Here is a 56,954-nt window from a genome sequence, read left to right on the forward strand (position 1 = left end):
TTGCTCTTGGAGGTCTCAGTGGGTCAGGCAAGTCTACGCTTGCCGAGACGTTGGCACCGCGCATTGGACTGCCGCCGGGAGCGCGCATCATCGAGAGCGATCGCATCCGCAAGTCCATGCATGGCGTTCCTCCGGAAACGCGCTTGCCTCAAAGTGCCTACCGTCCCGAGGTCTCCGTCAGAGTCTATCAGGAGATATCATGGCGTACGCGGCTCATTCTTGCGCGGGACGGTACCGTGGTGGCCGATGCGGTGTTTGACAAGGCCGGTAACCGTGAGCTGATTGAGCGAGCCGCTGATGAGAAAAAGTGCCCGTTCTCCGGCTTCTGGCTGGAGGCGGATCCAGCCTTACTTTGGCAGCGTGTCGAAGCACGCACAGGCGGATCTTCGGATGCAACGGTGGAAGTGCTGGCAGATCAGCTTTCGAAGGGCAAAAGCGCGATCGACTGGACAAAGCTCGATGCGGCGCATCGGCCTGACGAGTTGGCGGATGAAATTCTGCGCCAAGTTGCGATCGGAAGTGCAAATTTCGTCGGCATAGCTGAAGGCATCTGAAGATGACCGCAAACAAACGGCCATCTCCGAAAACGAGAAGGAGCTCTTTTGCCGAATGCGCCTGCACCGGTGCCGTTCAATCCGACGGATAGGCCGGCGACTTTGTCGCCACATTCCGTGTTGATAGCTTGAAATTCGCGTCGCCGATGGGCTGCCGTCTATTGGGTCACGACCCGTGCCGGTGCCGGTCGTGACGTTTACTGAACGGGAGCACGTGATACTTATTTCACTAACTTGAACGACAACTAAGCCCGAGGCCCTGGCCGCTTTTCACAGCCGGTTCGCCGAATGCGATCTGCTAGCCAGCAATAGGCTCACATGGCGGAATGTCCGACCGCAAGGAGCCAGGAAATATTCAGGCTCGCGGAACGCGTTCGCAGTGGTCGGCTCGTTAGAATGAATAGGTTCAAACCAAGCCTTTGGGCCGTTCGAGGCCGATGAGCTTGGCAAGTGCGGCCGAGGCGAGCCGAACCTTCAAGGAATCGGCGCGGCTGGTCAGGATGATCGGTACGCGGGCGCCCAGCACGAGGCCGGCTGCATCCGCTCCTGCCAGGTAGATCAATTGCTTGGCTAGCATGTTGCCCGTTTCGAGGTTGGGCACGACAAGGATATCCGCTCGACCGGCAACGGGCGAGACGATCTCCTTGATGCGGGCCGAGTCCAGGCTGATGGCGTTGTCGAAAGCAAGAGGACCGTCGACCTTTGCGCCCGTAATCTGTCCACGCCTGGCCATGACGGTAAGAGCGGCCGCATCAAGCGTCGCCGGCATGCAAGCTTCCACTGTTTCCACTGCGGCCAGCACCGCCACAAGCGGCTCCTCGACGCCGAGACGATGCAGAAAATCAATCGCGTTTTGGGTGATATCGCGCTTGTCGGTAAGGGTCGGCGCGATGTTGATCGCAGCGTCGGTGATGACGAGCGGCTTATGATAGGAGGGTACGTCAAGTACATAGACATGGCTGACACGCCGCTCGGTTCTGAGCCCGGATGAAGTGGCGACAACAGCTCCCAGGAGCTCATTGCTGTGTAAACTACCTTTCATCAGCGCATCGATCTTACCCTGCGCTGCAAGTTCGACACCTCGCGCGGCAGCGGCATGGCTGTGTTCCGTCGCCTCGATCTCTATACCGTCGAGCGATATGCCGGCGGTGGTCGCCGCGGCGCGAATCTTCGCCTCTGGTCCTATCAGCAGCGGGGAGATCAGGCCCTCGTCGCGCGCCTCCACCGCCGCCAGGATCGCCTCCGGGCTACAGGGATGTACGACGGCCGTCCGCAGCGCAGGCGCCGCTCTGGCCCTGGCGATGAAGTGTTCGTAACGGTTATGTGGGAGGAAATCGGTCATGGGCCGGATCATCGCTGTATCACGTGGTTTCTGGGCTCATCGCAAAATGGCGTGTAGCTCCTGGCCGCATCATCCACCAGCGGGTGGCGCGACGGGCTCGGTGCTCGTCTATGCCGACAGTCTTGCTTCTCAGCCCGGCCCCCAGGATCTTTCGCGAACTGACGCCGCGGCTTGCCAATCTTCAGGAATACGGCACGGGTCGTCACAGAAGCCGGATGCCGCTCCTGAGGCTCCCGCTAAAGCACGGCCGTTTTCGCAGCCGCAGCTCCAAGGGGATTTTCGGCTTCTTCTCTGATAACGCCGATGGCGTCGGATGCAAATCGTGCATTAATGGCGACGGTTTTGTTGACTTCCTTCGCATAGTCCGAAGCCGCATTGCGCCAATAATCGCCGATGACATCCGCGGTTTCATTAGTCTTTTCCGCAGCTACAATGTCATCCAGCAGCTTGATATCGCACCGGAAACGATGCTGAAGAAAGGATAGGCCTTCAACCTGATAGCGAAGCATTGCTTTGATGACAGTTGTCGGCATCTTCAATGCGGAATCGACAAATTGTTTACTATCGCCCGATGCTAGGAACGACGCCATCGGAAGGTCGAACGCTGACTGTAGAACCTGTTTCTGCATGACACGTTTTCTCCATTAAACACACAGGAACTTACGGCGTCGAAAGGCAAAACGCTTTGATCAAGGTCAAGGACCGCTCAACGCTGCAATCGAAAACTCAGACCTCATGGCTGGCACGCATGTTGGCGCGCAAACGGCGATTGGCCGCGCCAACAAGATGGCTCGCTCGACCTGGGCTATGCCATCTGCGAACGACGGTTATGAGATCCAGCGTTCCGTGGGAAAGGCTGCCTAACGAGAGCACATCAAAAATGGAAATACACATCTGAATATTGCAGCGAACGGCAGGAGATGCAAAACGGTCACTCCCGTCGCTTTTCAAGCCTGATGTGTCGTCGCGTCGATGTCTTCGGGGCATTGAAGTGGAAGCGGTGAAAACCCATCGAGGCTCGCGACGATGGTGTACGCGCCGCGACAGGAAGCTGGATATACGTCAGCAGTTTTGACCGGGAATCTTGTCTTGCCAAACCTGCTGCGATTGGGCGGGCCCCATATACGTTCCGCAGATGGGGAATATTCTGGATGATTTTTCTGGCCCAATCGTCAAATTCGTTCCGCGCGGATTGAGGAGCAACTGTCGTCTCAAACACTTTTCACTGTTCTAATACGGACTCCGGTGCCATAATGGCGTGCGCTGCTACCAAGTTGCAGTTGCACCAAGCGGGAAGGGCGCGCAGATGCGATCAAAGCCTACGTTTCGGGCATGTTGGGGCGTTGTAGCCATTCTCTTCATGGAATTCTTTTTTGGCGAGTGCGCGGCGGCTGATCGCGTTAATGGCCAGCGGATTGCCGAGCGCTGGTGCGCTGAATGCCACGTCGTGGCATCCGGACAGCAGCACGGCTCGGACCGGGTTCCGACGTTCGCCCAGATTGGCGAGTCGAAACGTTTTGACGGGGCGTCGCTTTCAGCCTTCCTGATGGACCCGCATCATTCACGCATGATAAATCTTTCGCTCACGCGTTCCGAAATCTCCGATCTCGTTGCATATATCAAGAGTCAAGGGCGCTGACGCGGTGCGCGTTTGCGTAAATCGATGACCTGTGCCGCTTCAAGCCATTCAGCCTGCGTGAACTGACATGGATCAAAACCGCGCTGGATACCGCATTGACCTTGCCCCCATATGTGGAATGGCCCGCGGATAGGGTCTGCCCTGGTTCAGACGCGCCCTCAACCACGGCCGCGTCCGATTGCCGTTTCGGGCGACCCGCAAGACGGCGGTTGCCCCCGACGACGCGAAGAGTCCGGAGTTCCGGATTTCCCATCTTCGATATTCGTCCCAGCCTCTCCTTACCTCCGCTTGAATGCGGCCGCAGTGTCAATCCGAGCCAGGCGGCAAAGCGGCGCGCCGACTTGAACTCGCCGGGATCCGGCACAAGCGCTTTGCTGGTCGCTGCCATAATGGCGCCTAGGCCGGGAATCGCGGTCAACCGATGCATGTTCTCGTCCCGCTTGGCCTCCACGAGAATTGCGCGCTCGAGCCTGTCGATCTGGTTGGCTGAAGCTTCGATCAGATCGGCAATAACCATCAGAGCGAAGCGTGCTGCCGCGGATGGCCGAGCGTCTATCCCATCTCTGCGAATGAACCCCGACTGAATGGTGCCTTCAGCTTCCGTTCCAAAGGGAGCGTCTAAAAGAGGGACGTTCAACCGCGGTCCTATCCGCCTGAGGAGACACAGTCATGATCCGCACGTCTTTCATTGCAACCGCACTCGTCGCTCTTGTTGGCCTCACCGCCGCAGCCCCCGCCATGGCCAACGATGTGCGTATCGAACAATATGGCTGGTCGAACTCTGCCGGTGGCGCGCAGGAAGGGTACGGAAACCGCATCAGAACCTACCAGAACGGTGGCTACAACCGGATTGTCGGCCATCAATATGGTCGCCACAACCTTTCGGCAGTCGGTCAGGAAGGCAATGACAACTACGGCGCCACCTATCAGAACGGCAACCGCAACATAGCCGGCATCGGCCAGTTTGGCTCCAACCACACGACCATCCTTACCCAAGACGGCAATGGCAACATCGCGGCTGGCGTCCAGGTCGGCCGTGGCTGCAACGCAAATGTCAGTCAGGGCGGCAACGGCAATGTTGCGGCCTTCGTCCAGGCTTGCCCGTAAGCAGCTGCGCGATGACGTGAAAGAGGTCAAGATCGCAGCAGCAAACCATTAGGGGAGACGACCCATGCCAAATAGCGTCAAACATCCACGCCGCCTGATGACGATTCTCGCGCTGGTCCTGTTTCCCGTCGGCGCCATTGCGGCAATGACGACTGCCAACCAATCTGACGAAGCGCAGCTTTGCGAAATCAAAGTAACGCCTGGAGCAGGTATGGTGAGACTGGATGCGCTCGTCCACGCCGACAAGCATGTCGGCGGAACTTACACCTTCCATGTCGATAAATCAGGAGACGGTGGAAGTTCCACGATCAACCAGAGTGGCGATTTTGATGCCACAGCCGGACATGCGGCAATCCTTGGTTCCGTCTCGCTCGACTCCAAGGGAAACGAGTACAAGGCGACGCTGGATGTCGTGATCGGGGATAAGAGTTTCAGCTGCACGAAGCAGATCGGCGGCAACTAATCGGCCTCTACACTCTGCAAATCCCTCAAAAGGGCGCCGGTTTCTGGCGCCCTTTTGCTTTCGATCAGGCCGAAACGACTGAACGACAACTGAACGGTCAATTTCGACTGGGTTCAGCTTAAAGATGCGAAAGTTGATCATCGGCCAAGGCAGCCGGCAAATGGAGATCAGGATGACCCGCAACGTGTTTAGGATCCTTACCATCACTCTTCTGGCCGGGAGCCTGGGGCAAGCAGCCTTGTCTATGCCAGCCCACGCCGGCGGCCGGATTTCGTTCAACCTCGCGCCGGACAATGCCGAGGATGCGGGTCTTTTCTCAACCGGACTGCGCTTCTATTCGCTCTACCGCGGCCTGAAAGACGCCGACATCCGGCAGCTGGGCCGGGGTAACGCGGCTGGCATCGCCCAAGCTGGGCGGGGCAATCTCGGCTTCATCCAGCAGCGGGGCAATGGTCATTCCGCAACCTTGCGGCAGAACGGCAACAACAATGCTTATGGCATCTTCCAGTATGGACGGAATACTGAAACTGACGTGGTGCAGGATGGGGATAACGGCAGTGGTGCTACCTTCAGCTATGGCTGGTAAGGCAGCTCACGGCAGTCCCGAACGCGATGTCAAGTTGTCAATCCATAAGCAATCGGAAAAACAACTCTTAAAACGAATAGATCGAACGTAGTCCACCAGAAATGGAAAAAAGGCGGAACGGGCCGAGAAGTATGCCGGCGGCTACAGTCTCAGGAATGTCTGATACCTCTGAAAACCCTCAGTAATTGTATTATGCAGGCACGGGGTTGACCGAAGTAAGGCACGCCCAACATTACAGTGCGGCACCCCGATCCGCCCCCGCCACTGGCGGACCGGTCTGCATGGTGAATGACAAAGTCTTGGCCCTACGAAAGGGGACATTTCCGTAATTTAGAAAACTTGGCCATTATTTCAAACATAGGATCGACCACTGCCCTATCAGCTCAGAACAGCCCAGGTTTGGCCGGATTGCTTGGCAGTTCATCGATCCATGCGCAGCGGAAAAAGAACCGTAGACACAAGCGGCAGAGTACCGGGGAGTCAGCGCTGTCGAGGAGAGGGTCCGATAAAGGCTGAAAGCCGGGGGTGTCTATGTCGAGTGCACGCGACCGCCAATTGGACGGCCTGAGAACTCTTGCCGTTGCCACTGTGCTATATGCACATTTCTTTGCGGCGGACGGCTCCATCTGGGGTCATCTCGGCGTCCGGCTCTTCTTCGTGCTTAGCGGTTTCCTGATCACGCGCTTGCTGCTGGAAGCACGAGCCGATGCCCGCTATCAGCCTATGACGGCGCTGAAAGCATTCTACATCCGCCGCGCGCTGCGCATATTTCCTCCCTATTTCGCTGTTCTGGCGCTGGTGTGGTTCGTCAATCTCGAAGGTGCTCGCGGCAGTCTGAAATGGCACGTGCTCTATTTGGCAAACTACTGGTATGCCCTGCACAACGAATGGACACCCTGGGTTTTGTGCCATACTTGGAGCCTCAGCATCGAGGAACAGTTCTATATCGTCTGGCCTCTGGTGATCTTACTGGCGCCGCGCCGGTTTATTGAACAGATCTGTATCACCGTCATTGCCTGTTCGCTTGCCTATCGCCTCTGTTGGCCGCTGACGGGGACACCCTCCCTGATGCGGGACTTGCTCCCTTCGGCCTCGATGGACGCGCTGGCGGGAGGTGCCTTGCTTGCGGCCTACCGCCAGAGAACACAGGCCTGGCCGCAATGGATGCGGATGAGCTGGATACCCCTGGCGGCCGCAGCCACCGTGGCGCTGTGGCTGAGACCCGATCCGATAACACCGATCCTCGATTGGGTGATCTGGATCGGCTCGGAGGTCTTTCCGCTCGTTCCGCTCGTTATGCTGGTCGGCTGCAGCTCTTCGGGCTTTCGATCTCCCTTTGGCCGGCTGCTCGAACTCTCGCCAATCACCGCCGTCGGGCGGATAAGCTACGGCATCTACCTGTTCCATCCGATCGTCCTTTCGCTGATCGTCAAGGCCCAATCCTGGATTCCGGTTCGTGTCTCCGAGCAGGGTTTCGGCCGCTTGATCGTCGGAAGCGTTGCCACATTGGCGTTGGCCTCGATCTCATGGTTCGTTTTCGAAAAGCCGCTGAACAACCTCAAGCGCTATTTTCCCTATGTCGCGCGCAGCCATCCGTCGCTTGCTCCGTCGACCGCCACAGCCGGCGAGCCGCGGGAACAACGGCACGGCGCGAAGACGTTCGAAACGGCGCTTTATCGCGGCGACGCCGTCCAAACTTCCGATCTCCAATAGGTGCGCGAGCTAAAGAATGTCCGTTCCACTGGTTTCTGTCCTACTGCCCGTCTACAACGGCGAACCCTATCTCGCCGCCGCCCTGGAAAGCGTCCTGCGGCAGGATTACGAGCGTCTCGAGGTCATTGCCATCGATGATGGTTCCACCGATCGATCGCTGCACATCCTGCGACGCTATCAGGAGGCCGATGGCCGGCTCCGCGTCGTCTCGCGCGAGAACCGCGGGCTTATTGCGACCCTCAACGAAGGCATGACCATGGCCAAAGGCGAGCTGATCGCCAGGATGGATGCCGACGATATCGCCTATCCAACCCGCTTTTCGCGCCAAATTGCGCTGTTCCAGGAACAGCCTCGGCTCGGAATCAGCGGCACGGGCGTCGACCGGCTCATCGGCGATCGCGTCGTGCGCGGCACGCCCAATCCGATCCATCGATCGGCTGACTGGCATGTATTGTCGATGTTCTACACCGTCTTCATGCATTCGACCGTGATGTACAATCGCAACGTCATTCCAGCGGACATGCTGACTTACGATGCGACTTATGTGCATGCGGAAGACTTCGATCTGTTCCGGCGTATTACCCGCGAATTCCCTGCGGCCATGATTGATGAGAGCCTCGTTGCCTACCGCGTTCACGACGAGAGCGTCACCAACAAGCACAGGCGGCCGATGCGCCGGACACATCTGAAGATCGCCGCCGAGAATCTCCAACGGGAATCCCTGATCGACGATCCCGATGCGTTTCTTGCTATCGGCACGACAGTGACGCCGGACACGGTTCGGCGTGTCGCCGACTGTCTCCTCTCCATCGAAGGGAGGATCACCGCGCGCGGCATGCGGTCGTCCGCGAGCCATGAGGAAGGATTGATGTGCTTCTTCTATTTTCTTTACCAGCTCATCGCCGACGAGAAGCAGCCCGGGTTGACGCATCAGTTCCTTACGCAGACGGACAAATGGCACAGGATACGGCGTCGCGAGCGATATGGGCTTCGCGCCGCCACCCATGCGCCCTGGTGCAGCCGCCTCTGGAGCGACGCGAGCCTGCGTCTCGACGCCCTGGCAAGATACCGACAATCAGTGCCGGCGAGGAGCGTGCTGCCGCTGCAGGGGCTTACCTGACATGGCGGGAGAGCGTTCAGAAATCACGCGGGAGCGCGCGCAGCCGTCCGCAAAGCCTCCTCACCCGTCCACCGGTCGAGATCCCACGGCCAGCTTCATCGTCTGCACCTACAATCGCGCCAAAGCGCTTCAAACCTGCATCCGATCGATCGAAGCGGCCTGTCGCGCGCATGCCTCCATGACAAGTGAGTTGGTGGTGGTCGACAACGGCTCGACCGACGACACCGCCGAGCGGTTGGCCCGCATCGCCGCGACGTCGAGCATGACGATTACGCCGCTGGTGGAACACCGCCGCGGCTTGGCCGCGGCCCGCAACGCGGGGATCGAGCGGTCTCGCGGGCACATTCTGATCTTCATCGACGACGATTGCGAAATAGACCTGCACTACTTACGGGACCTGGAGCGACATTACGCGAACGGAGAGCGCTGTGTCGTCCGAGGTGGCCGCGTCGAACTGGGCAACGCGCTCGATCTGCCATTTACGATCAAGCGATCGCCGCACCGAGCCCGTTTTACGCCCGATGTCCATCCAGGCGGCTTCGTCCTGGGCTGCAACATGACGATGCACCGGGAAGTCGCCATGCAGGTTGGCCGCTTCGACGAGCGCTTCGGTGCCGGCAGCGCCCTGCAATCGGCGGAAGATACCGACTACCTTGTCCGCGCCTTTCAGCTTGGCATCCCGATCGAATATGTGCCCGATATGACGGTCCTGCACAATCACGGGCGCAGCACACGCGAAGCGATCGAAGGGCTTCATCGCAGCTACAGCCTCGGAAACGGCGGCCTTTGCCTGAAGCACCTGTTCACGGCACCGTGGCTGCTGCGCCATTTCTGCTGGACTTGTCGCTCGGCCTGGTGGGAATTGTGGGGCGGATCGCGCTTCGATCCGGAAGTTTCCTTGTCCCACTGGCCGATTGTGTACATGAATTTGCTCGGAGCGGTCGAATTCGCGCGACATGCCGTGATGAAGCTGCCCCGATCGCCGGAACCGGACCAAATCAAACAGGCAACCCGCTCGTTGAGGTGAGATTTTATGCTGAAACTCCTCCTGCCGGGTCTGCAACTCCTGCGACAAGCACTCGGCCGACAGATGCGCCTTCTACCCGTCGTCGTCATGTTCGGCCTGATGAGCGCCGTGCTTGAGGGCACCGGTATCGGCCTCATCATTCCGATGCTCAGCATCATCGGCGGTCAAAAGGACCCGACGGGACTGGGTGGACTTTCCGCTCTCTTCCAGCAGATTGGATCAAGCATGGACGATCGGCAGCGGATGATGGCGATTGCCGCCTGCATCCTGGCGCTGATCACCTTGAAAAACATTATCGCCTTTGCAAATACCGCGCTTACTAACTTTGTTTACGGCAAGGCGGGCCATGCGATCCGCAGCGCGCTCGCCGACCAGCTCCTGAAGATCGGATATCCCTTCTTCCTGCAGGAAAGTCCGGGTCGGCTGCTAAACATCATTTCCAATGAATCCTGGCGGGCATCGGACGCGATACAGACGGTGCTTGCTGCGATCGTGAACGCATCTGCGAGCATCATCCTGCTTACCTTCCTGCTGCTGTTGTCGTGGCAAATGACACTCTGCGTCGCGGTCGGCCTCATCCTTGTCCAGGTCGCGCATGCCGGCCTCTCCGCCAGCTTGAAGATGCCTAGCCGCAACGTCACCTCCTTCAACAACGAACTCGCCAGTACAATGCTGCACCTCGTCCATGCCGGACGGTTGATCCGCATCTTCGGCCAGGAGGCGCGCGAAAAAGCTGTGTTCGACGGCGCATCGAACGCCGTCAGAAAGGCGGGCTTCATTCTACAGACCCGTCAGGGCGCGCTGCCTCCACTGACCGAGGTACTGCATTCCGCACTTTTCCTCGCGGTCGTCGTCAGCGCCTGGGCCTGGGGCGTCAGCTTTCCGATCATTGTGGCCTTCGTGGTCCTGCTCTACCGACTGCAGCCGCATGTGCGCGCCTTGCAGCAGGCATGGAGCCAGGTGCAAGGCTGGAGTGGATCGCTGGAGGAAGTCCGCTGGCTGCTGGATTCCTCCGACAAGCCGCGTCCGCCGACGGGAGACGCGCCGGCTGATGGGCTGAACCGGGAGATAAGATTCGACCGTGTGACCTTCAAATATCCGGGCTCTGCCGCGCGCCCGGTGGTGCTGCACTCCGCCAGCTTCCAGATCTGCCACGGTCGTTCCACCGCGCTCATTGGCCGCTCCGGTGCGGGAAAGACGACGATCGTCAACCTTCTTTGCCGCTTTGTCGAACCCGACGAGGGCGAGATTCTGATCGACGGATTTCCACTCAGCCGTATCGAACCCGCGCAATGGCGAAGCCGGCTCGCGCTCGCCAGCCAGGACCTTGAACTGGTTGATGGCACTATCCTCGAAAATATCACCTATGGACTGCATGCCTCACCCGCGGAGGCCGAGCATGCCGCCAGGCTTGCGGAGGCGCATGAGTTCATCGAAACGCTGCCCCATGGATACAAAACCCTCGTCGGCTATCGGGGCGCCAGCCTGTCGGCCGGACAGCGGCAGCGGATCGCGCTGGCAAGGGCACTTGTGCGCGATCCTGATATCCTCATTCTGGACGAGGCCACCAACGCCATGGATGGTTTGTCGGAAGCTGCCATCGTCGAGACGCTAAAATTGCGTGCCGGTCGCCGGACGACGATCGTGATCAGTCATCATCGCAGCACGATCTCGTTCTGCGACGACATCGTCATCCTTAGCGACGGGCATGTCCGCAACCAGACCTCGTTTACGCAGGTCGCGTCCCTCAGCATGGACCAGCTTTACGAGCATGAGCTGCTCGGCAAACATTGAACTTGTTTTCCCCTAAACGTCTCCCAGAGCCTGGCATACGCCGTCACCCGGACCATGCAGGTCGTTTGGTGCCATAACCACGGCATCAATGCACGGTGATGCAAGTCGCAGAGCAACGCTGGGCGATTTTGGTGGACACGCTGCCGAGAACGAGTTGCGACAGGCTGGAAAGGCCCCTTGCACCACAGACGACAAGGTCGGGATGTTCTCGTTCGATCACTTTCATGATTTCCTCGACCGGATTCCCATCCAAAAGATGGGTTGAGACGCGATCGACACCATGCGCATTGACCGCAGACTTGGCACGTTTGAGAATATCTGTCCCAATCGCCTCTATGGCCCGATACGAGGCACCAGGATCTGTGATTGGAAAAGCGATTGGAAAGCCGGGCGCAGCGACGGGTGGGATCGTGGGGTCATCAACTATCCTCAGGCCGTCGAGATGTTCGACTCTGATCATGCGCTGGAGATCGTCATCCAACTCACCAGAAAGCATGACATGCACCAAGTGAACTTCTGCATGCCGCCCCTTGGCGAGCTCCGATCCGATTTTAACCGCCTTTCGCGCATGAGGCGAACCATCCGTAGCGATCAAAATCTTCATCGACATATCAATTCCTCCCGGTGATCTAGCGGCAACGCTTGTTGGACGATAGCCATCCCGAGAGTAGCGCATCAGAAAACACAAAATGCATTGATGAAGATCAAAGTCGGCGACTATCCCGTTCGCTTGCAATGAAGGATATTTGCGCCTGATCAATGCATGCCGCATTCCTTCACGTCATTTTGCAATTTTTACAGGAAGAAGGACGGCAAGGATGTCCGGGTTTTCGGCAACACAAGCATGGACGGTATTCGTCTCTATCGGCGGTCTTCATCAGAACTTCCGAAGCCGCGGCCTCACCACAGCTATTCTAGCTGCTTTGTTGTTCGTCGGTTTTCATCAAGCCGGCGCTGCGCCCTTGCAGCCTTCTTTGGCACCGATGCTACAGACGGTCATGCCGAGTGTTGTCAGCATAACCGTCCGCTCGAAAGAAACGTCGAGCGATGAAGGCTTGCTGATTGTGCCTCAAGAAGAGCGATCGAAGAGCGCCTCCCGGGAGGCAGCGGCGGTGATGCACATTTCCCAGACCGTGGGAGCTGGCGTAGTCGTCGACGCGGGCAACGGATATATTCTGACGAACAACCACGTGATTGAAAACGCTGCCGATATCAAGGTTACGATTGCCGACGGCTCCACATATGACAGCTGGGTGGTGGGCACCGATCCCGAGACCGATATCGCCGTCATAAAGATCAGCGCGCCGGGGCTGATCGCCGTGCATTTCGGCGATTCCAGTAAGCTGCGGGTCGGCGACTACGTCGCCGCCATCGGCAGCCCCTTCGGCCTCGGCCAGACCGTCACATTCGGAATCGTCAGCGCGCTCGGCCGAGCCGAGCTTGGAGTTGAAGGCGATCAGGACATCATTCAAACCGATGCTTCGCTCAATCCCGGCAACTCCGGCGGCGCACTTGTCAACCTCGACGGAGAGCTTGTCGGCATCAACAGCGCCATCATCGGCCCCTCAGGCAGCAATATCGGCATCGGCTTTGCCATCCCGATCAACACGGTGAGAGGGACCATGCAACAACTGATTGACCATGGTGAAATTCGCCGCGGCCACCTCGGCGTTCTAGTGCAGGACAACAATACAGACTTCGAGAAAGCTCTGGGGATCAATGTATCCATTGGCGCATTGGTCAACGATGTCATTTCGGGATCGGCGGGTGCAGCGGCGGGAATAAAACCCGGCGACGTCATCATTGCCGTTAACGATTCCCCGATTAAAAATGCCAGCGAACTGCATGCGAGGATATCGTCTTACGTCCCGAAAACATCTGTGAGGCTGTCGCTGCTTCGTCCAGCCGGTAGGGTCGACCTAGATGCAACGCTCAGCGCGACGCTTCCGGAAGACCAGTTGCCTGTTCCGGCCGAAGTCGAAGGAAAGGGATTGCTGGAGAGTGTCACGCTTGACAGGCTCGGATCCGATTCCGATGCTTACGGCAAGGTGGAGGGAGCGCTGGTGTCGGCCTTGATTGATGGTGGCAAAGCGGCGGCAGCCGGACTGACAACCGGCGATGTAATCGTCAGTGTCAATCAACAGCTCAGCCCGACACCACAGGTGGTTGCCGACCTGGCCCAGAAACAGAAAACTCTGCTGCTGCTTGGAATTTTTCGGGACGGCCATCGGCGTTTTCTCATCGTAAAATGACGATCCGAAACTCTGGCATGCATCGGATGCGGCCGGAACGCTGATCCGCTTTCTTTCCAGGCCCCGGCTTACCCCACGAAACGGCACGGAAGCTAGCAGCGGGCCATGCCAAATGAGGTCAGCGACCATGATTGCTACAATGACTACAATGGAAGCATTCCAACGCCTAAGTTTGGCTCTCGCCATAGGCATTCTCGTTGGCATCGAACGCGGTTGGCAAGAGCGTGAGACTCCCGCCGGCAAACGAACGGCCGGGATCAGAACCTACGGACTCGCCGGCTTCCTGGGCGGTTTTTGTGGCTTCCTCTATCCGGCTGTTGGCCCCCTCTTGCCGATAGCGATCTTTCTCGTCTTCAGCGTTGCGATGATCATCTTCAGCTACATGCAGGCAGCGGAGGAAGGCGACTATAGTGCCACAGGTGTCATTGCCGCGCTCGCCGTATTCGCACTTGGACTGGGAGCGGTTGTCGCCGACATGACGGCAACGGCGGCCGCGGCCGTTGCCATTACTGTCTTACTGGCCGCTCGTGAGCCATTGCATGGATTCTTGCGAAGGCTGACGTGGCTCGAGCTTCGCGCCGCCCTGATCCTGCTCTCCATGACCGTTATCGTCCTTCCCATTCTACCCGACAGAGCCCTCGATCCCTGGGGAGCGATCAATCCCTTCGAGTTATGGGTCATGACGATATCGGTCGCGCTCATCTCGTTTGTCGGTTACGTCCTGATAAAGCTCATGAGTTCCGGGGCTGGTATCATTGTGACCGGCATCGCGGGAGGCGCTGTTTCCTCTACTGCAGTTACGCTCTCCTTTGCTCGGCAGTCATGCCGAGCGCCGCAGCTGTCGACTACTCTGTCCTCGGGAGCTATGGCGGCAGGTGCGGTATCCCTGACACGCACACTACTGCTTTGCGCTGTAATTGCGCCACAGACCGCACAGATACTAGTTACCGTCCTTTTACCTGCAGCAGCGGTCCTTGCGGCGGGCAGTCTCGGCAGCGCCTGGCGCAATAACGTCGGACTGCCCGACTTCATTCCGGCTAACCCGCTGGAAATATGGGTTGTCCTTCGATTCGCCGGCATTCTGATGATCATCAGCTTAGCAACGCATGCCGCGCTCGCAACACTGGGTTCAAGGTCCTTCCTCGCGGTAGCCTTCGTCTCCGGCCTTGGCGATCTTGATGCAATCACATTAACTGTGGCGAGGCTGGTTCCGGCGCAAATCGGCGACATTTCAGCTGCATACGGGATTGCTCTTGCCGCCGCAGCCAATCTTCTAACAAAAATCACCCTGGCAACACTTGCCGGCACAAGGCTCTATTCATTACGCCTGCTCCTCGTCACCCTCGGTGCCATGGCAGCGGGAATAATCAGCATCGCCCTGTATTATCCGTCAATGATTTTGGGATTGGTCAAGGCACAGCTTGCGGTATTCGGCCTATATTGAGCCGCAAGTTTTCTCGGCATTCGGAGCTCCATGACGCCTGGGAGTTAGGCAGAGCCAAAGTCCGGCGGCTGATATCGTGGCTAACTGACCTAGGCGCCGTCGATCATCGGCGACGGAGAGAAATCCCGAATCCCGAGTTTGGCGTCTGCACACCACGGGTCGAACTTTCCAACCGGCTTCATGCGTTCGCGATAGCGGCCTGTCCGGAACGGATGGTCCGGTGCATGAACATATCGCCCCGATACCGCGCAATTCCTCATTGCCGAAGAAAGAATTGTAGTCATGAACAATGCCTTCACTGTGGCCTTCTCGATCTTCGATAAACCAAAGGCCTAAAGTCGTAAGCACTGGACTGCATTGCGGAAGATCAATCTTCTCTGCCCTACCCATTTCCTGCCCATGTGCTCGTTGACGTCGGTCAAATTCATTCCGGCGAATGTGTGTTACCGAATACTGATGAGCCGTCAGGCGATCTCATGGCCACTTCGGGAGACGGGAAATGGCACACAAACAAGTTTTCTTCCATGCGGAAGCCAGGGGCAAGGTTCTTCTAGGTGCAACCAGATTGGCGGATGCGGTTCGCATCACGCTCGGTCCACGTTCCAAGTCGGTGCTGATCGAAAAGAAATGGGGCGCTCCAATCGTCTGCAACGATGGAGTGACAATCGCCAAAGAGTTCGATCTGAAAGAGCCAGAGGAAAATCTCGGGGCGCGCATGCTGCGCGCCGCTGCCGAGAAAACCGGGGAAATGGTCGGAGATGGAACGAGTACGTCGACTATACTCGCCCATGCAATCCTGGCGGACGGCCATCGAAATGTGGTGGCTGGTGCCAGCGCCATCGATCTCAAGCGCGGCCTTGACCGCGCGGTCAGCAGGACCGTCAAGGCGCTGCACGATATCTCCAAGCCGGTGACGACAGATAAGGAGATGCAGCAGGTCGCGGCCATCTCGGCTCACAACGATGAAGCCATCGGCAAGCTCGTCGCCGAGGCCATGTCCAAGGTCGGCAAGGAAGGTGTAATCACCGTCGAGGAAGCCAAGACAATGGAAACCCGCCTCGACCTGGTAGATGGTATGCAGTTCGATCGTGGCTACATCTCACCTTATTTCGCGACGGATTCTGAAAAGATGGAGACCATCCTGGAAGATGCCCGTATCCTTATTTTCGACCGGAAGATCTCGGCACTCGGCGATCTGGTCGGTTTGCTTGAGGAAATCGCCAAATCTGGCAGGCCGCTTCTCGTCATAGCCGAGGATGTTGAGGGAGAAGCGCTTGCTACCCTCATTGTCAATCAGATCCGCGGAACGTTCCGCAACTGTGCAGTCAAGGCTCCCGGCTTCGGCGATCGCCGCAAGGCAATGCTTCAGGATCTGGCGATCCTGACCGGGGCTCAACTTATCTCTGAAGATCTCGGCTTCAAGCTCGACAAGGTCACCCTCGAGCAACTCGGCACGGCAACGCGCATCGTCGTCGACAAGGACACGACGACGATCATCGGCGGCGGCGGCACGCAACAGGCCATCAAGGGACGCAGCGACCAGATCCGCAACGAGATTGAAACGACGACCAGCGACTACGACAAGGAAAAACTGCAGGAACGGCTTGCCAAGCTTTCCGGCGGCGTGGCCGTCATTCGTGTCGGCGCTCCATCGGAAGCGGAGGTGAAAGCCAAGAAAGATGCCTTCGACGATGCGATCAATGCCACCAAGGCCGCGGTCGAGGAAGGCATCGTTCCCGGTGGCGGGCTCGCGCTGCTGCGATGCATAAAAGCTATAAGCCAGGAAGAGGAGGCCTGCGAAGGGGATGAGCGAACAGGCGTTCAGATCCTGAAGCGTTCGCTCGAAGTTCCGGCGCGGCAGATCGCCGAAAACTCGGCCGTGGACGGCGGAGTCGTTGTTGCCAGGATGCTCGAAAGCGAGGGAGTCGTGGGCTTCGATGCCGCCCGCAATCGCTACGTCGACCTCCTGCAGGAAGGCATTATCGATCCAACCAAAGTTATACGCGTCGCACTTGAGAATGCAGTCTCTGTTGCCAGCATATTGCTGCTGACCGAGGCGACGATGACGGAGATCCCCGAGCCACTCCCACAGCCGGCTCCGCCGCCGATGGAGATATAGACCCAGGGGTCGCCGATTGTGTCCCTTTCGTCTGCGCGCTTGTGTCCCGCTGTCAGGCGAGCGCGTCGTGACGGCACATCCGCATGACACCCTTGTCACAATGTGGACAGAACGATTGAGCGCCGTTCGCTAGCGAGAAAGTTCGATGCCAGTCTATCTTCGATAAATTAAAGCATGACGGCTGAATATTTGACTCAGCTCAAATAACGCCAATAGCCGATGCATTAGGATGGCATAGTTCTAGCAATGGAGACTACAATGAATGAACCACGTTGGCAGAACTGGCTAAGTCTTATCCTTGGAATCTATATAGCCGCAGCGCCTTGGGTCGTTCCCATTTTTCTACCTCAGACTTCGGCGTCGACGATGATAGAGGTTGCCGGATCGATCGCCGGACTGGCACTTGCGATCGTCTCAATGTCCGGAATTTTTGATCCGGAGATCTGGACCGATTGGGTGAAGGTCTTGTTAGGCATGGTTCTCCTTGTAATTCCGTGGGTCGCTGATTTCAGTGACAACATTACTTTCACCTACAACTTTGTACTGGCCGGTATGGTTCTCATCATAATAAGTGGATTGGCCTTTGCCTCAAGGCGCCCGAAGATTGGACGCGACTGGCAAGAATGATGGCTTCGAGCATAGACCGCGCCAAATAGGCCGGACATATGACTGCACCGTGGCTGCAGTGATCATGTCGTTGACTCGACGGCGAGCCGCCCGAGCAAGGCCTCCTCGGGTGGGCTGGATCAGCTCATGGCTGGTACGGTCTAACAAGCGGGCCGCGATACGATGAATTCCCGATTCGAGCAGCAGTGAATCGTCCGGCTCGCCGCGTGTCGCTGCAACGAAGATTTGCATCACCGTCGCCTGTAGTTCGCTATCATGAGAATTGAACAACGCCTGACAGGAAAATTGCCCTTCCACCGCCCCATCTAGAAATGATTCACGAAGAAATAGTTGCAAGAAGTCTGCCTTGCCTCGCACGGCAATCTGGGTGCGTTGGTGTGCTGGCACTACTGAGACGTTGCCGACCGCCGCAATATAGGAACGCGGCGGAACATTCCCCGTCTCATGGCGGACGGGGACGCCATCTTGTAGATTGATCGTAACCCGCACGATATCTGATGCAGCAATGTCGAAATCACCGCCGTTGTGACAAAATCGAGCAACCATCGCTTTCGGTGAGGACACTTCTCCCACGGAATGTAAGAACATTGGTTTGCCTACTGCAGCAATCGCCTCGCTCAGCGGTCTCATAATTCGTCTCCAAATGCAGGAAAGATAAAATCCCTCCGCACTTGGCAAACACTTTCAAAGGCCGGCAACACTATCAATTTTCTGATAAACTGCATGCCGCTGACTCTGCTGCATTTTCCGCGATTTAAATATTTTCTCCAAAATAATATGCCGGACGAATTGGGCCTTACGCGGGGGAGGTGCGCCGAAAATCCGCGCTGCCAGCTGGCCTGTGGGTAGGTTTCGCGCAGCTAAGCAACAGAACTTGGCGATGCTCTACGGGTGTCCAGTGATGGGCTTGAGATTGTTCGGGCCGATAAGATTACTTTCTCGCGTTTCGAGAAGGCCTTCCGCCCAGTCCTTACCGGCCGTCTTTGCGGATCGAGCGTTTGTCGAGGCCCATCCAGGTTCTAGGTTGGAGCGCGACCTTCCAGCAAAGCCATGCACCGATATTCTGCTGGGGTCGACAGCAGCAGTATGCCATCACCGTTCGAGATGGCAAGCTGACGAAAATCCGTGAGTATATCGATACGCAGCCACTGGCACGGGCCTCCGAGACGGCCGCGAGCCCCAGATCCTGAGCCTCAGGATGGCGAGGCAGCACAACCGGCGGGTCGACTGCCTCGCTATCGGCGGCGGCCCCGCGGGACTAACGGCGGCGGCCGTTGATGCGCAGCGCGCTGTTGCCTATCTCCACAATCTCCAGTCGCAGTTATTTTGCTCTCAACAACATTCACAGGAGGCGCGTGTCGGCCGGCTCGTGCTCATAGTCATCGTGGCGGCCATCGACATATTTTATCGACTTGGCAATTTGGTCGGTGTCCTGCCCGATATCGTCCAACGCGGCGATAGACACTGCGTAGAATCTGCCGAGTGATTCCTTGTCACCCTGTCCAAATGTGCGGACACCACAGGTCTCGCAGAACCGATAGTGAAGATTTGCCTTTGATTTGCCGGGCGGAATCCACGTGTAGTCGGACAGGTTATCCTCGCCCTTTTCTATTTTGAAGTCATCGGCCTGCAGGATCGCGAACCAGAATCGTGCCTTGCTGCATATTGAGCAATTGCAGCGCGTCGTTCCTTTTTCGAAATCAATCGCGGCTTCAAATGCGACGGCACCGCAATGACAGGAGCCGTGGTAGGTCTTCTTGGTCATCATATTCTCCTCAGTACGCGTTGAGTAGTCTCCACGGCTGGAACAAAGGTAGATCTTCTACGGTTGCGCAGCGGGCGGCCTGTTCCCGTTTGGCTGAGGGCGAGCATCGACCGTTAGACGCGGACGTTGTTCAATACACTGCCTTCTCAACATCGTTGCTCGACGGATTAGCCAGGATGGCGCTCGCGACAATGTGAGTGAGATGGTCGGCCCGAGGCGCAAATGAAGGTAAGTCGACGAGCCATCCAAGCGCCGACATCAAGCCAAACAGATCGTCCCCATTCATGTCGGCGCGCGCCCTGCCTTCTCCCTGAGCACGGGCCAGTAATCGCGCGCTCGCTGAGTGCACCGCAGCGCATGAAGCATAAAGGGCGGAATCCGGGTTCGTATGTGCGGCCGCCATCATTGCGACAACGCCCTTCTGGCCTTGGGCGAATGCTATCCATTCGCGAAACCAAGACAGGAGTGCTTCGTCAGGCCGGGCTGACGTTTCGAGCTCGTCTGCCTTCTGCGTCAGTGCGTCCAGCTTCGTACACACCAACGCTTCAAACAAGGCTTCCCGCGTCGGGAAATGACGAAGCAGCGTGGCCAGCCCGACGCCGGCGCGGCGGGCAATATCGCGCATGGATGCGTTGACGCCGTGCTCTGCGACGACGTCACGCGCGACCGCGAGAATATGGTCGTAATTTTTCCTAGCGTCGGCTCGCATATCTCGCCCTAAAAGGATCGGTGATCCTTATATTTGGATCAGTGATCCGATAGATATAGTGGATGTTTGCAAATGGCAACAGAGGCGCTGTTCGAAAGCGTGGAAGTGGAAGCCACGGGAAGCACCAACCGGCCGCCTGCGCACTAGTGACCCGAGCGCGTCGTATTGCTGAAGAAGCGGGAGCGTTCCGCGAACAAGCACGCGGCCTAGCCAGCGGCCTGGAGGCCGAGTTGAGAATCGTGCTCGACGCGCTTTATCCGATTCCTCAGATATTTGATGCGCTTCGGGCCTTCACCGAACAATTTCCGACAGTACCGCCGCGCCTCTACGTCGCGTCACTGGGTGCCGCTGCGAACCTGGTGACCGACGGGCATGCACCATTTAGCCGGCAGATTAATCTTCTACCTCACGCATTCTGCAGGCTGATCGCGGTTCGTCGTTGGTTATCGAGTTTGGACGATTGATCCTGGCGAGATGTGTCGCCTGCAAGAACGCCCGCGTGAGCACGCAGTCTCTCTGATATGAACTCCGTGAACAGGCGGACACGCTTGGTCTTTCGCGTTTCGCCCTGTGTCAGCACCCACAGCGTTCCATGGGGGCCGAGACGTGTGCCAGGAACTCTGACGAGCAACGGCTCAGCATCTCCGACGAAGCTTGGAAGCGCCGATATCCCCAGGCCCAGCCGCATCGCCTCGAGATGGGCTGCATCTTCCGGGACCCGGAACGGGGCTCCGGTAATTTCGACGACATCGCCCTGGGCCCACTCCGGCACGCCCTCTATGTTTTTCGATATCCATCTGATGTTGCCAGACTTGCCGTCTTTCCAAGCCGCAAGAAGGTCGCGAGACATATAGACACCCACGGAAAGGTCGGGACCTTTCATGCCGTGAAGATTTTGCGGCAAAGAGTTGCGATCAAAAACGACTCTCAAGGCCACGTCGGCTTCGCGATTTGTCAGGTTGGCATTTTCCAAAGAAGAGTGGATCTCCATCTCGATCTCTGGGTGCTGTCGTGTAAAGGAGGCAAAGTCAGGCATCAACAGGTGTGTCGCCAGCGTGGGCGCCATTGTGACTCGCAGGGGACCACGCACGGCCTGATCACGGCCGGACACGCGGCTCACCAGCAAATTAGACGAGGCCTCCATCTGTTCTGCCAGTTCCTGGACCTGTTCGCCAGCTTCGGTGAGGCGATAGCCTGCGGGCAACTTTTCGAACAACTGCGAATGGAGCTGGGCCTCTAGCTGCGCGATGCGCCTGAGGACCGTCGTATGATTGACTTCAAGCTGGGCCGCGGCCGCACGGACGGAACCATGTCGGGCCACGGCGAGAAAATATCGAACATCATCCCAGTCGATCGTCATTGTATTCCTGGCCAAATCGCAATGCTGATGTCTTGAAGCGGTGCTTTAGCACAATTCCCCGCGATGCAGGCGGTGTGATTATGCACCACGCTTGTGCAATTTTCCGCACTGATAGCGCGGAGCGCGGCCTCCTACCTCAATGTAGCAAACAAAGCGGGTCGGCGCGCTGACCCTAAACGTTTCTTTATTCCGCGCAACCCCAACGAAGGATGCATGACATGACTAGACTGAATGGAAAGACCGCCGTGATCACCGGTGGTGCTACCGGTATCGGCCGCGCTGCCGCAAAACGCTTCATCGAGGAGGGCGCCTTCGTCTTCATCTACGGCCGCCGGCAGGAAGCGCTCGACGCCGCGGTGGCCGAGCTCGGACCCAATGCCCGCGCGGTGAAGGGCTCGGTCTCGGATGAGGCTGACCTTGATCGCCTCTACGCGGCGGTGAAGGCAGAGCGCGGAACGCTCGACATCGTCTTCGCCAATGCCGGGGCCGGAAGCCCGCTTCCGCTCGGTAAGATCACCGCCAAGCACATTGACGAAACTTTCGACACCAACGTGAAGGGTACGATCTTCACGGTCCAGAAGGCGCTGCCGCTGATGGGCAAGGGCGGTTCGATCATCCTGACCGGATCGAGCGCCGGCACCACGGGCGCTCCGGGATTCACTGCCTACAGCGCAAGCAAGGCGGCGGTGCGCAACCTCGCGCGGACCTGGGCCGAGGACCTGAAGGGCACCGGCATCCGGATAAACGTGCTGTCGCCCGGGGCGACGGCGACCGAACTCGCGAAGGAGGCGCTGGGCGAGGAGGGTCAGAAGGCCTACGGTGCGATGACTCCGCTCCAGCGCATGGCCGATCCGGCAGAGATCGGGGCCGTGGCCGCCTTTCTCGCGTCGTCGGACAGCAGCTTCATGACCGCCAGCGAAGTCGCCGTCGACGGCGGCTTGGCACAGCTCTGACGCACCACGCCACGACCTTCGGCGCTCTATTAATCGTACTGAGCGCCGTGGGACGGGATAGATACAAGGAGAATAGATATGAGCTACGCAATTATCGGCTTCGGCAATATCGGCCAGGCCCTGGCCAAGGCGTTTGCCCGCAAGGGCGTTGAAGTATCCGTCGCAACCACGCGCGACCCGGAGAGTTTTGCCTCTGCCGCGGCAGCGATCGGCCCCACAATCATTCCCAAGACACTCGCCGAGGCCGTCAAGGCGGATATCCTTTTCTTGGCTGTCCGTTTCGAGTCGCTTCCGGATGTCGCGAAAGCGCTTCCCACATGGAAGGGGAAGACGATCATCGATGTGACCAATGCCTACGGCGTGCCCCCTGAGGAACTGGGGGGACAGCCTTCGTCCAAGTTCGTCGCGCAAGCCTTCACTGGCGCGAGATTGGTCAAGGGCTTCAACCATTTGGGTGCTGCCTCCCTTGCCCAAGATCCAGCCGTGCATGGTGGCAGGAGAGTCGTGTTTCTGGCGAGCGACGATGACGCTGCCGCAGACGAGATTGGTGCGCTCGCGGAAAATCTCGGTTTCGCGCCGATCAAACTTGGCGGGCTTTCGGAAGGTGGGCTGCTGGTCCAGGCGCGCGGAAAAAGCTGGGGGCAACTGATCTTCAAGGACTTGGTCAAGTTCGACTGATGGGCGGGACGCAAATATCGATATGATCCCGCCTCGTGGGACCCAACGTGTCCGACTAGATCGGGCACGATCTGCTGACCTTGGTTGCAGACGATATTGAATGGATCATTCCGGGCGGGGACTGGCCGCTGGCAGACACCCACCGCGGGCGTGGGGAATTGGCAGCAGTGCTTAAAAGGGCGGTCGAAGAGGTGGAAATGACGTACCCGAAGCCCCCGAATTCGTGGCGCAGGGGTATCGGGTAGTGGTGGTAGGCGTCGCTAAGGGAAAAATCGACGCGACGAACAAACCTTACAAGGACGATTGGGTCTTCGCCATTACCGTTCGAGATGGCAAAGTGACGAAGATCCGGGAATATATCGACATACAAGCACTGGCGCGGGCCTCCGAAATGGCCGTGAGCCTCAGACCCTGGGCTTCGCGATAGAGCGAGGCCACTTGCAGCACAACCAGCGGATCGACTGCCTCGTCATCGGCGGCGGTTCCGCGGGGATTGACGGCCGCGCTCTACCTGGCGCGGTTCCGCCTGACCGTTCAGGTGGTCGACCGAGGCGCGGGGCGGGCCGCATCGATCCCGCTAACGAGGAACTATCCGGACTTCCCCGATGGCATCACCGGCCGCGACCTCGTCCAACGCATCGGAGAGATCGCGGGCTCGTGAGGACGCGGTGTCGGTGATTCAGCCGATATCGACGGTCATGGCGAAGTCCCAGGTGCCGGCGCCGTTTTTGGCGAGGCCAATCATCATCAGCCCAAGCGCCTCGAGCGTCTGGGCCATGTGCAGGCCGCCGACATCGAACGGACGCAGCCCGAGGCTCTCGAGGAAGGCCGAGACGCGCTTCTTCGCCTCCGCATCGTCGGCTGCGATGAACGCGTCGAGGCGTCCACCCTTCGCAAGGACGTGACCGAAGATCGTGTTGAAGGCCTTCACGACATGCGCGCCGGCGGGCAGGCCCTTGGCGGTCTCCTGTGCGCCTGAACTGCCATGGGGCGTTACGAGGCCGGAGAGGTCGGGTGCGACGGGGTTGGCGATGTCGATGATCACCTTGCCGTCCAGCGCTGGCCCGAAGTCGGCCACCGCTCCCGCCGCACCGGCGTACGGCACGGCGAGGATGACGATGTCGCCCGCAGGTGCCGCGCCGTAAGTCCCTGCGGTGGCTCCGGCTCCAAGTTGGTCGGCAAGCGCCTGCGCGTTGGCCACGGTACGGCTGATTACCTCGACGGTGTGTCCAGCCTTCGCGGTGCGGCCGGCGATTGCCGCCGCCATTTTTCCTGAGCCGATGATGCTGATAGTGCTCATGTGCAGTCTCCTTTTGAATCTGGGGGTATTGCTCGTCTTCCCTGGACGGATCACGCCATCACGACGTTGCTGTCCTCCAGGCGCGGCATGACGAGCCGGCCTGTCGTCACCTCATCGGTCGGCGGGGAAGTAATGGCCGTTGTCCAAGTCGGCGAACAGGCCGGGCTGAGTTGGTTCCCAGCCAAGGGTCTGGCGGGTGATGGCGTTCGAGGTCGGCGTGTCGAGCGTGACCAGATTCGCAAGGAACCCAAAATATCCCGGCAGCATCAGCACGTCTGCAGGAATTGGCACAGCCGGCAGCTTCAAACGCTCGCCAATGGCCTCGGCGATCTGGCGGTACGGAACGGCCTCGTCGGTAACCGCGTGCCAGTTGCATCCGGCAGGCCCCTTCTCCAGCGCCAAGCGAAATACGGTGGCAAGGTCGCGGGCGTGCACGGCCCCCCACCGGTTCGTACCGTCTCCGGGATAACCGACGACACCCTTTTCCTTCGCCAGCCCGATCAGCAGCGGAAGGAAGCCGGCCTTGTCGGTCGAACTGTGCATGATTTCAGGAATCCGCACGATTGAAGACCGCACGCCCTTCTCGGCGAGGCCAATCACCGTGGTTTCCACGATGTTACGAACCCGCAGGGTGCCCTTGTAGGGATCGCCGCCAGGAAGGGGCGGATCCTTCTCGGTGGCTGGTCGGCCCAAGCCTTCCCACCCAGGTGAGCCAATACTTCCCGACGCGATCAGCGGCTTTCCGCTTCCCGCCAGTGCCTCGCCATAGGCGAGCATGATCTGGAGTTCGGCGGCGGCTACAGCGTTGATCCCACCTGTTGGAATGAGGTCTTGCCGGTGCGCGACATGGATGACGCCGTCCGAGGCAGCGGCCGCCTCCATGAGACCGTCGATATCCTCGAGGCTGCCGCAACGCACCTTGGCGCCGAGCGCGGACACTGCCGCTGCGGCCGCGTCAGAGCGTGCCAAGGCGGTGACCGCGTGGCCGGCCGCGATGAGATCGGAAATGATGTACGGACCGGAATGGCCGGTGCCGCCAGTAACAAATACGTGCATGTAACTGCTCCTTGCGAGCGATTTGAGGTGAGGGCGTTGGTGCGAGTGCACTCAGCCGAGAAGGCTGATGCCGATTGCGAAGTTGGTGTGCTTGATGAGGAGAGGCTCAGATCAACTCAAGCGGCAGGGAAGTAATGGCCGTTGTCCATGTCCTCGATCAGACCGGGCTGGAGAGGCGCCCAGCCGAGCGCCCGTCGCGTGATGGCGCTCGATGCCACGAAGTCACCGGTGACCACCGCCGACAGGCCGCCGAAATATCCCGGCACCATCATCTCATCGGCGGGAACGCTCTTGGCGGGCAGGCCGATGCGCTTGGCGACGGCCTCGGCGATCTCCCGGAACGGGACGCCCTCGTTACCCACCGCGTGCCAGGTCTTTCCCGCAGCGCCCTTTTCGAGTGCAAGACGGAACAAGGATGCCAGATCGCGTGCATGTACGGCAGGCCATCGGTTCGCGCCGGCTCCAGGATAGGCGACGAAGCCTTTCTGCTTCGCGAGCCCCGTCAGCCCGACGAGAAAGCCCGCACGATCGGTTGGGCTGTGCACGATGAGAGAAATCCGGACGACCGAAGACCGCACCCCCTTCTCGGCAAAGCTTAGCACGGTGGTTTCCACGATATTGCGAGACACCAGAGTGCCTTCGTCCAAGGGGCCGCTCGGCAAAGCAGGGTCATCCTCCGTCGCAGGTCGGCCGAGGCTGATCGGCGCACCGATGCGGCCAGCACGGCCTGCGTTCGAGGGCGCGCCGATGCTGCCCGCCACGATCAGCGGCTTATTCGTGCCGGCCAGCGCATCGCCCAACGCCAGCACGATCGCGAGCTCAGAATCGCGCAGGGCGGTTAGCCCTCCGGACCGGAGGAGGTCGGCCCTGTAGCCGAGGTGGATGACGCCATCGGACTCCGCAGCTGCCACCTTCAGCACATCGAGATCGGCGAGGTCGCCACGACGCACCTTGGCGCCGAGCGCGGACACCGCGGCGGCCGACTCGTCCGATCGCGCCAGACCGGTGACCTCGTGGCCGGCCGCGATAAGTTCCGGGATGACGTACGAGCCGGCGTGGCCGGAGGGGCCGGTGACGAAGACGTGCATGGCAATGCTCCTTGCGAAAAATGGGATATTAGGGCGCTCAGTCGAGGAGTTTGACGCCGATCGAGAAGTTGGTGTGTTTGACGGCATGGGTAACGAGCCCGAGCACAAGCATGCAGGCGTGTTCCAGCGCCCGCGCCATGGATAGCGGCCCGGCATCCATCGAGCGCAGTCCGAGGCTCTCGACGAAGACCGAGACGCGGGCCTTCGCCTGCGCGCCGTCTCCAGCAATGAACACGTCCACCGGGTGGCCCTCGACTGGGCCAGCGGCGAGGACGTGGGCATTCAGGGTGTTGAACGCCTTTACGATTTCCGTATCGGCAGGCGCGGCTTTGGCGATCTCTTGCGCGCCAAAGCTGTCGGCAGCGGTCAAGAAGCCCGAGAAATCGGATTTGATGGGGTTGGTGATGTCGATGAGGATTTTGTCAGAGAGCTTCTCGCCATAGTGCTTCACGATGTCCAGAACTGCCGTGTATGGAACGGCGAGGATGACGATGTCCCTGGCCGGGGTGGCGGCGAACGTTCCTGTCGTTGCACCGGCGCCGAGCGCATCGGCCAACGTCCGCGCTTTGGCGGTGTCGCGAGCCATCAATTCGACCGTGTGTCCGGCTTTGACGGCAAGGCTCGCGATTGCCGCAGCCATGCCGCCTGAGCCGATTATACTGACAGTGCTCATGTTCGTGTTCCTTGCCGGTTTTCCTAATGACATCTCGTTACGCGTCGGGCGGGGTGTCTGTTGCCGTTCACGCGCAAGCGTTGCGTCTATTGGATCGCCAATCCATTTATTATTCGGATCACTGATCCAAATATACGGACCGCCGATCCATTTATCAAGGTGCTTCATGAGAGCCGACGCAAAAAAATTACAGCCACCCCCTCGCAGTCGCGCGTGACGTCGTTGCCGAGCACGGGACCGATGTATCGATGCGCGATATTGCCCGCCGGGCCGACTTTGGGTTGGCTACACTGCTCCGCCATTTCCCGACGCGAGAAGCGCTTTTCGAAGCGCTGCTGCGGACCAACCTGGACACTGACACAGAGAGCACATGAACTTGAAGCGTCGGCTCCGTCTGCCGAAGCGCTCCTGACCTGCTTTCGCGAATGGATCGCAATAGCTCAAAGCCACAGGGGCGTCGTTGCGCTGACGGCGGCTTGCCCACACGGACCCCGACTCCGCGCTTTATGCTTCATGCGCGGCGATGCTCGCAGCGCGCGCGACTGTTGCTCCGAGCTCAGGCCGAGGGGATGGCGCGCATTGACATGACCGGTGAGGATCTGTTCGGCGCTGACGTCAGCGCTTGGATGGCTCGTCGACCTGCCTTCATTCGCGCCACGGGCAGGACATCTGGTTCACATCGTCGCAAGCGCGATCCCGACAGATGGGCTTGGCGACGAAGTCGAGAATCAACGCGGCGGCCGTTCGCCTTCGCATACGGCAAAACCAACAACCGAAGATGATTTAAGGACCAAACATGACAATTGCACCCGAGCCAGATTCCGTGGGGCTGGCGTCTGAACGGCATTCGGCCGAAAATCCTGCCGCTTTATGAACCTGCTTCTAATGGCATCGCTGGCGAAGGGATCAAGTGGGCGGCTACATTCGATTAGAAATATGAGCGCGGTGGAAGGAGAAGTTTGTCCCCTTTTCGACAGGGCGCAACTTATTGATTTTCATTCGTAAATTGATGTAGCGTGGGCCACGACCGGCGTAAGTCTTGACCCCCGCTACTTTTTCAATATCTTCAACGTTTTCAGATCGTTGTCGCGGATTCCAGCGGGGTCGATCTTCGGCTCCGGGTCACACACTAAAGGACCATTGGACCAACCGGAGTATTTGACGATGACAGCCGTACTTCAATCGATCGATGTTGCTGTCGGGCCAATGCCGGACCGACGTTCCATTCTCCTGCGAATGTCCGCGGACGCGATCTCCAGCGCAGCATGGGGTGCGCCTAGCTCCGCGCCAACGCTGGTGTCGCGCATTTTCAATACGCCGCGTCACACAACGCACTACCTCGAGTGCGGACCGGCCGACGGACCGTTGATGTTCTTCCTGCATGGGTTCCCGAGCATCAGTTTGATATGGCGGGCCCAGATGGAGGCGTTCGCCGCCGGCGGCTGGCGCTGCGTCGCTCCCGATCTGCGCGGCTTCGGCAGCTCTTCTGCCCCGGCAGCCAAAGACGCTTACTCCATAAAGGAAATCGTGGCGGATATGACGGAGCTTCACGACCACCTTGGCGGCAAACCTGCGATCTGGGTTGGCCACGACTGGGGCAGTATCGTGGCTGGGGCATTGGCCGCGCATGAGCCTGAGCGCAGCCGTGGCGTTGTGCTGGCGTCGTGGGCGTATTTTCCTGAGGCGAACAGCCTGCCTACGCTCGTGTCGCTGGTTGATCGAACGATCTATCCGGCTGACCAGTATCCGGATGGCCAGTGGGACTACGTCCGCTATTACATGACGAACTTTGATGGGGCAGTCGCTGATCTTGAAGCAGACCATGCAGCATATCTTGCTTCGGCCTATCAACCCGGCAGTCCTGACGTCGTTGGAAAGGTTTCGCCGATGGCGATCGTAACGCGCAACGGAGGACGCTTCGGCGCTGCACATCGTGCGCCGCCGACTAAACCAAATCCCGCGCTGTGGCTCCCAGCGGACTTCGAGGTGCTGGTACAGGCGTTCAAGGCTCATGGCTTCCGCGGCCCCTGCGCGCTGTATACAAATGATGACGCCAACATCGCCTACGCCCGCGAAGCGGCCAATGGCGGGCGCCTCTCGCAGCCGATCCTTTTCGTCAACGGCGATTTTGATCAAATCTGCACCATCGCTGGAAATCGCCAAGGCGACCCGATGCGCGCGGCCTGCACAGACCTTACCGTGACGAGCCTGCCCGCCGGACATTGGCTCCCGCTTGAATGCAAGGCGGAACTCATCCAGGTCATCCGCAGCTGGCTTCAGAGCAAGAAGCTCTGATGACGGGATGGAAAAGTGGAGTCTCCAACGTGGAGCGGTCGGCCTACGATGGGTCAACCACGCCAGGTTTCGTGTTGAATAGGCCAAGATGCAGTGCGACTTTGACCACTTATAAGGTCTATCGTGTGTTGGATACGAACCTGCATCGAGACCGACCGCCGATGATCTGACCCACCGAGAGTTTTCGAAGCCTCGCAGACTCAGGCGTTCCAGCAACACGCCAGATGGCGCCAGAACTCAAAGAGGTGACGCGACCTTGGGCAATGCCCCTGCAAGTGCGTCGATAGCGGACCGCACGCAGGTGGGCAGATGAGGTCCCTCGGGCCAGACGGCCCACACTTCCGACACGTGAGAAGACATCTGGCGCATTACTCTTACAAGTTCTCCGGACTCGACACGTTTCCGAACGAGCCAATGGGGCAACCAGGCGATCAATCGCGCAGCCAAATCCGATTTATCCGTTGCGCCTCTTAATCCGCTTCGCTGTCACCGATCCCATTACGGTTGCCGCGATGGCAGCAGCGTCACGATCTGATGCCGATCGTCTTGATCGACGATATCCAACGCCACCAAGGTCCCATCATCTTCCCTGATGGAAATCGCCTTGGGGCGATTGATGATGTGTTCGAGGCCGTCCAAGGAGATCTCAAGCGTATTCTTCTTCGGTTCGTAGGTCATTCCCAACAGTGGTGATGACGAGGTAAGGACCTGATCGCCCAAGGTAATCCCGACCACTTCAACCCGAACGTGCTTACCGCTGAGGGTCTTTACAAGGCTTTTGAAATAGGCTTGCCATTCTGCTGGAGCGATGGTCTTGCTCATCATGGTCTTCGTCCTTTTGAAAGCATTAAACTAAGACCAGGTATCGCTGGAATGATATGATCTGAATCAAGGATATCCCTATTTCTTCAGAAATGGTCAGAACCACGAAATTGCTGCATGGCTGCCGTCGCCGTGCCCGCTCGCAAAAAAGATCGGCACCGTCGCAGCCGGCCCGAAGCTGGGCCTGACGGTGCCGTCGTATTTCCCGTCGAAAATAGATCGGGAAAATAACCGGTCCTCATTTTTAGCTTCCGACAGCCTATCCAATGCGGCCATAGCGAGGATTTGATCTGCATCAATGTGGCAGATCACTGACTAGACATAGTGTTTTTATGGTCAAATCACATTACCAGTTTAACGACAGGTCCGATGCAGGCCGTCAGTTGGCGGCCAGATTGGTCACGCTCGCCCCTGATCGTCCGGTCGTTTACGCCTTGCCGCGCGGTGGCGTGCCGGTGGCGCTGGAAATCGCACGCGCGCTTCGTGCGCCGCTCGATCTCGTTCTAGTGCGCAAGATCGGTGCGCCGGGTGCTCCCGAAGTGGCGCTCGGTGCCGTTGTCGAAGGCGAAAGCCCTCAGACAGTCATCAACGAGGACGTGCGACTGGCGACCGGTGTCGATGACGCTTATCTCGAGCGCGCGCGGCAGCGGGAACTCACCGAACTCGAGCGCCGCCGCGCACTCTACCTTGGTAACCGCGCGCGACTGGAGCCGACCGGACATACCGCTATCATCGTCGATGATGGACTTGCCACAGGGGCTACAGCCAAAGCCGCGCTCATCGCGATTAAGAGCCAAGGTGCGGCCAAGACCATCCTCGCCATCCCCGTCGCACCGGAAGAAACGCTGGCCGAAATGCGTCAGCACGCCGACGTTGTCGTGTGTCTGAATCCCGCCAGGAATTTTCAAGGGGTAGGCGGATTCTATCGCGATTTCCACCAGCTCACCGATGAAGAGACGATCGGGCTGCTGAGACAAGGGTGGGCCGAAGGCGCTGACGCTGCGCCCGATCACTCCAGGCGCCGGATCGCAGTTCCCCCGCTCGGTCTGGTCGGCGATCTAAGCGTACCGCCGGATCCACGAGGCATCATCCTTTTCGCCCATGGCAGCGGGTCGAGCCGACTCAGTCCGCGCAACATTGCCGTTGCCGACCGGCTGAATGCCGAGGGCTTCGCGACACTTCTTCTGGATCTGCTGACGGTGGATGAGGCGAGAGACCGCCGCAATGTCTTCGACATTCCATTGCTCGCGGAGCGTTTGCTTGAGGCCGCGATCTGGATCGGGGCGGAGCCGGACATCGCCGATCTGCCGCTTGGCCTGTTTGGCGCGAGCACCGGGGCCGGGGCAGCAATGCTGGCGGCAGCGGAGCTTCGGGGCCGCGTGGCGGCGGTGGTCTCGCGTGGTGGTCGCCCCGATCTGGCCAGCCCACGGCTGGGCGACGTGGAAGCGCCGACCCTGTTCATTGTCGGCGGCGACGATCAGCAGGTTCTTGCACTGAACCGCAAGGCACTGGCTGCCCTCACATGTGACAAGCTGCTGAGGATCGTCCCCAACGCCACCCATCTGTTCGAGGAGCCTGGCGCACTTGAGACAGTGACCGAAATGGCAAGCGCCTGGTTCCAGCATTATCTGTCTCCGCCGGTGCAAAGCCACGTGCCGGCGCCCGCAGGAGTTCAGCCAATGTCGCCGGTGTCGGTGGCGGCCTTGCTGCGGGCCGCGGCTGAACCGTTGCCTTCGCTGGATGATCCTGCCTTCCCCGCTGCCTTCGACCGGTTTGCTGATGCACGCGTGGTGTTGCTTGGCGAGGCCTCTCACGGCACCTCGGAATTTTACCAGGCCCGCGCCGCCATCACGCGTCGGCTGATTGAGAAACATGGTTTCACGATCGTTGCAGTCGAGGCCGATTGGCCAGATGCCGCCGCGGTTGACCGTTATGTGCGACAAAGCCCACATCAGCCGATGAATTCAACGCCGTTCGCCCGATTCCCGACCTGGATGTGGCGCAACAAGGACGTCGATGCATTCGTCAGCTTCCTGCGCAATCACAACGCCACAAAATTGCCCAACGACAAGGTCGGCTTCTACGGCCTCGACCTCTACAACATGACGGCATCGATCGCCGCGGTGCTCGCCTACCTTGACCGCGTCGATCCAGAGACTGCGGCGGTGGCGCGCGGGCGCTATGCCTGTTTGTCGCCGTGGTCGCGGGAGCCGGCGGCCTATGGTCGTGCATCACTGACTGAAGGTTATGCACTATGCGAGCGGCCGGTGACGCGCATTCTCGTCGATCTCCTGCAAAAGGAGTTCCAATACGCCAAAAAGGATGGCGCTGAGTTCTTCGACGCCATGCAGAATGCTCGTCTTGTGGCCGATGCGGAACGCTACTATCGGGCCATGTATTACGGCGCTCACGAATCGTGGAATCAGCGTGACCAGCATATGTTCGATACCCTCCGGAATATCCTCGCATGGGCAGGTCCAAAGACAAAGGCTGTCGTCTGGGCCCACAATTCCCATATCGGGGACGCGCGATTCACCGATATGGGCATGGAGCGCGGCGAACTGAACATTGGCCAGTTGTGCAGACAGGCCTATGGACACGATGCTGCCCTGGTCGGCTTCGGCACCCATACCGGGACCGTTGCGGCGGCCTCGGAATGGGACGCGCCAATGGAGATCAAGGCGGTACGGCCATCTCGTCCCGATAGTTACGAGGCCTTATGCCACGACGTCGGTACTGAACGTTTCCTGTTGGACCTTCGCGCCGGACAGCACGAGGATCTCCGTCGCGGCATTGCTGAGCCGCGACTCGAGCGCTACATTGGCGTCGTCTATCGCCCGGAAACAGAGCGCTGGAGCCATTACAGCTACGCATCGCTGGCCGATCAGTACGATGCTTTCGTCTGGTTCGACAAAACAAGTGCCGTGGTCCCCTTGCCGACGCAGGTGGCTACCGGCGAGGATGAGACTTATCCATTCGGCCTCTGATCCAGAAGCACGCAACCGTTGTCCAAGTTGTTCCGCATGTCAAAATAGGTCAGCGGTCGTTGCCATCTTGCATCAACGAGCGCTGATCATCACCTGCACCCGTTCGCGCAGTGCGATGGACATCATTCTCCAGGACTGATCGACAAGTTTCAGGCGACACAGCAATGGGCGGCAATGTCGTCGCAGTCCTTAAGGTGCGGTTTGACAGCCAGTTGCCCTCATAAGCCGCCAGCCATTCTCGACCGGGTTCAATTCCGGCGATCTCGGCGGAAGGATGATCGGGTCGCCTGATCGAGAATGAGCACAGCGTGAGAACCTTTATCGACCGCATGGCTGATTTTCTCGCCGAATTCAACTCCCCTGGTGGGCCTACGGCTCCATAGCTGCCCAGCAGCAAAGCCGATCATCTCGCGCAACAAATCTGCATGCACGCCGTTCTCAACAAGCGAGCGCAGGTTCATTATGTCATTGTTCACTGGTGATCTTTCCATCAGCTTGGTCTTCGACAACACGACCCTACTGGAAAGCACTGAAGGCCTCCCGCAAAGCCGACCGCCCGCTCTTCACCATGAAACGCGACGGCATTCAGCGTTGCTGTCTGCCGTCGCGTACAGCACCTGCCGGCGCACAGTCGGGCGGAATTTTTTTGCCCTTTTGCCGCTCATATTGATTTGCCTCAATGCACTAACGCCACAGCAGAACTATCGTAAGATTGTTCGATAATGTATGCTCATTCAGGAGCGATGCTATGCTGAGAGTAAAGCGCGATAGTTTCGGAGGCCCGGCTGGTAACGCTGTGCCGTCGTTGGGTGAAATTGGGGGGCGAGTCTTCGTTCTTGAAGCTGTGGCGACCACCGCTCTAACAAGGCTTTTGAGGCACTGTGCTGCAGATGGTCAAACCGAACACATAGAAGCACTCCGGCGCGCAATCGAAAGGAAATGTCGCGAGGCAAACCTGCCCGAAGCTCAGATTGCGGCTGCGTCGGAATATGCTCAAGAGTTGTTTAAAGACGCAATGGAGCGGGCGGGGAAAACTCCAGTTACAGGGCAATGAGATCCAGAACGACGGTCCTTCGCCGTGGCAACTATTTGCATTCGCAGCGGCATGCCTTCGTGATCTCTATGCGCGCATTCGATTGCCGAAATGGAAGGTGCGGCGACGTTATCGTGTTGTTGATGGAAGATCCGCTATACCAGTGAGGAGTAGCAATGAACATCCAAGAGATGGCATACGAGGATTGTATTGCCCTCGTAAAAAAACAATGGCTTGCGAGATTGGCCTGCGCGAACGCAAATATCCCGTATGTCGTCCCTGTTCAATATGCGTGCGCCGGTGACAGGTTATACGCATTTACTTTGCCAGGTAAGAAGCTGGATATCATGAGAGCGAACCCCAATGTATGCGTTCAAATTGACCAGCTTAAAAGCAAGCACTCTTGGAAAAGTGTAATTATCGATGCGAGATTCGTTGAGCTTGATGGCGATGAAAGTCGCGAAGAAAAGCATCGGGCCTGGTCCCTGCTAGCGCAACACCTTGATTGGTGGGAGCCTGGTGCTTTGAAACCATCCTCCAGATTGGCGGATGCAACCCCCAAAACACACACTTTCTTTGCTCTCGATATGATTGACGTGAGTGGGCGCGCCACGGCGAGCTAGGAAACCAGGAACTTCCAAGGTGCGAGGAGAGCAAAAAGTCGCTTTCGTCTCCTCATAAGGATTTTCGCCATGCCAAAAATCGACGGTAAAAATTCAAGTGACAAAGGCAATGCAATAGCGCCAACGATTGGGGAAATTGAAGGTCGTTTTCTTGTTCTTGAGCTTGTCGCTTTGAGTTCCATGACAAGATTGCTTCGTCTCCACGACGAACAGGAAAAAGCAGAGTTAATTGCAGAGATACGGCACGATATCGAAATTAAAGGCCGCGATTGTGGACTTCATTTTCGAGATATAATCGACGCGCAAAGCTACGCCGAAGATTTATTGAGGGACGCTCAAGCTCAAGCGGACGGTCTCGATGACATTAAGCATGCATTCCTGAAATCAGATAGGGATGAGTAAATGCTAGCGGGTAGTGGGCTCCCCATCGCTTTATGGTGAGTCCGGCATCACATTCAGGTCGATGCTTTGCGGGCATTGATGCCAGCAGATGGTCAAACAAGCACGAAGCGGGCGGATTGCTATCCAGGTGGTTCACGCACTCATCACGATTTGCATGATTGTCGGACCGATTGGAAGAATATGTGTGCTGACCAGCTGCGTTGTTGAGCCCTGACACCTACCCGCGCGCCATCCTCAGCCACTCCGCTTCAGACAGAACCGTGACCCCGAGCCTTTTTGCCTCGGCAAGCTTCGATCCGGCGCCTGGGCCGGCAACGACAAAGTCGGTTTTCCCCGAGACCGAAGTTGCGGCTCTGGCGCCAAGCCGTTCCGCCTGCTCTTCCGCCTCTTCGCGCGTCATCGATGTCAGCGATCCTGTAAAGACGACGATCCGTCCTGCCACGGGCGACAGAATGTCGGATCGCGGCATGTCAAGGATAACTACTTGCCCGATGAGGCGCCGGACGATGTCGAGATTGTGAGTCTCGCCAAAATAGGACGCGATGCTGTCGATGACGGTGTCGCCGATTTTGTCGAGCGCATTCATTTCCTGTCTCGCTCCCGCATCGCCCGCCGCGATTTTCAAACATGCGGCTTCAAATTGGCTCCATGAGCGATAGGTTCTGGCCAGGACCAAGGCTGTCGTCTCGCCCACATGGCGAATGCCCAGCGCATAGATGAAGCGATCAAGGGCAATACGGCGGCGCATCTCAATCGCGCGAAACAGATTTTGAGCGGACTTTTTACCGAAACCCTGCTGGCCTGCGAGGCCGATGTCGCTGGCGCGCCCTGCCAATGTGAAGATATCGGCGGGCTCGCAAATCCAACCATGTTTGAAGAGGAATTCTATTTTCTGTTCTCCGAGACCTTCGATATTGAAGGCGTGACGGGATGCCAGCAGCTTGAGATGTTCGATCTTTTGGTAGGGGCAGGCCAATTCTCCCGAACAGCGCAGATGGGCGCCTTGCTCCCCGGAATGTGTCAACTCTCGCACGACCTCCGTCCGCAGGAAGCACGGGCATGTCGTTGGAAAATCGTAGGGTTGGGAGGTTTTTGATCGCTTTTCCGGTAAGACGTCAACAACTTGCGGGATCACGTCACCGGCGCGTTCGATGACGACTGTATCATTGATGCGAATGTCGCGTCCCCCACGAATAACCTGTCGGTTTGCGCTGATGCCTGCGATGTAATCCTTGTTATGAAGCGTGGCCCTTCTAACGACGACGCCCCCAATATTGATTGGCTCAAGCTTAGCAACTGGCGTCAGGACGCCCGTGCGCCCCACCTGCATCTCTATATCCGTCAGGACGGTTACGGCGCGTTCCGGTGGAAATTTGTGAGCGATCGCCCAGCGTGGGCTACGTGCGATCGAACCGAGCTTGTTTTGCCAGTCGATCCTGTCCACCTTATAGACGACGCCGTCGACATCGTAGTCGAGTTTCGCCCGAATCTCCTCGACTTCTTGATGAAATGCGTGCAATTCTCGATCCGAATGACAAGTCCTGGTCAGAGGGTTCGTTTTAAATCCGCAGGAAGCAAACCAGCGCATCATGTCGGATTGAGTAGCCGCCGGCATCCGGCTCATTTCGCCCCAGGCATATGCGAAGAAACCGAGGGGACGAGAGGCGGTAATCCGCGGATCCCTCTGGCGCAAGGAGCCGGCTGCCGAATTGCGCGGATTGGCGAAGGTTTGCTTGCCGGCCGCCACCTGAGCTGCGTTGAGTTTCAGGAAATCGGTCTTGGTCATATAAACCTCTCCCCGCACCTCACAAATATCCGGCACGTTGCCGCCACGCAGCCGCTGGGGTATTTCTGTCACCGTTTTGATGTTGGCAGTAACATCTTCACCTTCGGCGCCGTCACCACGTGTGGCGCCAGTGACAAGGGCACCCTTCTCGTATCGCAGCGATATCGAAAGACCATCGATCTTTGGTTCCGCGCTGAAGGCGATGGCTTCCGTTCCCCGAATCTTGAGCGACCTGCAGATCCGGTCGAAGAAATCGCTGACTTCTTCATCGGACATGGCATTTTCAAGGGAAAGAACCGGCACGACGTGGTGGACTTTGCGGAATTCGGTCGCCGATGCGGCGCCAACCCTCAAGGACGGGGAGTCCGGGCGTAGCAATTGTGGAAATCGTTGTTCGATCGCAGCGTTGCGGGCGCGAAGCGCATCGTATTCCGCGTCGGTGATTGTTGGCCGATCCTCTTGATAATAGCGCTGATCGTGAGCGGCGATTTCCTTTGCAAGCCGTTCGAGTTCAGCAGCGGCTTGTGCGGTGGTGAGATCGTCAGCAGCAATGTCGTTGGTGTTTTTCACTGTCGAACTCAGCCCTGGTGTTGCCGGAGGTAAGCATGTCAGACCCAATCCGAATCCCGGTTGTAGATGCCGCCTAGGCATCGACTCTTGCCTTCAGGCTTGAACCGGCGAAGGCATCGGGGGCTCCGGGCCGCATCTCATTTGTAACAGCTGGAGCAATCGACACGATGATCTTGATCAATCACCGTCGATCTGGCGCCAAATTCGCCGTCTTCGCAGTTTGATTGCGCGCAATGCGCTGCCAAGGCTGCTCGTTCAGAATGCATTCGTGTGGAGCGGTCGATTTCGCGCGAGAATCCGCCAATGTCGAAAGAAATGTCATTTGAACCGCGCTTTATGGCGGGCGACCAGCGGCGATTTTGCGCTTATTCTCAGCGACTTCGCCCTCTCCAGCCCTGCCGATTCTTTAAGGAGAATGACGTCGATGCCTTACAATTCGATAGGAGAATTGCCTCCTTCCGTTGGCAATCATCTGCCGATCCATGCTCAGGAAATTTATCGGGCAGCGTTCAACAATGCATGGGAGGAATATGCCGACCGCGACAGGGTGCGGGAACAGATTGCACACCGTGTTGCTTGGGCAGCCGTCAAACGGCTTTACGTCAAACAGCGGGACGAGTGGATCCCCCGGGCCTGATGGGTATCGCTCCCATCATTCATCTCCGGTTCCCTGGTCTTCCTCAAAGTAAACCGATCCCTCGTGTGGTCGCGGCAACAATGAGACTGTTCGGCCTCCGTGCAGAAACGAACCATGGTCACGCGTTTTGATCCACATCAATGAAGGAGTGCTTAGAAGAGCGTTCTCTAAAATTCCTGCGGGATCGAGCCAGATTAGGTGACGCGACGCAAGATGAAGCGTCCCTGACGCATCGACAGAGTCATGAACCTGTATTGGCAGTGACATCCGGCAGGCAGGATCTGCCGTCCTTTTGCTTTTGCGCCTTCGGGAGAACTTAAGGCGGAAGAGCAAGGATTGGCGGCGCCTGTAGGGATTTGTCCAACTCCAGGAGATGAGCCATGGCTGACGCCGTTACAAAACTGCCTATCCAGAAATCCTCTGTGCCCGCAAAAGCTGAACAATGGGCACCGTTTGAGACCCTGCGTCGAGAAATCGACCGCGTGTTCGACGGCTTCCGTCCGTTCGATTGGCGTCTGCCGTCGAAAATGCTCGATTTCGAAGTGCCCCGTATCTCCCGCGCCGAATGGCAGATCGCTCCAGCCATCGATCTCGTCGAGAAAGATGGCGGCTACGAGATCACGGCGGAGCTTCCCGGCCTTGATGAAAAAAACGTCGAGATCAAACTTTCCAATCACACATTGACGATCACGGGAGAGAAGAGCGAGGAAAAGGAAGACAAGCGGAAGGATTACTATCTGTCCGAACGCCGCTACGGTTCCTTCCAGCGCAGTTTCCAACTTCCTGAGGGTGTCGATGCCGACAAGATCGACGCCCAGTTCGCCAAGGGCGTGCTGACGGTCAAATTGCCAAAGACCGCCGAAGCAAAGAAGGCGGAAAAGAAAATTACCGTCAAGACGGCCTGATGTCCCGCGAGCCGCCTTCGGTGCGCCATCCGTTGTGGCGCACCATCGGTATGTCGGTTTCAGCATGTTCTGCGTATGCAGAAAGCGACCCGGATGAAGCGCTATCAAAAAAGGCGCTGATGAGAGCCCTCACGCTCGATCTCGATTTTATCAATCTGTTCATGATGCTCTTGCGGTTCACCGGTCAACGACGGGCATAGCGATTGATTTGGCACCAGGAGTGAGCCACTGGGCAACTGCTTCTGTTGCGCTGATGGCCGGCGACCGAGCCGTTGGCGCCGGCGCCGCAGCCAGCCTGCACTTCATACAGTTTCCCGGCAAGAACAAGTCAGGAAATCCGTATTGGAAGAGCAATAATTTGATTCAAATCAACGTCATAGTACTCTGATTTTGCTTACTATTTGCAAAAATCAATCTGAAGAGCCCTCAGGTTTCCGCGGGGTGCTTGGTGTCTTTCCGAACGCCCTTTCTTTATTTCTGATGGAGAGTAAAGATGAAGATATTAACGGCAATTGCGGTCTCTTCTATGGGCCTCGTCGGCCTGATGACCGGCAATAATGGCAGCGATGCGGTTACCAAGGGCCCGCGAATTACACACCTGGCCGTTATCTCCGCAGAGCGAACCCGAATTCAGCAATCGCGTGCACGGCTAGATGCCTTGCGGGGGGCTTTGCTCCAGCAGAAAGCCCGACTGCGCGCGAAATCCGCAAACGACGGCGTCGTGCTTCCGGTTTAAACCGGTGCGCCGTTCGTCGATTGCTTACAAGTCCAGAAGAGCTGAAAGGAGCAAGTCATGGACGATATCACCCTGAGACAAAACATTCTCGATGAACTTGAATTCGAACCGAGCATCGACGCTGCGAGCATCGGCGTCGCTGTCGACAATGGCATCGCAACCCTCACTGGCCATGTCAGCTCGTATTCCCAAAAGGAAACCGCCGAACGGGTCGTGAAGCGAGTGAAGGGCGTTCGCGGCATTGCCGAGGAGATCGAAATCAGGGTGTTCGGCACTTATGAAACGGAAGACGAAGACATCGCCAGCCGGGCCGTGAAAATGCTCGACTGGAATGTGTCCGTTCCGAAGGGCGCTGTCCAGGTCAAGGTCCAAAAAGGCTGGGTCACGCTCACAGGTAAAGTCGAATGGCAGTATCAGAAGAACGCTGCGGCTGATACCGTTCGCGACCTTGCTGGGGTGGTTGGTCTATCCAACATGGTCGAGATCACCCCACGCGTCAGTGCCAATGATGTGAAGAAGCGGATCGAGGACGCATTCAAACGGGACGCGGGACTCGAATCCCAACGCATCAGCGTTGAAGTTTCCGGCGGCAGCGTCACTCTCAAGGGTAAGGTTCATACCTGGTCGGAACGGACAGCGGCGGACCGTGCGGCCTGGTCCGTTCCGGGGATCAAGAACGTGATTGATCAAATCGCGGTCGGGTGATCTCATTCGACGAAGAAAGGGATTTGGTGCGACGTCAAACGTGTCGCACCAAATCTTCGATTCAAGTCCGCGGGCCTGCACAGACACCAGATACGAGCTGCGCCACCGATCCGGGCCGTCCTGGTCTACCACCGATCTTAACGGCCCATTGCTGCTCGTTGCGGATGAGGTTCCGTCCGCCAATTTTGACGCGGATCAATGTAGTTCTCTGCAATGCTGTTAGGTTTGGTTCGCTAATTCAATAGGCGTTTGTATCGGCGTGCTCTGCTCGATCGCAGATTTGCAATATCTGGGCGATCGACAAAAGCCGTATTCCAATGAAGCGCGAGGCGAGCCCGAGGAGGCGACCCATGTCTCTACTATTGATAATCCTGATCCTCTTCTTGCTGTTCGGCGGCGGCGGATACTATGGCTATAGTAGATATGGCGGAAGGGGATTGGGCGGTGTCGGTTTTCTGCTTATCGTCGTCCTGGTTATTTTGTTGTTTGGTGGACACATGGGACGCTTCTAAAGCAGCGATTTGTCCGGTTACGCGCCGTTTGCAAGTCGTGCCACGAATTGTCGGAGTGTCAGCTCACGGGCAAGAGAAGATCAGGCTGGATGCATCCCCACTGTTGCAGAAGCGGCTACATACCACCAGGGAGCCTCTGCGTTGCAAAAGCACAACCCGCCTCCACCAAGAAATGTCGTAGCGTCGGTCCGAGAGACGGCCCCAACGGCAGGTTTTCCGGTGGATCGCCGACGCGCGTTGGTCAGCCGCTTCTGGCGGAGTGCGTCGGGCTTCTGGCGAGGCCCAAAGGCCTTAACGGCATGGTTGCCGACTGCGGCTCTCTTAGCAAGCGTGTTGCTGCAATTGCTGATCCAATATCGCCTGAACTATTGGGGGCGCGATTTTTTTGACGCTTTTGGGCGTCGTGACAGCGCCGTCCTGAGAGCCCAGGCACTGCTTTTCTTGCCGCTTGCCGGTGCAAGCATTCTTGTTGCGGTTCTTGGTGTCTGGTCGCAGATGACGACGCAGCGACGATGGCGTGCATGGCTGACACAGCACTTGATTGATCGTTGGCTCGCCAATGACCTGTTCCGAAAACTTCCATTTGCCGTCGGCGAGGATCAGAACGCTGAATATCGGATCGCGGAAGATGCCCGCGTTGCAACTGATGCCCCAGTCAGCATGGCAGTAGGCTTGCTGAAGGCGGTACTCAGTGCGGGAATCTTTATCGGCATACTTTGGAATGTCGGTGGCGACCTCGTCATCGGCGTCGTCGGACATGAATTGACGGTGCCCAAATATTTGGTCATCGCAGTTGCGACCTATTCGGCGCTTATGACTCTCGCAATGACCATCATCGGTCGTCGTATGGTGAAAATTATTGCCGGCAAAAACGCTGCCGAGGCGCAGTTCCGTTCGATTGGCTCGAATTTGCGTGAACGCGACACGGCGGCCGCGAGGTCGCAAGGGGAGATTCAACAGCAGCACTCGCTCAGTCTAGCGCTAGATGACGTAATAAATCGTTGGCGTGAGCTGTGCGCCCAGCTGATGCGTACGACCCTCGTATCTCAGGGAAACGTATTGCTCGCCCCGGTCATCGGCTGGGTCCTATGCGCTCCGAAGTATTTGGTTGGGACGATGTCACTGGGTGAGGTCGCCCAGGTGACCGCGGCGTTCGTTATTGTCCAGGCGGCGCTCAATTGGCTGGTCGACAACTATGCGAGTTTGGCGGACTGCCTTTCCTCGATCAATCGCGTCGCTTCGTTGCTCATGGTGCTTGATCAGCTTGATAGCGAAGGGCGCGATTAAGTTCGCCACGCAGTCGGCGTCACAGAAAGTCGGGTCAAGGCTCGGAAGCAACCCATTCCAACCATGTGTGGGCAATGGACTTTGTCCACGCCCAGTTGGCCACGGCTCCATCCCGTGTCCATTTTTTAACGGCGATGCTCAGGCATGTCCTTAAGCTGGTCCTTGGTCCAGGTCGTGACCGCATGGACCTCGCAATCCTCATCACCCATGAAGTCAAGGTCCGTCAATGGAACCGCAACCGGATTGGCGCCAATTCCGAGAAACCAGCCGACGTCGATGATCGCCTGGCTGCCGGCATCGTGGACGTGCCTGCAGCTTGCGGCCTTGTGCAGGATTTGAGGCTTCTTATCTTTTAACTAGTTCTACAGGCAATTCTGCAATGGATCGAATGGTGCCCAATATGCTGTCCGAAAGCTCAGTCGAGATACTGCCGCCTGTGCGCGAAGACACGCCCGGACCGGATAGGGTTACGTGCCTTTGCTGTCATAAAGCCCGATCGTTATCCAGCATGGATGACGATGGTTGCGGGATATGCGACGAGTGCCTCGCTCCATGACCGACGAAGTACTAGAGAACAGTCCCGCGCCGGCCTCGACGCTCGCACGTTCTCTCGCCAAGTTGCCACACGGCTGTCTCGAGTCGCGACGATCGAAAGCATTGGATCGTCGATCCGTATTGAGGGCGCCAAATTAAGGGACCGCGACGTCGAACGACTGCTCTCGAACCTCCGTCTCGGCTCGTTCACCAGCCGAGACGAACGGGAGGTCGCAGGCTATGCCGAGGTGATGGAAACGATCCTCTCCTCCTTCGACGCGATCCCGCTTAACGAAAATCACATCCGCCAACTCCATCTGCTCGCTCACTCGAGCCAAGACTGATTGCATCGAAGGCCCCGCCGAAAGGCGAGCCTTCCCTTTTGGGGATCATTTGTTCAGTGCATCCTTGAGCGCCTCCGCAGGCGCAAATATCAGCTTCTTCGAAGCCCGGGATGCAGGTCTCAGCGTCGGAGCCGGCAGCTTCTGCAATTGCCTTGAACACGGCTTCGACGATGCCTTTGGCCTGGACCTTCGTCAGGCTGTTGTCGGCCGCGACGGAATCCCTGTCAGCTTGCGATGAGTTTATCATTGACGCGCTGCGAGGACGAATGCCGGATAGTCCGGATTTCCACAGCTGGTTTTGGTTTGTAGCCTCGATTTCGTTTTTTGCGGAGAAGCTCGAGAAACAGCTCAACAGCATGCTTCTCTTCATTGAAGACGTGCATCTTCTGCTGGCCGTGTGTCCCGATCCTCCCCCAACTGCGCACCAGCGATACTTCTCCAAAGAGTGTCGGCTGGACGGCAAGCGCATAGAACCGTGCCATATTCTTCTCAGGCTCGATACGCTCGATATAAAGGTGATAGGGTTGAACGATCATCTACGCAGAATCGCGCGTTCGGATTCCGGCGTCCAATCAGAGTTTTGAATCGTTCGATGCGCACGGATTCATTTTCGTGATCGCAGGTTGCCGCGGACGCTGACTTGCCGCTGGTCGTGACGAAGACGGTATCTGGCGCGCGCTAGTCATCGTCACTCACGTCGTTTCATGCGTTCGACGTTCCTGTAAAATCGGCTCTCGCCGACAGATGCGTTCATATCTTTGCGTCGGAACCAGATAGCCCGCACCTGAGCGGCGGGTCGCCGGCGGTGAACACGATTTGTTCGTCGCCGCGCATGCGCAGAACCTCATGCGGAAGGATCAGTGGCCGACGCGTGAGCCGCTTCGAGCGTATCCGCGATGATCCCGACATCTGCGACGAACGGGGAGGCCCAAAGGCTTTCGTACAATCACAATATGCAGCCGTTGTAGCGTTTCGCCGTGAACCAACTCGTTCTTCTGCTTGGCTCTGACTGGGCCGCGCTCGAGACAAGGCAAATGAAAGACTTTACTTTTCATGACCATCGCAGGGTCACGACCAAAATGGCAAACTTGGTGGATTTTGCGCTGAACTCCACAATGTGCGTCGGTCAAGGCATGGCTAGGTGCTCTGAAGATCTCTCCGACTGGTCGAAGCTACGAGCTGGAACGATCTGTCATGCTGTCGGATTGAAATCGAAAGTCATCGTGGGCCCCTCAGGCGGGTTTCACCATGTCACGGGCATAGTCGAGTCCAATGCCATAACCGCCGCCGTGGTCAACAACGATGCTTCGTGCGGCCTCGTACGTGTCGTGCCTTGTCCAGTCCCGCTGCATCTCAAGCAGAAACTGCAGCCACGAAGTTATGATCGCGCCTGCCTGCTCCAATCGTCGAAGCGCTGCATCGTGGCTGGCCGACGTCAGGCCGCCGCATGCGTCGGCGACGACGTAAACCTTGTAGCCATCGGCGAGCGCCGACAGCACGGGAAAGCTGACACAGGCCTCGGTCAGCAGCCCTGCGAAGACAAGCGTCTCGCGGCCTGTGGCGACGATTGCCGCCTTGGCCGCTTCGTCTTCCCAAAGATTCATATTGCGTCGCTCGATTGGGGTTATATCGGCTAATACGGCCCGCAGAGGCGGCATGAGCGGCCCGCTGTAGACCTTGGATGCAGACGTGCTGACGACGACGGGTATCGAAAAGGCTGTTGCCGTTCGCGCCAGGGCCACGGCGTTGCTGCGCAAAAGCTGCCGGTCCGCTGAACCGGCTGCAAAGGCAAGGCCGGCCTGTTCATCAACCAGGACCAGAGCGCAATCAGCGGGGGTGAGAAGCGGAATTTCGGCCATGACGGATCTCCGTGGGATTGTAAGGCATGATGTCGAGCTGAGAATAAGATCAGAGCGTCTGCATTATCTTGTCGATTGCACTCGAACTTGTCGGAATGCCCTCAGATCGGCCACGAACATGGTTGCGACCTGGCTGCTTGCGCGGTCGGTTTGGCCGGAGGTGGGAAGGAGCGCTCTCGTATCGGATCGCATCAGATGGTGATTGCGAGCGTGCCAGGAATGAACACTCGCAGAATGGCTGCCGGACGCTCGCGACAGCCTGATTGGAGAGGCTGGAGAGTGAATAGGGTTTCGCGCTCGATGGGCGAAATCGGCAGTGCTTTTCTCCAACGCCAGCGCAATCGTCCAATCTCGCTGCCAGCATTTTCTTTACGTCTTGCACTATGCGACTTGGCCCGGCTGAAGTTGCTTGGACGAATTTCCGGTGCCGTAGCTAAAGGCTAAGTCAAACTCGAGCCCACATGTCAGTTGAATCAACATACGAATTTCTAGTTCTTCTGCTGATGGCGACGATCGTGCTCGAGCTTATCGCTCGCCGTTTGCGTTTGCCGCCAGCGGCAGCGCTCATCGTCGGCGGCGTGGTTCTTGCGCTAATGCCAGGCGTTCCAACGATCAAGATCGATCCAGAAATGATCATGCTGATCTTCTTGCCGCCTCTCTTGATGAGCGGCGCCTATTTCACGGTCTGGCACGAGTTCAAGAAGCATTTCGCGGAGATAGCCTCACTGGCGCTGGGCGCCGTTGTATTCACGACACTGACCGTCGGAACCGTCTTCCATCTCCTTTTGCCCCAATTGCCATGGGCCGTGGGGTTCTCATTGGGCGCAATCGTCTCGCCACCGGACGCCGTTGCCGCCGGAGCAGTTCTCGAGAGGCTCCGCCTTCCTAGCCGGATTTCAGCACTTCTCGAAGGCGAGAGCTTGGTCAACGACGCCAGCGGCCTCGTCCTGCTGCGGTTTGCCGTCGCCGCCGCCCTGACCGGGAGCTTCAGCGTTCCCGAAGCGATCGGCGCCTTCACGTGGGTAACGGCCGGAGGGGTGATCATCGGCCTTGTTGTTGGTTTGGTAGGGGTTTGGGTAATCCGCAGGCTACGCGACAGCGAGCTGATCATTACGGCAACGCTTCTCCTGGCCGCGCTCTCTTATATCGGGGCTGAACGCCTTGATAGTTCGGGTGTTCTGTCGACCGTTACGACTGGGCTGATTCTGGGATTTCATCAGCATGAAACCTTCTCGGCTTCGACCCGCGTGCGGGCTCAAGCGTTCTGGAAGGCGCTGGTCTTTCTGCTGGAGTCCCTGCTTTTCATCCTGGTAGGCCTGTCGTTGCGAGGCGTGCTTGACCGAATAGGTGGCGCCGAGAAGGGGATCGGCGATCTAATCCTTCCGGTTTCCGCCGTTGTTCTGACAGTGATACTCGCGCGGTTTGCATGGTTGCTCGCAACAGGGACACTGAAACGCCTTTTGCTGTCTAGAGGTCACACGCGCGAAAAACCGTCCTCGCTGGCAACGGCCACGATTATCAGTTGGGCTGGGATGCGCGGTGTGGTGACGCTTACCGGGGCTTTGTCGCTTCCAGAACATATGCCCGGGAGAGACGTCGTCCTCATAGCGGCGTTTGCGGTCATCATAGTGACAGTGCTCGTGCAAGGCTCGACCCTTGCCCCTCTTGCAGCCTTGTTGCGAGTGGCTAGTCCCGACGAAGAGCAGCATTTTCGGGAGAACGAAGCTTCGGCATGGAGGCGCGTGGCGGAATCTCAGTATCACGCCATCCAAGAGTGCTCACGGAAAGAGGATGGTGGCGAAAAACATCCTCGGCTACTCGAACAAGACCGGCATCGGGCTGAGGTTGCCGCTCAGTACGAAGCTGACCGTGACACACACGAAAGCATCAAAGTGGCCCACTTCAAGGCGGTTCTCGTCGCGCTTCAAGCTGGCCGTGCCGAAATTCTGCATATGCATAGGGCAGGCGAAATCCAAGACCGCGTAATGCGCGATCTCGAACATGAGCTGGATCTGCAGGAAATAGCCGCCGAGAACCGATTGTGATCCGTAGCGCTGCCGGTCGGTTATAAATCCGGGTCCCCGCTGCGTTCCCTGGGATGAGAGACATGCATTGATGCGGGCCGCTATTCCTCGGTGTTGGACAGTTATTAAAGCCACTTTTGCGGATTCGAGACCTTTGCGACCGTGGGCGTAAGATTGTACAAGATAATTTCATTGGTTGCGGTGAGGCTGGTTCTCACCGAGGTTGAAATCTGAGTTTCGGTGGGATGACCGTTGCGTACCTATGCGGTAGAGAATTATATGGTGTGTGGGGGCAATTGTTTTTTCGCGGGTCTCGCGAACACGTGAAAGCGTCTTGGAGGAGCGGGATTGAGCCTGGCCTATCTTGAATTGAACACGCTAGGTCCGTATTTCGGCCTTCCAGAGGCCGCCTCGCTGAACACCGTGCCTGTCAGGTCTTCATCTATTTGCGTGACGAGAATCGCCAAGGATGTCGCTGACGGCGAGAGGCCGATTGTCTGCCTTCCCGTTTGCGATGCCTACTTCCTGATGGTGTACACCAAGGAAGCGCATCATTGCGATATCTTGCCGGATGGAACCAGGACGCTGCCCCGCAGATTTGAGCGAGGATCGGTCTGCCTTGTTGACCTCTCCGAAGGAGCATCCATCGTCTTACACGCAGACCTTCATTCCGCTACTTTTTTTCTGCCAAAGACACTTATCCAAGAGGTCGGGGAATTATCCAGAGCGAGCCCGACAATCCAGCTGCGGTGTCGAAGGGGCGAGAGGGATCCGGTCTTAAGCAATCTCACCGACATCGTTCTCTCGCTCTTTGATCGACAGACTGCGTCGTGGGAGTCACTCCTGAAACACCTGGCAATTGCGATATGCTCTCATCTGATCGAGGACCTCATTGGGGAGACGGAGGCTGGCCTGGACGACGCGATCCTTCCCTATAATCGCGAAACCGCGGCAAAAGAATTCATGAGGAAAAACCTTGCGCGTGAATTGTCCGTCGCGGAAATCGCTGCCGCGGCTGGCCTCTCCGCTAATCATTTCTCACAGGGATTTAAGAAAGTGACCGGCGTCACGCCCCATCAATGGCTGATGCACGCGCGCGTGGAGGCCGCAAAGGAGCTGCTGCGCGGAAGCGAGGCATCACTGAAAATGATCGCTGACGCGTGTGGCTTCGTGGATCAAAGTCATTTTACCAAGGTATTTTCCCGTGAAACCGGCGTAACGCCGGCAGTTTGGCGAGCCGGCTACATCAACTAGGGCTAACCAACCGGAACCGTTTTTTCGTAAAAAAATCGTTGGATTTTACCAGAGAAATACCGTAGCGTCGCGGTCGGTGAGGGTGGGTTTGCCGGAGTGGACATTGGAAAGAGAATCCGAAGGCGTAGATTCGCCTCGAATACCAGCTCCCAATCGATGGACGATGAAAGCGTCGGCCATCACCGTAACGCGCTTGAGTTACGACCGAGACGATCTCCCGATTGCTCCACCGAGCAAACGTGATGAAGCGGTGTCTGTCATTATCCAATTGACCGATTTCAAGATGCATCGGCTTTGGAAAAATAATGTGCTTATTTTCGAAGGCGGTCATCCGAAGGGCGCGATCGCGATCACCGATCTCAGAGACGAGTGGCAATGCCATCATCTCTCGCCATTCGATAACTTGCGATTCAACATACCCTTGTCATTTGTTCGCTCGTTCCTGGAGGATATCGGCCGTCCGCAATTCGGCGGGTTCGATTGCAGGCCCGGCACGAAGGACGATGTTATTCTTGGCCTTGCCCAGGCTGTTTTGCCCTATCTGGTGCGCCGCCATCAGGCCAATCAACTATTTTTCGAGCAGATCAGTTTAGTGTTGTTGACACATCTGACGCAGACCTATGGCAGCCAGTATTTTTCGACGAAGAAGAACGGTGTTCTCGCGCCGTGGCAAGAGAAGAGAGTACTCGAATTCCTGACCACAAACGCCTTTGCACAAGTCTCGGTCACCGATCTTGCTCAGATATGCGGCTTGTCACGCAGCTATTTCATCAGGGCTTTTAAGGAAACATTCGGCAGAACGCCGTATCGCTGGGTGATGGAGTACCGCATTTCGAAGGCAAAAGATCTCCTGCTCTCCGATCTGTCAATTCCAGAGGTGGCAGTTGCATGCGGCTTTGCCGACCAGAGCCATATGACGCGTGCTTTTTCCGATATTGCCGGCCATCCGCCTGCAACGTGGCGGCGGCAGCACCGACCGAAATCAGTTGATAAGCCATCGTAAAAATTTCTGAATACGTTCGAGGCGGCGCCTCTGAATAGGCGCGAACGCTTTTGCGCTCGAGATTTTACTGGCCCCCCGCCAGCTTTTTAGTGTCGGGATCCGTGCATTCCGAAACAGTCCGAACATCCAAATCGTCCTTCTAAGCGACAAGAAGATTGTTGCGGCAGCGGGCATCATCCCCTCCGTCAACGCAATTTTGCTGAATGCCGACGCAGTTCAGCTCAACGCTTTTGAGGAAATACGATGACTATAAATGCGACACCGACGCCGGGCTCGAAGCTTCTCACTCCGAAGGATCACACGCTGATCATGATCGATTTTCAGTCGCAGATGTCTTTTGCGACGAAAAGCATCGATGCTATCAATCTGCGGAATAACGCGGCTCTCGTTGCCCACGGCGCCAAGGGCTTTGGCGTCCCCACAATTCTGACGACGGTCGCCGAAAAGAGCTTTTCTGGCCCAATGTTCTCCGAGATCACCGATGCTTTTCCCGAGCAGAAGCTCTTCGACCGCACGTCGATGAACACCTGGGAAGACGCTGAGGTTATTAGAGAAGTCAACCGTATCGGCAAGAAGCGCATCGTCCTCTGCGGCCTGTGGACCGGCGTCTGCATCGTCGGACCTGCACTGTCGGCTATCGAACAGGGCTTCGAAGTTTTCGTACTGGCGGATGCCTGCGGAGACGTATCCGACGAAGCTCACAATCGGGCCATGGACCGTATCGTTCAGGCAGGCGCACAGCCGATGACGTCGCTTCAGTATCTGCTCGAGCTGCAGCGCGACTGGGCACGCACCGAGACCTACGACATGACCACGGGTATTGCCAAGAAGTTCGGCGGTTCCTACGGCCTCGGCATCATCTACGCCAAGACCATGTTCGGCGCCTCCGAAGCTCATTGAGCGGAGCAACCTGCCGCGACTCCCGAAAAATAACGTCGTCGCGGCCAAATCCCTGCCTTGCTCCGTGGTGCGATTTTTCTGCGCCACGGTAGGCCCAATCCGTTGTCACTCAAACGCAAGGAGCGAACGATGAACGCTTCATCGTCGAATCGCGCCACTGTCGTCCTCGTGCATGGGGCATGGGCAGACGCATCCAGTTGGCGATCCGTCATTTCCCGCCTGCAGAAGCAGGGTGCCTCTGTCGTTGCCGTCCAAAATCCGACGACGTCTCTATCGGCCGATGTCCAGGTCGTCCGCCATGCCTTGAACGGGATCGACGGACCCGTCGTTCTCGTCGGGCATAGCTGGGGAGGGACGGTCATTACCGAAGCGGGCAACGATCCCAAGGTGAAGGCTTTGGTCTATGTCGCCGCTTTCGCGCCGGATGTCGGCCAGTCGACGGGCGATGAGGTCGCTGCCTATCCGTCGCCTCCCGGCCTGGGGAAGATAAGTCTCGACCGTGGCGGCAGCTACATGATGAGCGTGGATGGCTGGATCAATGACGTCGCCCAGGATTTGCCCGAAGAAGAGGCGCGTGTCCTGGCTGCTGTCCAGCCGCCGCTTGGCGCTGGAACGTTTTCCGACAAGGTGACCGAGGTGGCCTGGTCCGATCGCAGGAACTGGTACGTTGTCTCGACCGAAGACCGCGCCGTCAGCGTCGAGCTTCAAAGGGCATTAGCCAAAAAGCTGAAAGCCCGCACAACAGAACTCAAAGCCAGCCATATGTCGTTGCTCTCTCAACCGGACGCGGTTGCCTCCGTCATTCTCGAGGCGGTTTCCGAGACATCCGCACGCTAGACGCCAACGCGCTAACCCCACAGGACAGATACTCGTGAAAATTTACCTTCTCTCACTCGGGGCGGGCTTGCTCGTCGGTATCGTTTATAGCCTGCTGAACGTCCGTTCGCCGGCTCCGCCCGTCATCGCCCTCGTCGGTCTCCTCGGTATCCTCGTCGGAGAGCAAATCATTCCCTTCGCCAAGACCCTGATCAACAAGGAGCCGGCCGCCGTCTCCTGGATGCATCAGATCAAGCCGCACGTGTTCGGCCACCTGCCGAAAGGCGATCGGCCCGCCGATACCACGCCTTCCGATAAGGCCTGATGCCCTTTCCAACCGAGGACGAAGACAATGGAAAATACGACCGCCGACCTCATCCTGCATCACGGCCTGATCAAGACGCTTGATCGCACAAATCCAAGTGCTAGCGCCGTTGCAATCAAGGACGGCAAGTTTCTCGCCGTCGGCCACGACGCCGAGGTCATGGCGCTGGCCGGTCCGGGGACGCGGGTGATAGACCTCAAGGGCAAGCGCGTCTTGCCGGGCCTGATCGACAACCACACGCACGTCGTTCGCGGCGGCCTGAATTTCAACATGGAACTGCGCTGGGACGGCGTGCGCTCGCTTGCCGACGCGATGAACATGCTGAAGCGGCAGGTGGCGATCACACCGCCGCCGCAATGGGTTCGCGTCGTCGGCGGCTTCACCGAGCACCAGTTTGCCGAAAAGCGCCTGCCGACCATCGACGAGATCAACGCGATCGCACCCGATACCCCGGTCTTCATCCTGCATCTTTATGATCGCGCGATCCTGAATGCCGCGGCTCTGCGTGTTGTCGGCTACACCAGGGACACGCCGAACCCGCCTGGCGGCGAGATTACGCGCGATACCAATGGCAATCCGACTGGCTTGCTGCTCGCCAAACCCAATGCCGGCATCTTATATTCCACGCTCGCCAAGGGGCCGAAGCTACCCTTCGACTATCAGGTCAACTCGACCCGTCATTTCATGCGCGAGTTGAACCGTCTCGGTGTGACCGGTGTCATCGATGCAGGCGGTGGCTTCCAGAACTATCCCGACGACTATGCCGTCATCCAGAAACTCGCCGACGAAGATCAGATGACGGTGCGGCTGGCTTACAACCTCTTCACCCAGAAGCCGAAGCAGGAGAAGGAAGATTTCCTCAACTGGACGAGCTCTGTAAAGTACAAGCAGGGCGATGACTATTTCCGCCACAACGGCGCCGGCGAGATGCTGGTCTTTTCCGCGGCCGACTTCGAGGATTTCCGTGAGCCGCGTCCCGACATGCCGCCGGAGATGGAAGGCGAACTGGAGGAGGTCGTCCGCGTTCTTGCCGAGAACCGCTGGCCTTGGCGCATGCATGCCACTTACGACGAAACCATCAGCCGTGCCCTCGACGTCTTCGAGAAAGTCAACCAGGACATCCCTCTCGAAGGTCTGAACTGGTTCTTCGACCATGCCGAGACGATCTCCGATCAGTCGATCGATCGCATTGCCGCTCTGGGCGGTGGCATCGCCGTCCAGCACCGCATGGCCTATCAGGGCGAATATTTCGTCGAACGCTATGGTCATGGCGCAGCAGAAGCAACGCCACCGATCGCCCGCATGCTGGATAAAGGCGTGAAGGTTTCTGCCGGCACCGATGCCACCCGCGTCGCCTCCTACAACCCCTGGGTGTCGCTTTCCTGGATGATCACCGGCAAGACGATTGGCGGCATGCAACTTTATCCTCGTGCCAACTGCCTCGATCGCGAGGCGGCGCTGCGAATGTGGACGGAGAACGTCACCTGGTTCTCCAACGAGGAAGGCAAGAAAGGCCGCATCGAGAAAGGCCAGTTCGCCGATCTCATCGTGCCGGACAAGGATTTCTTTGCCTGCGCCGAGGACGAGATTTCCTTCCTCTCCTCCGAACTCACCATGGTTGGCGGAAAGATCGTCTACGGCGCTGGCCCCTTCGCCGAGCTTGATGAAAACCCCGTTCCGCCCGCCATGCCCGACTGGTCGCCGGTGCGCAGCTTCAAGGGCTATGCCGCCTGGGGTGAGCCGGAGGGTGCGGGAAGAAATTCGCTGCATCGCCGCCTGATCGCCTCCTGCGGCTGCGCCAACGACTGCAACGTCCACGGTCATGCCCACGCCAATGCCTGGACGTCGAAGTTGCCGATCTCTGATCTCAAGGGCTTCTTCGGAGCCCTCGGTTGCGCCTGCTGGGCAGTATGAGGAGGAACGAGATGCACGCTCTTGAAAGCAAATTTGCTGGGATAGCGCGCCCCGTTTTCGGGGCGCCATGGATGCGCTTTGTCGCCTATCTCGGCCTCTGTGCCGCCTATCTGCAGGGGGGTCTCGACAAGCTCACCGACTTCAATAGCGCGATCGGCGAAATGAACCATTTCGGCCTGTCTCCTGCACCCGTTCTCGCGGTTCTGGTCATCATCCTTGAACTTGTCGCCTCGGCAATGATCCTCACCGGGTTCTTTCGCTGGCTGGGTGCGCTTGCGCTCGCCGCCTTTACGCTTCTGGCCACTTTCCTGGCGCTTCGCTTCTGGGAGCTACCTCCCGGAATGGAGCGCTTCATGGCGGCCAATTCTTTTTTCGAACATCTTGGTCTTGTCGGTGGCTTCCTGCTAGTAGCCTGGCTCGATCTCGGTCGGGATATCTCAATGACTATGGAGGCTTAAGACATGCTTACCCGTTATGCTTACACGATCGGACTTCTGACCGCCCTTGTCTTGATGCCGACTGGTGCCGTGCTTGCCCGGGCCACACACCCGCAGCTTGGCGTCGGTTCGCAATATGACACCTCGCATGTCTACGTCGATCCAGACAAAGTGGACAGCTTCGTCAGCAGCTTTCTTGGTACCTTTGGTGGCACCAGCACCAAGCAGGTCGTCGCCACGGTGACGCCGACACCGAGCAGCACGAGCTCGCAGCTCCTGCAGACGCCGGTCGGAACCGTGTCGCTCTTCGGCTTCAAGACGCCGATCCCTTATCCGTTCGGCTATGAGCGAACCGGATATCTGGTTACAGACATGGATCAGGCGATCGCTGCCGCCCGCGCCGCCGGTGCTTCGGTCGTTGTCGGCGTCTTCCCCGATCCGATCGGCCGCGATGTGGTTGTTCAATGGCCGGGCGGGGTCAACATGCAGCTGTATTGGCACACGAGCAAACCGGCTTATGCCGCCTTCGAGACGATTCCGGAAAACCGGGTCTATGTGTCTCCGGATGTCGTCAGCAATTTCGTCAAGGCATTCCTTGCTTTCTCTCAAGGCAAGGTCGTCTCGGACGACAAGAAAGCCTCGGGCATCGAAATCGGCCGCCCCGACGACACGTTCCGCCGTATTCGCATCGAGTCTGTTTTCGGCAAGATGACCGTGCTTGTCACGGACGGGCATCTGCCGTTCCCCTACGGTCATGAGACGACGGGATACCAAGTATCGGATCTCGCAGCGACGCTCGACAAGGCCAAGGCGAACGGAGCGACGGTCCTGGTCAATGCCTACAGCTCCGACAAGCGCCAGGCCGCGATGGTCGAATTCCCGGGCGGCTATGTTGCCGAGATTCATTCGCTTTCATCGCAGTAATCTTTAAAGGGGATCGTCACGATCCCGGTGCATCTCGGTTTCGGAGTTTGATATGCGCGCGCAATGCGTCTTGATCTTGATTGCGGCGGCTGCCTCGTGCGTGTCGTCGGCAGCGTCCGCTGCCGACAAGCCGGAAAAGCAGAAGCGCCCTTCGATCCAATCCAATCGCTGGCAGGAGAATTGGTCGGTGCTGGTAGATCCGACGCTCAGAACGGCACCGCTTGATGCACTCAAATATGTTCCGCTGTCGGGAAGCCAGTCTGGAACCTATGTTTCGTTCGGGGCCAACCTGCGCGAACGTTTCGAGAGCAATCGCTCGCCGGCCTTTGGAATAGGCGGTGTCGAGCGCGACAATTATGTCATTCAGCGTGCACAGTTCCACATCGACCTGCATCTTTTTGACGATTGGCAGGTCTTCACGCAGTTCGAAGACGATCGCGCCTTTGGCAAGAAGGACATCGGTCCGGCTGATGCCGACAAGGTAGATCTTCGTCTCGCGTTCGTCAGTTACTCTCATACATTCGACGCAGGAACCTTCAAGGCCCGGGTCGGCCGGCAAGATTTCGCGTTCGATCTGCAGCGTTTCGTCTCGTCGCGTGACGGCCCAAACGTCCGCCAATCCTTCGATGCGGTGTGGGCCGATTGGGAGGCGGACCCCTGGCGCTTCATCGGCTTCGTCAGCCAGCCCGTGCAATACAGGAATGAGAGGCCGTTCGACGACACGTCCAATGGCGATTTCCGTTTCAGCACCCTACGCATCGAGCGTCAGGTGTTCGACGGCAACGAGCTGAGCGCCTATTATTCGCTCTACCAGCGCCGGAATGCGCATTATCTCGACGCTTCAGGCGATGAGGATCGGCACATAGTCGATGCCCGCTTTGCCGGCAACCACAGCGCGGTCGACTGGGATATTGAAGGCATGGGGCAGTTCGGTACCGTCGGCGACAAGGACATAAGAGCTTGGGCATTCGGCGCCCGCGGCGGCTATACCTTTGAAGATGTTGCTTGGACGCCCCGCATAGGCCTCCAATTCGATATCGCCTCCGGCGACCGTCATCCCGGCGATAACACCGTCGGCACATTCAATCCGCTGTTTCCAAACGGCTATTACTTCTCGCTTGCCGGTTACACAGGTTATGCCAACCTCATTCACCTCAAGCCTTCGGTCACCGTGAAGCCGAACGACAAGCTGACGCTTACCGGCGCGGTCGGGTTGCTATGGCGGCAAACGACGGCAGACGCGATCTATGTCCAGCCCAGCCAGCCGCTGCTCGGAACCGCCGGTCGAGGCGGCGCTTGGACGGGAGCCTACGGGCAGATCAGGCTGGACTACACGTTCACGACCAACCTCACCGGTGCGATCGAAGCGGTTCACTATGACATCGGCAATGCCATCCGCCATGCCGGCGGCCGCGACGGCAACTATCTCGGAGCGCAGCTGAGTTTCGCCTGGTGACGCCGGGTCGAGGGGTTGAGAAAAGTCGTGAATGCCAAGCCCTCGTCACCTTAGCTTCGTCCAAACAACGCGACTATCAGACAAGAGTGGGGCGCTCTTCACAGGCTACTTCATGGGTGTGTAATCGAAGAGGAACGCCTATGTCTCACGACCCGGAAGTGATGATGTTTTCCCGCCGGCAGACACTGCTTGCCGGCGCAACGCTTTCCGCCGCAATGGTGATGCCATCGCTCGCCCTTTCCAAAACCAACTCCGTACAGAAAGAAGGATTTCCGCCAATGACCACCAGCTTCATCGAAACGAAAGACGGCGTGCAGATCTACTACAAGGACTGGGGTCCGAAGGACGCCCAGCCGATCCATTTCCACCACGGCTGGCCGCTCTCCTCCGACGACTGGGACACCCAGATGATCTACTTCCTGCAGCACGGCTTCCGTGTCGTTGCACACGACCGCCGCGGCCACGGCCGTTCGTCGCAGGTCGCGGAAGGCCATG

General features: G+C 58.1%; 54 protein-coding genes and 8 pseudogenes (2 of these 62 cut by a window edge). 41 read left to right on the forward strand and 21 right to left on the reverse strand.

The features are described from left to right. Positions 1-554, forward strand: the 3' portion of a protein-coding gene (locus tag FHT29_RS22050; protein ID WP_047557542.1) for a bifunctional aminoglycoside phosphotransferase/ATP-binding protein. 1,003 nt of this gene lie to the left of the window's left edge; only the last 554 of its 1,557 coding nucleotides appear in the window; its start codon lies off the left edge, out of view; the stop codon is at positions 552-554. 406 nt (positions 555-960) lie between these two features. Here the strand turns inward: FHT29_RS22050 and FHT29_RS22055 are convergent, their stop codons facing one another. Further along, the gene (locus tag FHT29_RS22055; protein WP_052212311.1) at positions 961-1,908 is read right to left on the reverse strand and encodes a bifunctional enoyl-CoA hydratase/phosphate acetyltransferase; all 948 of its coding nucleotides are present in this window, start codon (positions 1,906-1,908) and stop codon (positions 961-963) included. Positions 1,909-2,132: 224 nt separating this feature from the next. Further along, the gene (locus tag FHT29_RS22060; RefSeq protein WP_037200574.1) at positions 2,133-2,525 is read right to left on the reverse strand and encodes a hypothetical protein; all 393 of its coding nucleotides are present in this window, start codon (positions 2,523-2,525) and stop codon (positions 2,133-2,135) included. Between the two features lie 731 nt (positions 2,526-3,256). On the opposite strand from FHT29_RS22060, the gene FHT29_RS22065 reads away from it, so the two are divergent. Further along, on the forward strand, positions 3,257-3,535 hold the full coding sequence (locus FHT29_RS22065) for a c-type cytochrome (RefSeq protein WP_092576737.1): 279 nt from the start codon (positions 3,257-3,259) through the stop codon (positions 3,533-3,535). On the opposite strand, the gene FHT29_RS22070 is transcribed toward FHT29_RS22065, so the two are convergent. Further along, the gene (locus FHT29_RS22070) at positions 3,516-4,052 is read right to left on the reverse strand and encodes an IS110 family transposase (RefSeq protein ID WP_051964222.1); all 537 of its coding nucleotides are present in this window, start codon (positions 4,050-4,052) and stop codon (positions 3,516-3,518) included. The two genes, FHT29_RS22065 and FHT29_RS22070, sit on opposite strands and share 20 nt — an antisense overlap. A gap of 152 nt (positions 4,053-4,204) precedes the next feature. On the opposite strand from FHT29_RS22070, the gene FHT29_RS22075 reads away from it, so the two are divergent. From FHT29_RS22075 to FHT29_RS22105, 7 genes are all read left to right on the forward strand, one after another. Then, positions 4,205-4,642: a curlin gene (locus FHT29_RS22075; protein ID WP_037200572.1), complete on the forward strand. Its 438-nt coding sequence runs from the start codon at positions 4,205-4,207 to the stop codon at positions 4,640-4,642. A gap of 64 nt (positions 4,643-4,706) precedes the next feature. Beyond that, entirely contained in the window at positions 4,707-5,105 is a 399-nt protein-coding gene (gene csgH / locus FHT29_RS22080; RefSeq protein ID WP_047557538.1) for a curli-like amyloid fiber formation chaperone CsgH, read from the forward strand. Between the two features lie 172 nt (positions 5,106-5,277). Further along, on the forward strand, positions 5,278-5,691 hold the full coding sequence (locus FHT29_RS22085) for a curlin (RefSeq protein WP_047557655.1): 414 nt from the start codon (positions 5,278-5,280) through the stop codon (positions 5,689-5,691). Between the two features lie 531 nt (positions 5,692-6,222). Next, positions 6,223-7,404 carry an acyltransferase gene (locus FHT29_RS22090; protein WP_047557535.1) on the forward strand — a complete coding sequence of 394 codons (1,182 nt, stop codon included), beginning with the start codon at positions 6,223-6,225 and terminating at the stop codon, positions 7,402-7,404. Positions 7,405-7,420: 16 nt separating this feature from the next. After that, the gene (locus FHT29_RS22095) at positions 7,421-8,524 is read left to right on the forward strand and encodes a glycosyltransferase family 2 protein (protein WP_047557532.1); all 1,104 of its coding nucleotides are present in this window, start codon (positions 7,421-7,423) and stop codon (positions 8,522-8,524) included. A 1-nt stretch (position 8,525) separates the two neighbouring features. Beyond that, the gene (locus FHT29_RS22100) at positions 8,526-9,551 is read left to right on the forward strand and encodes a glycosyltransferase (protein ID WP_047557530.1); all 1,026 of its coding nucleotides are present in this window, start codon (positions 8,526-8,528) and stop codon (positions 9,549-9,551) included. 6 nt (positions 9,552-9,557) lie between these two features. Next, the gene (locus FHT29_RS22105) at positions 9,558-11,345 is read left to right on the forward strand and encodes an ABC transporter ATP-binding protein (RefSeq protein ID WP_047557528.1); all 1,788 of its coding nucleotides are present in this window, start codon (positions 9,558-9,560) and stop codon (positions 11,343-11,345) included. A gap of 85 nt (positions 11,346-11,430) precedes the next feature. On the opposite strand, the gene FHT29_RS22110 is transcribed toward FHT29_RS22105, so the two are convergent. Then, positions 11,431-11,955, reverse strand: a complete 525-nt coding sequence (locus FHT29_RS22110) for a universal stress protein (RefSeq protein ID WP_047557525.1) — start codon at positions 11,953-11,955, stop codon at positions 11,431-11,433. Between the two features lie 208 nt (positions 11,956-12,163). On the opposite strand from FHT29_RS22110, the gene FHT29_RS22115 reads away from it, so the two are divergent. The 4 genes from FHT29_RS22115 (at position 12,164) to FHT29_RS22130 (ending at position 17,787) form a co-directional block, all read left to right on the forward strand. Further along, the gene (locus FHT29_RS22115; protein ID WP_052212308.1) at positions 12,164-13,597 is read left to right on the forward strand and encodes a trypsin-like peptidase domain-containing protein; all 1,434 of its coding nucleotides are present in this window, start codon (positions 12,164-12,166) and stop codon (positions 13,595-13,597) included. A gap of 127 nt (positions 13,598-13,724) precedes the next feature. Next, a complete protein-coding gene (locus FHT29_RS22120; protein WP_080760563.1) occupies positions 13,725-15,041 on the forward strand; it encodes a DUF4010 domain-containing protein in 1,317 nt (438 codons plus the stop codon). Between the two features lie 499 nt (positions 15,042-15,540). After that, a complete protein-coding gene (gene groL, locus FHT29_RS22125) occupies positions 15,541-17,160 on the forward strand; it encodes a chaperonin GroEL (protein WP_047557523.1) in 1,620 nt (539 codons plus the stop codon). A 258-nt stretch (positions 17,161-17,418) separates the two neighbouring features. After that, positions 17,419-17,787 (forward strand): SPW repeat protein, encoded by a 369-nt coding sequence (locus tag FHT29_RS22130; protein ID WP_168600132.1) that lies wholly within the window; start codon positions 17,419-17,421, stop codon positions 17,785-17,787. On the opposite strand, the gene FHT29_RS22135 is transcribed toward FHT29_RS22130, so the two are convergent. After that, on the reverse strand, positions 17,749-18,417 hold the full coding sequence (locus tag FHT29_RS22135) for a hypothetical protein (protein ID WP_131512048.1): 669 nt from the start codon (positions 18,415-18,417) through the stop codon (positions 17,749-17,751). The genes FHT29_RS22130 and FHT29_RS22135 overlap by 39 nt on opposite strands. A 455-nt stretch (positions 18,418-18,872) precedes the next feature. Here FHT29_RS22135 and FHT29_RS34545 point away from each other — a divergent pair. Beyond that, positions 18,873-18,977 (forward strand): annotated as a pseudogene (locus tag FHT29_RS34545) (nuclear transport factor 2 family protein); the annotation flags it as partial. A gap of 152 nt (positions 18,978-19,129) precedes the next feature. Here the strand turns inward: FHT29_RS34545 and FHT29_RS22140 are convergent. The 3 genes from FHT29_RS22140 to FHT29_RS22150 all read right to left on the reverse strand — a co-directional run bounded on the left by FHT29_RS22140 (position 19,130) and on the right by FHT29_RS22150 (position 21,621). Further along, positions 19,130-19,552, reverse strand: a complete 423-nt coding sequence (locus FHT29_RS22140; protein ID WP_037200557.1) for a GFA family protein — start codon at positions 19,550-19,552, stop codon at positions 19,130-19,132. A gap of 130 nt (positions 19,553-19,682) precedes the next feature. Beyond that, positions 19,683-20,261: a TetR/AcrR family transcriptional regulator gene (locus tag FHT29_RS22145; protein ID WP_047557521.1), complete on the reverse strand. Its 579-nt coding sequence runs from the start codon at positions 20,259-20,261 to the stop codon at positions 19,683-19,685. Positions 20,262-20,667: 406 nt separating this feature from the next. Continuing rightward, positions 20,668-21,621: a LysR family transcriptional regulator gene (locus tag FHT29_RS22150; RefSeq protein ID WP_047557519.1), complete on the reverse strand. Its 954-nt coding sequence runs from the start codon at positions 21,619-21,621 to the stop codon at positions 20,668-20,670. A gap of 218 nt (positions 21,622-21,839) precedes the next feature. On the opposite strand from FHT29_RS22150, the gene FHT29_RS22155 reads away from it, so the two are divergent. The 4 genes and pseudogenes from FHT29_RS22155 (at position 21,840) to FHT29_RS22170 (ending at position 23,913) form a co-directional block, all read left to right on the forward strand. Continuing rightward, positions 21,840-22,574 carry an SDR family oxidoreductase gene (locus FHT29_RS22155; protein ID WP_037200552.1) on the forward strand — a complete coding sequence of 245 codons (735 nt, stop codon included), beginning with the start codon at positions 21,840-21,842 and terminating at the stop codon, positions 22,572-22,574. A 72-nt stretch (positions 22,575-22,646) separates the two neighbouring features. Continuing rightward, entirely contained in the window at positions 22,647-23,252 is a 606-nt protein-coding gene (locus FHT29_RS22160) for an NAD(P)-binding domain-containing protein (protein ID WP_280951448.1), read from the forward strand. A 71-nt stretch (positions 23,253-23,323) separates the two neighbouring features. Beyond that, positions 23,324-23,679 (forward strand): annotated as a pseudogene (locus tag FHT29_RS22165) (nuclear transport factor 2 family protein); the annotation flags it as partial. 66 nt (positions 23,680-23,745) lie between these two features. Then, positions 23,746-23,913 carry a hypothetical protein gene (locus FHT29_RS22170; protein ID WP_156143697.1) on the forward strand — a complete coding sequence of 56 codons (168 nt, stop codon included), beginning with the start codon at positions 23,746-23,748 and terminating at the stop codon, positions 23,911-23,913. A gap of 18 nt (positions 23,914-23,931) precedes the next feature. On the opposite strand, the gene FHT29_RS22175 is transcribed toward FHT29_RS22170, so the two are convergent. The 4 genes from FHT29_RS22175 to FHT29_RS22190 form a co-directional block, all read right to left on the reverse strand. Continuing rightward, the gene (locus FHT29_RS22175) at positions 23,932-24,552 is read right to left on the reverse strand and encodes an NAD(P)-binding domain-containing protein (RefSeq protein ID WP_047557515.1); all 621 of its coding nucleotides are present in this window, start codon (positions 24,550-24,552) and stop codon (positions 23,932-23,934) included. A 111-nt stretch (positions 24,553-24,663) separates the two neighbouring features. Then, the gene (locus FHT29_RS22180; RefSeq protein WP_047557512.1) at positions 24,664-25,608 is read right to left on the reverse strand and encodes an SDR family oxidoreductase; all 945 of its coding nucleotides are present in this window, start codon (positions 25,606-25,608) and stop codon (positions 24,664-24,666) included. Between the two features lie 116 nt (positions 25,609-25,724). Continuing rightward, positions 25,725-26,696 (reverse strand): SDR family oxidoreductase, encoded by a 972-nt coding sequence (locus FHT29_RS22185; RefSeq protein WP_037200545.1) that lies wholly within the window; start codon positions 26,694-26,696, stop codon positions 25,725-25,727. Between the two features lie 37 nt (positions 26,697-26,733). After that, positions 26,734-27,369: an NAD(P)-binding domain-containing protein gene (locus FHT29_RS22190; protein WP_047557509.1), complete on the reverse strand. Its 636-nt coding sequence runs from the start codon at positions 27,367-27,369 to the stop codon at positions 26,734-26,736. A 248-nt stretch (positions 27,370-27,617) separates the two neighbouring features. On the opposite strand from FHT29_RS22190, the gene FHT29_RS34550 reads away from it, so the two are divergent. Beyond that, positions 27,618-27,743 (forward strand): helix-turn-helix domain-containing protein, encoded by a 126-nt coding sequence (locus tag FHT29_RS34550; protein ID WP_246703073.1) that lies wholly within the window; start codon positions 27,618-27,620, stop codon positions 27,741-27,743. A gap of 790 nt (positions 27,744-28,533) precedes the next feature. After that, positions 28,534-29,664, forward strand: coding sequence for an alpha/beta hydrolase (locus FHT29_RS22200; protein ID WP_246703074.1), 1,131 nt, complete (start codon positions 28,534-28,536; stop codon positions 29,662-29,664). A gap of 237 nt (positions 29,665-29,901) precedes the next feature. Here the strand turns inward: FHT29_RS22200 and FHT29_RS22205 are convergent, their stop codons facing one another. Further along, the gene (locus FHT29_RS22205; RefSeq protein ID WP_113118406.1) at positions 29,902-30,111 is read right to left on the reverse strand and encodes a LysR substrate-binding domain-containing protein; all 210 of its coding nucleotides are present in this window, start codon (positions 30,109-30,111) and stop codon (positions 29,902-29,904) included. 51 nt (positions 30,112-30,162) lie between these two features. Then, entirely contained in the window at positions 30,163-30,486 is a 324-nt protein-coding gene (locus tag FHT29_RS22210) for a DUF5335 family protein (protein WP_246703075.1), read from the reverse strand. Between the two features lie 332 nt (positions 30,487-30,818). On the opposite strand from FHT29_RS22210, the gene FHT29_RS22215 reads away from it, so the two are divergent. Next, positions 30,819-33,473: an erythromycin esterase family protein gene (locus tag FHT29_RS22215; protein ID WP_047557500.1), complete on the forward strand. Its 2,655-nt coding sequence runs from the start codon at positions 30,819-30,821 to the stop codon at positions 33,471-33,473. Positions 33,474-33,545: 72 nt separating this feature from the next. On the opposite strand, the pseudogene FHT29_RS34555 reads toward FHT29_RS22215, so the two are convergent. Continuing rightward, positions 33,546-33,817: pseudogene (locus FHT29_RS34555) on the reverse strand (transposase); the annotation flags it as partial. Positions 33,818-34,682: 865 nt separating this feature from the next. Between FHT29_RS34555 and FHT29_RS22225 the strand changes: the two are divergent. After that, a complete protein-coding gene (locus FHT29_RS22225; protein ID WP_037200539.1) occupies positions 34,683-35,129 on the forward strand; it encodes a pyridoxamine 5'-phosphate oxidase family protein in 447 nt (148 codons plus the stop codon). A gap of 69 nt (positions 35,130-35,198) precedes the next feature. Further along, positions 35,199-35,531, forward strand: a complete 333-nt coding sequence (locus FHT29_RS22230; RefSeq protein WP_037200538.1) for a hypothetical protein — start codon at positions 35,199-35,201, stop codon at positions 35,529-35,531. A gap of 217 nt (positions 35,532-35,748) precedes the next feature. Here FHT29_RS22230 and ligA read toward each other — a convergent pair whose 3' ends face one another. Then, positions 35,749-37,887 carry an NAD-dependent DNA ligase LigA gene (gene ligA, locus FHT29_RS22235; RefSeq protein WP_047557494.1) on the reverse strand — a complete coding sequence of 713 codons (2,139 nt, stop codon included), beginning with the start codon at positions 37,885-37,887 and terminating at the stop codon, positions 35,749-35,751. A 322-nt stretch (positions 37,888-38,209) separates the two neighbouring features. Here ligA and FHT29_RS22240 point away from each other — a divergent pair, with 322 nt between their 5' ends. From FHT29_RS22240 to FHT29_RS22270, 7 genes and pseudogenes are all read left to right on the forward strand, one after another. After that, entirely contained in the window at positions 38,210-38,524 is a 315-nt protein-coding gene (locus tag FHT29_RS22240; protein ID WP_348644876.1) for a ChaB family protein, read from the forward strand. Positions 38,525-38,904: 380 nt separating this feature from the next. Further along, positions 38,905-39,429 carry an Hsp20/alpha crystallin family protein gene (locus FHT29_RS22245; RefSeq protein ID WP_047557491.1) on the forward strand — a complete coding sequence of 175 codons (525 nt, stop codon included), beginning with the start codon at positions 38,905-38,907 and terminating at the stop codon, positions 39,427-39,429. A gap of 107 nt (positions 39,430-39,536) precedes the next feature. Continuing rightward, positions 39,537-39,629: pseudogene (locus tag FHT29_RS22250) on the forward strand (BAX inhibitor (BI)-1/YccA family protein); the annotation flags it as partial. A gap of 293 nt (positions 39,630-39,922) precedes the next feature. After that, positions 39,923-40,165: a hypothetical protein gene (locus FHT29_RS22255; protein ID WP_037200530.1), complete on the forward strand. Its 243-nt coding sequence runs from the start codon at positions 39,923-39,925 to the stop codon at positions 40,163-40,165. A gap of 57 nt (positions 40,166-40,222) precedes the next feature. Continuing rightward, positions 40,223-40,870, forward strand: coding sequence for a BON domain-containing protein (locus FHT29_RS22260; RefSeq protein ID WP_037200529.1), 648 nt, complete (start codon positions 40,223-40,225; stop codon positions 40,868-40,870). 350 nt (positions 40,871-41,220) lie between these two features. Further along, a complete protein-coding gene (locus FHT29_RS22265; RefSeq protein ID WP_080760562.1) occupies positions 41,221-41,382 on the forward strand; it encodes a DUF3309 family protein in 162 nt (53 codons plus the stop codon). 219 nt (positions 41,383-41,601) lie between these two features. Beyond that, entirely contained in the window at positions 41,602-42,669 is a 1,068-nt protein-coding gene (locus FHT29_RS22270) for an SbmA/BacA-like family transporter (protein ID WP_037200527.1), read from the forward strand. Positions 42,670-42,794: 125 nt separating this feature from the next. Here FHT29_RS22270 and FHT29_RS34560 read toward each other — a convergent pair. The 5 genes and pseudogenes from FHT29_RS34560 to FHT29_RS22295 all read right to left on the reverse strand — a co-directional run. Next, positions 42,795-42,977, reverse strand: a pseudogene (locus tag FHT29_RS34560) (PRC-barrel domain containing protein); the annotation flags it as partial. Positions 42,978-43,592: 615 nt separating this feature from the next. Continuing rightward, positions 43,593-43,794 (reverse strand): annotated as a pseudogene (locus FHT29_RS34565) (hypothetical protein). 52 nt (positions 43,795-43,846) lie between these two features. Continuing rightward, positions 43,847-44,083, reverse strand: a pseudogene (locus FHT29_RS22285) (WGR domain-containing protein); the annotation flags it as partial. A 152-nt stretch (positions 44,084-44,235) separates the two neighbouring features. Beyond that, a pseudogene (locus tag FHT29_RS22290) lies at positions 44,236-44,468 on the reverse strand (type IV secretory system conjugative DNA transfer family protein); the annotation flags it as partial. Between the two features lie 311 nt (positions 44,469-44,779). Further along, the gene (locus FHT29_RS22295) at positions 44,780-45,406 is read right to left on the reverse strand and encodes a hydrolase (RefSeq protein ID WP_168596732.1); all 627 of its coding nucleotides are present in this window, start codon (positions 45,404-45,406) and stop codon (positions 44,780-44,782) included. 461 nt (positions 45,407-45,867) lie between these two features. Between FHT29_RS22295 and FHT29_RS22300 the strand changes: the two genes are divergently transcribed. The 11 genes from FHT29_RS22300 to FHT29_RS22350 all read left to right on the forward strand — a co-directional run. Next, positions 45,868-47,451, forward strand: a complete 1,584-nt coding sequence (locus FHT29_RS22300) for a Na+/H+ antiporter (RefSeq protein ID WP_168600133.1) — start codon at positions 45,868-45,870, stop codon at positions 47,449-47,451. Positions 47,452-47,778: 327 nt separating this feature from the next. Then, on the forward strand, positions 47,779-48,684 hold the full coding sequence (locus FHT29_RS22305; RefSeq protein ID WP_047557471.1) for an AraC family transcriptional regulator: 906 nt from the start codon (positions 47,779-47,781) through the stop codon (positions 48,682-48,684). Positions 48,685-48,787: 103 nt separating this feature from the next. Then, on the forward strand, positions 48,788-49,687 hold the full coding sequence (locus FHT29_RS22310) for an AraC family transcriptional regulator (RefSeq protein WP_047557468.1): 900 nt from the start codon (positions 48,788-48,790) through the stop codon (positions 49,685-49,687). Between the two features lie 249 nt (positions 49,688-49,936). Continuing rightward, on the forward strand, positions 49,937-50,587 hold the full coding sequence (locus FHT29_RS22315) for a hydrolase (RefSeq protein WP_210166086.1): 651 nt from the start codon (positions 49,937-49,939) through the stop codon (positions 50,585-50,587). A gap of 129 nt (positions 50,588-50,716) precedes the next feature. After that, positions 50,717-51,424 carry an alpha/beta hydrolase gene (locus FHT29_RS22320; protein WP_047557647.1) on the forward strand — a complete coding sequence of 236 codons (708 nt, stop codon included), beginning with the start codon at positions 50,717-50,719 and terminating at the stop codon, positions 51,422-51,424. A 34-nt stretch (positions 51,425-51,458) separates the two neighbouring features. Further along, the gene (locus tag FHT29_RS22325) at positions 51,459-51,728 is read left to right on the forward strand and encodes a XapX domain-containing protein (protein WP_037198727.1); all 270 of its coding nucleotides are present in this window, start codon (positions 51,459-51,461) and stop codon (positions 51,726-51,728) included. Positions 51,729-51,755: 27 nt separating this feature from the next. After that, positions 51,756-53,642 (forward strand): amidohydrolase, encoded by a 1,887-nt coding sequence (locus tag FHT29_RS22330; protein ID WP_047557460.1) that lies wholly within the window; start codon positions 51,756-51,758, stop codon positions 53,640-53,642. A gap of 11 nt (positions 53,643-53,653) precedes the next feature. Further along, positions 53,654-54,100 carry a DoxX family protein gene (locus tag FHT29_RS22335; RefSeq protein WP_080760561.1) on the forward strand — a complete coding sequence of 149 codons (447 nt, stop codon included), beginning with the start codon at positions 53,654-53,656 and terminating at the stop codon, positions 54,098-54,100. A gap of 54 nt (positions 54,101-54,154) precedes the next feature. After that, positions 54,155-55,003 carry a glyoxalase gene (locus FHT29_RS22340; protein WP_112442403.1) on the forward strand — a complete coding sequence of 283 codons (849 nt, stop codon included), beginning with the start codon at positions 54,155-54,157 and terminating at the stop codon, positions 55,001-55,003. A gap of 52 nt (positions 55,004-55,055) precedes the next feature. Further along, on the forward strand, positions 55,056-56,459 hold the full coding sequence (locus FHT29_RS22345; protein ID WP_047557457.1) for an alginate export family protein: 1,404 nt from the start codon (positions 55,056-55,058) through the stop codon (positions 56,457-56,459). 140 nt (positions 56,460-56,599) lie between these two features. Beyond that, a protein-coding gene (locus FHT29_RS22350; protein WP_047557455.1) for an alpha/beta hydrolase crosses the window boundary here: on the forward strand, positions 56,600-56,954 show its 5' portion. The gene runs 626 nt beyond the window's last position; the window shows 355 of its 981 coding nt (coding positions 1-355); its start codon is at positions 56,600-56,602; the stop codon falls past the right edge of the window.

Origin of the sequence: Rhizobium sp. SG741 (assembly GCF_012275435.1) — a bacterium.
Lineage (GTDB): Bacteria > Pseudomonadota > Alphaproteobacteria > Rhizobiales > Rhizobiaceae > Rhizobium > Rhizobium lusitanum.

Excerpts from the sequence above, each read along its gene's own strand:
- FHT29_RS22200 (WP_246703074.1), top strand. The coding sequence starts at position 28,534 with ATGACAGCCGTACTTCAATCGATCGATGTTGCTGTCGGGCCAATGCCG.
- FHT29_RS22150 (WP_047557519.1), bottom strand. The coding sequence starts at position 21,621 with ATGACGATCGACTGGGATGATGTTCGATATTTTCTCGCCGTGGCCCGA.
- FHT29_RS22210 (WP_246703075.1), bottom strand. The coding sequence starts at position 30,486 with ATGAGCAAGACCATCGCTCCAGCAGAATGGCAAGCCTATTTCAAAAGC.
- FHT29_RS22110 (WP_047557525.1), bottom strand. The coding sequence starts at position 11,955 with ATGTCGATGAAGATTTTGATCGCTACGGATGGTTCGCCTCATGCGCGA.
- FHT29_RS22105 (WP_047557528.1), top strand. The coding sequence starts at position 9,558 with ATGCTGAAACTCCTCCTGCCGGGTCTGCAACTCCTGCGACAAGCACTC.
- FHT29_RS22070 (WP_051964222.1), bottom strand. The coding sequence starts at position 4,052 with ATGGTTATTGCCGATCTGATCGAAGCTTCAGCCAACCAGATCGACAGG.
- FHT29_RS22330 (WP_047557460.1), top strand. The coding sequence starts at position 51,756 with ATGGAAAATACGACCGCCGACCTCATCCTGCATCACGGCCTGATCAAG.
- FHT29_RS22145 (WP_047557521.1), bottom strand. The coding sequence starts at position 20,261 with ATGCGAGCCGACGCTAGGAAAAATTACGACCATATTCTCGCGGTCGCG.
- FHT29_RS22215 (WP_047557500.1), top strand. The coding sequence starts at position 30,819 with ATGGTCAAATCACATTACCAGTTTAACGACAGGTCCGATGCAGGCCGT.
- FHT29_RS22085 (WP_047557655.1), top strand. The coding sequence starts at position 5,278 with ATGACCCGCAACGTGTTTAGGATCCTTACCATCACTCTTCTGGCCGGG.
- FHT29_RS22180 (WP_047557512.1), bottom strand. The coding sequence starts at position 25,608 with ATGCACGTATTTGTTACTGGCGGCACCGGCCATTCCGGTCCGTACATC.
- FHT29_RS34550 (WP_246703073.1), top strand. The coding sequence starts at position 27,618 with ATGCGCGATATTGCCCGCCGGGCCGACTTTGGGTTGGCTACACTGCTC.
- FHT29_RS22060 (WP_037200574.1), bottom strand. The coding sequence starts at position 2,525 with ATGCAGAAACAGGTTCTACAGTCAGCGTTCGACCTTCCGATGGCGTCG.
- FHT29_RS22300 (WP_168600133.1), top strand. The coding sequence starts at position 45,868 with ATGTCAGTTGAATCAACATACGAATTTCTAGTTCTTCTGCTGATGGCG.
- FHT29_RS22190 (WP_047557509.1), bottom strand. The coding sequence starts at position 27,369 with ATGAGCACTGTCAGTATAATCGGCTCAGGCGGCATGGCTGCGGCAATC.
- FHT29_RS22075 (WP_037200572.1), top strand. The coding sequence starts at position 4,205 with ATGATCCGCACGTCTTTCATTGCAACCGCACTCGTCGCTCTTGTTGGC.
- groL (WP_047557523.1), top strand. The coding sequence starts at position 15,541 with ATGGCACACAAACAAGTTTTCTTCCATGCGGAAGCCAGGGGCAAGGTT.
- FHT29_RS22265 (WP_080760562.1), top strand. The coding sequence starts at position 41,221 with ATGTCTCTACTATTGATAATCCTGATCCTCTTCTTGCTGTTCGGCGGC.
- FHT29_RS22245 (WP_047557491.1), top strand. The coding sequence starts at position 38,905 with ATGGCTGACGCCGTTACAAAACTGCCTATCCAGAAATCCTCTGTGCCC.
- FHT29_RS22065 (WP_092576737.1), top strand. The coding sequence starts at position 3,257 with ATGGAATTCTTTTTTGGCGAGTGCGCGGCGGCTGATCGCGTTAATGGC.
- FHT29_RS22100 (WP_047557530.1), top strand. The coding sequence starts at position 8,526 with ATGGCGGGAGAGCGTTCAGAAATCACGCGGGAGCGCGCGCAGCCGTCC.
- FHT29_RS22340 (WP_112442403.1), top strand. The coding sequence starts at position 54,155 with ATGCCGACTGGTGCCGTGCTTGCCCGGGCCACACACCCGCAGCTTGGC.
- FHT29_RS22155 (WP_037200552.1), top strand. The coding sequence starts at position 21,840 with ATGACTAGACTGAATGGAAAGACCGCCGTGATCACCGGTGGTGCTACC.
- FHT29_RS22120 (WP_080760563.1), top strand. The coding sequence starts at position 13,725 with ATGATTGCTACAATGACTACAATGGAAGCATTCCAACGCCTAAGTTTG.
- FHT29_RS22225 (WP_037200539.1), top strand. The coding sequence starts at position 34,683 with ATGAACATCCAAGAGATGGCATACGAGGATTGTATTGCCCTCGTAAAA.
- FHT29_RS22175 (WP_047557515.1), bottom strand. The coding sequence starts at position 24,552 with ATGAGCACTATCAGCATCATCGGCTCAGGAAAAATGGCGGCGGCAATC.
- FHT29_RS22090 (WP_047557535.1), top strand. The coding sequence starts at position 6,223 with ATGTCGAGTGCACGCGACCGCCAATTGGACGGCCTGAGAACTCTTGCC.
- FHT29_RS22095 (WP_047557532.1), top strand. The coding sequence starts at position 7,421 with ATGTCCGTTCCACTGGTTTCTGTCCTACTGCCCGTCTACAACGGCGAA.
- FHT29_RS22055 (WP_052212311.1), bottom strand. The coding sequence starts at position 1,908 with ATGATCCGGCCCATGACCGATTTCCTCCCACATAACCGTTACGAACAC.
- FHT29_RS22135 (WP_131512048.1), bottom strand. The coding sequence starts at position 18,417 with ATGAGACCGCTGAGCGAGGCGATTGCTGCAGTAGGCAAACCAATGTTC.
- FHT29_RS22255 (WP_037200530.1), top strand. The coding sequence starts at position 39,923 with ATGAAGATATTAACGGCAATTGCGGTCTCTTCTATGGGCCTCGTCGGC.
- FHT29_RS22320 (WP_047557647.1), top strand. The coding sequence starts at position 50,717 with ATGAACGCTTCATCGTCGAATCGCGCCACTGTCGTCCTCGTGCATGGG.
- FHT29_RS22295 (WP_168596732.1), bottom strand. The coding sequence starts at position 45,406 with ATGGCCGAAATTCCGCTTCTCACCCCCGCTGATTGCGCTCTGGTCCTG.
- FHT29_RS22115 (WP_052212308.1), top strand. The coding sequence starts at position 12,164 with ATGTCCGGGTTTTCGGCAACACAAGCATGGACGGTATTCGTCTCTATC.
- FHT29_RS22140 (WP_037200557.1), bottom strand. The coding sequence starts at position 19,552 with ATGACCAAGAAGACCTACCACGGCTCCTGTCATTGCGGTGCCGTCGCA.
- csgH (WP_047557538.1), top strand. The coding sequence starts at position 4,707 with ATGCCAAATAGCGTCAAACATCCACGCCGCCTGATGACGATTCTCGCG.
- FHT29_RS22345 (WP_047557457.1), top strand. The coding sequence starts at position 55,056 with ATGCGCGCGCAATGCGTCTTGATCTTGATTGCGGCGGCTGCCTCGTGC.
- FHT29_RS22230 (WP_037200538.1), top strand. The coding sequence starts at position 35,199 with ATGCCAAAAATCGACGGTAAAAATTCAAGTGACAAAGGCAATGCAATA.
- FHT29_RS22335 (WP_080760561.1), top strand. The coding sequence starts at position 53,654 with ATGCACGCTCTTGAAAGCAAATTTGCTGGGATAGCGCGCCCCGTTTTC.
- FHT29_RS22260 (WP_037200529.1), top strand. The coding sequence starts at position 40,223 with ATGGACGATATCACCCTGAGACAAAACATTCTCGATGAACTTGAATTC.
- FHT29_RS22130 (WP_168600132.1), top strand. The coding sequence starts at position 17,419 with ATGAATGAACCACGTTGGCAGAACTGGCTAAGTCTTATCCTTGGAATC.
- FHT29_RS22185 (WP_037200545.1), bottom strand. The coding sequence starts at position 26,696 with ATGCACGTCTTCGTCACCGGCCCCTCCGGCCACGCCGGCTCGTACGTC.